At 61.6% G+C, this 57671-nt stretch carries 36 protein-coding genes and 14 pseudogenes (1 of these 50 running past the window's edge); 25 read left to right on the top strand and 25 right to left on the bottom strand.

All coding sequences use genetic code 11. From position 1 onward, the window contains the following. A protein-coding gene (locus tag AC0L17_RS28105) for an NAD(P)H-dependent flavin oxidoreductase (RefSeq protein WP_473518167.1) crosses the window boundary here: on the bottom strand, positions 1-319 show its 5' portion. Its footprint begins 668 nt before the window's first position; only the first 319 of its 987 coding nucleotides appear in the window; it begins with the start codon at positions 317-319; its stop codon lies off the left edge, out of view. A 116-nt stretch (positions 320-435) separates the two neighbouring features. Here AC0L17_RS28105 and AC0L17_RS28100 point away from each other — a divergent pair, with 116 nt between their 5' ends. The 8 genes and pseudogenes from AC0L17_RS28100 (at position 436) to glmM (ending at position 9270) form a co-directional block, all read left to right on the top strand. Further along, positions 436-1362 (top strand): LysR family transcriptional regulator, encoded by a 927-nt coding sequence (locus AC0L17_RS28100; RefSeq protein WP_473482628.1) that lies wholly within the window; start codon positions 436-438, stop codon positions 1360-1362. 784 nt (positions 1363-2146) lie between these two features. Continuing rightward, a pseudogene (locus AC0L17_RS28095) lies at positions 2147-2398 on the top strand (Tn3 family transposase); the annotation flags it as partial. 139 nt (positions 2399-2537) lie between these two features. Continuing rightward, positions 2538-2648, top strand: a pseudogene (locus AC0L17_RS28090) (phenazine biosynthesis protein PhzF); the annotation flags it as partial. Between the two features lie 898 nt (positions 2649-3546). Continuing rightward, positions 3547-5406, top strand: coding sequence for an ABC transporter ATP-binding protein (locus AC0L17_RS28085; RefSeq protein ID WP_473518166.1), 1860 nt, complete (start codon positions 3547-3549; stop codon positions 5404-5406). Between the two features lie 1127 nt (positions 5407-6533). Next, a complete protein-coding gene (locus tag AC0L17_RS28080) occupies positions 6534-7334 on the top strand; it encodes a YggS family pyridoxal phosphate-dependent enzyme (RefSeq protein ID WP_473518165.1) in 801 nt (266 codons plus the stop codon). Positions 7335-7349: 15 nt separating this feature from the next. Beyond that, positions 7350-7478, top strand: a pseudogene (locus AC0L17_RS28075) (dihydrodipicolinate synthase family protein); the annotation flags it as partial. Between the two features lie 70 nt (positions 7479-7548). Next, a pseudogene (locus tag AC0L17_RS28070) lies at positions 7549-7704 on the top strand (hypothetical protein); the annotation flags it as partial. Positions 7705-7917: 213 nt separating this feature from the next. Beyond that, positions 7918-9270, top strand: a complete 1353-nt coding sequence (glmM, locus tag AC0L17_RS28065) for a phosphoglucosamine mutase (RefSeq protein WP_473518164.1) — start codon at positions 7918-7920, stop codon at positions 9268-9270. A 4-nt stretch (positions 9271-9274) separates the two neighbouring features. Here the strand turns inward: glmM and AC0L17_RS28060 are convergent. The 5 genes and pseudogenes from AC0L17_RS28060 to aepX all read right to left on the bottom strand — a co-directional run. Beyond that, positions 9275-9815, bottom strand: a pseudogene (locus AC0L17_RS28060) (IS6 family transposase); the annotation flags it as partial. A gap of 68 nt (positions 9816-9883) precedes the next feature. Continuing rightward, complete coding sequence (locus AC0L17_RS28055; protein WP_473482949.1) at positions 9884-10507, bottom strand: CDP-alcohol phosphatidyltransferase family protein; 624 nt, start codon at positions 10505-10507, stop codon at positions 9884-9886. Beyond that, a complete protein-coding gene (locus AC0L17_RS28050) occupies positions 10504-11325 on the bottom strand; it encodes a phosphocholine cytidylyltransferase family protein (RefSeq protein WP_473482951.1) in 822 nt (273 codons plus the stop codon). The genes AC0L17_RS28055 and AC0L17_RS28050 overlap by 4 nt, the downstream gene beginning before the upstream one ends. A 4-nt stretch (positions 11326-11329) precedes the next feature. Continuing rightward, a complete protein-coding gene (locus tag AC0L17_RS28045) occupies positions 11330-12556 on the bottom strand; it encodes an aminotransferase class I/II-fold pyridoxal phosphate-dependent enzyme (protein ID WP_473518163.1) in 1227 nt (408 codons plus the stop codon). Then, positions 12528-13559 carry a phosphoenolpyruvate mutase gene (gene aepX, locus AC0L17_RS28040; protein ID WP_473518162.1) on the bottom strand — a complete coding sequence of 344 codons (1032 nt, stop codon included), beginning with the start codon at positions 13557-13559 and terminating at the stop codon, positions 12528-12530. Before aepX ends, AC0L17_RS28045 begins: the two co-directional genes overlap by 29 nt. 938 nt (positions 13560-14497) lie before the next feature. On the opposite strand from aepX, the gene AC0L17_RS28035 reads away from it, so the two are divergent. From AC0L17_RS28035 to AC0L17_RS28020, 4 genes are read left to right on the top strand one after another with little or no spacing between them, the layout of a single operon-like run. Next, entirely contained in the window at positions 14498-16057 is a 1560-nt protein-coding gene (locus tag AC0L17_RS28035) for a Wadjet anti-phage system protein JetA family protein (protein ID WP_473482522.1), read from the top strand. Then, positions 16047-16694: a DUF4194 domain-containing protein gene (locus tag AC0L17_RS28030; RefSeq protein ID WP_065010983.1), complete on the top strand. Its 648-nt coding sequence runs from the start codon at positions 16047-16049 to the stop codon at positions 16692-16694. Before AC0L17_RS28035 ends, AC0L17_RS28030 begins: the two co-directional genes overlap by 11 nt. After that, positions 16691-20125 (top strand): SbcC/MukB-like Walker B domain-containing protein, encoded by a 3435-nt coding sequence (locus AC0L17_RS28025; protein ID WP_473518161.1) that lies wholly within the window; start codon positions 16691-16693, stop codon positions 20123-20125. Before AC0L17_RS28030 ends, AC0L17_RS28025 begins: the two co-directional genes overlap by 4 nt. Beyond that, positions 20122-21348: a Wadjet anti-phage system protein JetD domain-containing protein gene (locus AC0L17_RS28020; protein ID WP_473518160.1), complete on the top strand. Its 1227-nt coding sequence runs from the start codon at positions 20122-20124 to the stop codon at positions 21346-21348. The genes AC0L17_RS28025 and AC0L17_RS28020 overlap by 4 nt, the downstream gene beginning before the upstream one ends. 305 nt (positions 21349-21653) lie before the next feature. Here AC0L17_RS28020 and AC0L17_RS28015 read toward each other — a convergent pair whose 3' ends face one another. The 13 genes and pseudogenes from AC0L17_RS28015 to AC0L17_RS27955 form a co-directional block, all read right to left on the bottom strand. Beyond that, a complete protein-coding gene (locus AC0L17_RS28015; protein WP_065010987.1) occupies positions 21654-22409 on the bottom strand; it encodes a hypothetical protein in 756 nt (251 codons plus the stop codon). Then, positions 22403-23419, bottom strand: coding sequence for a hypothetical protein (locus AC0L17_RS28010; RefSeq protein ID WP_473518159.1), 1017 nt, complete (start codon positions 23417-23419; stop codon positions 22403-22405). The genes AC0L17_RS28015 and AC0L17_RS28010 overlap by 7 nt, the downstream gene beginning before the upstream one ends. 292 nt (positions 23420-23711) lie before the next feature. Further along, positions 23712-24758 carry a type 2 isopentenyl-diphosphate Delta-isomerase gene (fni, locus tag AC0L17_RS28005; protein WP_473518158.1) on the bottom strand — a complete coding sequence of 349 codons (1047 nt, stop codon included), beginning with the start codon at positions 24756-24758 and terminating at the stop codon, positions 23712-23714. A gap of 84 nt (positions 24759-24842) precedes the next feature. Continuing rightward, positions 24843-25744 (bottom strand): annotated as a pseudogene (locus tag AC0L17_RS28000) (terpene synthase family protein). After that, positions 25741-27291, bottom strand: a complete 1551-nt coding sequence (locus AC0L17_RS27995; RefSeq protein ID WP_473482512.1) for a hypothetical protein — start codon at positions 27289-27291, stop codon at positions 25741-25743. Before AC0L17_RS27995 ends, AC0L17_RS28000 begins: the two are co-directional and overlap by 4 nt. Positions 27292-27568: 277 nt before the next feature. Beyond that, complete coding sequence (locus AC0L17_RS27990; protein WP_473518172.1) at positions 27569-28567, bottom strand: polyprenyl synthetase family protein; 999 nt, start codon at positions 28565-28567, stop codon at positions 27569-27571. A 148-nt stretch (positions 28568-28715) separates the two neighbouring features. Further along, on the bottom strand, positions 28716-30059 hold the full coding sequence (locus AC0L17_RS27985; RefSeq protein WP_473518157.1) for a cytochrome P450: 1344 nt from the start codon (positions 30057-30059) through the stop codon (positions 28716-28718). After that, complete coding sequence (locus AC0L17_RS27980; protein WP_473518171.1) at positions 30059-30904, bottom strand: SDR family oxidoreductase; 846 nt, start codon at positions 30902-30904, stop codon at positions 30059-30061. Before AC0L17_RS27980 ends, AC0L17_RS27985 begins: the two co-directional genes overlap by 1 nt. Continuing rightward, positions 30891-31199, bottom strand: a complete 309-nt coding sequence (locus tag AC0L17_RS27975; protein WP_473482508.1) for a ferredoxin — start codon at positions 31197-31199, stop codon at positions 30891-30893. The genes AC0L17_RS27980 and AC0L17_RS27975 overlap by 14 nt, the downstream gene beginning before the upstream one ends. A 1-nt stretch (position 31200) precedes the next feature. Next, the gene (locus AC0L17_RS27970; RefSeq protein WP_473518156.1) at positions 31201-32490 is read right to left on the bottom strand and encodes a cytochrome P450; all 1290 of its coding nucleotides are present in this window, start codon (positions 32488-32490) and stop codon (positions 31201-31203) included. Positions 32491-32584: 94 nt separating this feature from the next. Further along, positions 32585-33787 carry a cytochrome P450 gene (locus tag AC0L17_RS27965; protein ID WP_473518155.1) on the bottom strand — a complete coding sequence of 401 codons (1203 nt, stop codon included), beginning with the start codon at positions 33785-33787 and terminating at the stop codon, positions 32585-32587. 16 nt (positions 33788-33803) lie between these two features. After that, positions 33804-34940 (bottom strand): cytochrome P450 family protein, encoded by a 1137-nt coding sequence (locus tag AC0L17_RS27960; RefSeq protein WP_473518154.1) that lies wholly within the window; start codon positions 34938-34940, stop codon positions 33804-33806. 849 nt (positions 34941-35789) lie between these two features. Further along, positions 35790-36824: pseudogene (locus AC0L17_RS27955) on the bottom strand (ISL3 family transposase); the annotation flags it as partial. Here AC0L17_RS27955 and AC0L17_RS27950 point away from each other — a divergent pair. The 4 genes and pseudogenes from AC0L17_RS27950 to AC0L17_RS27935 all read left to right on the top strand — a co-directional run. Then, positions 36802-38247, top strand: coding sequence for an efflux transporter outer membrane subunit (locus AC0L17_RS27950; protein ID WP_473518153.1), 1446 nt, complete (start codon positions 36802-36804; stop codon positions 38245-38247). The pseudogene AC0L17_RS27955 and the gene AC0L17_RS27950 overlap by 23 nt on opposite strands. 414 nt (positions 38248-38661) lie before the next feature. Further along, positions 38662-40545: an acyltransferase family protein gene (locus AC0L17_RS27945; RefSeq protein ID WP_473518152.1), complete on the top strand. Its 1884-nt coding sequence runs from the start codon at positions 38662-38664 to the stop codon at positions 40543-40545. A 936-nt stretch (positions 40546-41481) separates the two neighbouring features. Further along, positions 41482-41687 (top strand): annotated as a pseudogene (locus AC0L17_RS27940) (CopG family transcriptional regulator). Between the two features lie 34 nt (positions 41688-41721). After that, positions 41722-41941 (top strand): annotated as a pseudogene (locus tag AC0L17_RS27935) (TA system VapC family ribonuclease toxin); the annotation flags it as partial. Between the two features lie 50 nt (positions 41942-41991). On the opposite strand, the gene AC0L17_RS27930 reads toward AC0L17_RS27935, so the two are convergent. Both AC0L17_RS27930 and AC0L17_RS27925 read right to left on the bottom strand, forming a co-directional pair. Further along, the gene (locus AC0L17_RS27930) at positions 41992-42270 is read right to left on the bottom strand and encodes an HU family DNA-binding protein (RefSeq protein WP_473482496.1); all 279 of its coding nucleotides are present in this window, start codon (positions 42268-42270) and stop codon (positions 41992-41994) included. An 842-nt stretch (positions 42271-43112) separates the two neighbouring features. Beyond that, positions 43113-43427 (bottom strand): annotated as a pseudogene (locus AC0L17_RS27925) (transposase); the annotation flags it as partial. Positions 43428-44373: 946 nt separating this feature from the next. Here AC0L17_RS27925 and AC0L17_RS27920 point away from each other — a divergent pair. The 4 genes from AC0L17_RS27920 (at position 44374) to AC0L17_RS27905 (ending at position 47995) form a co-directional block, all read left to right on the top strand. Beyond that, positions 44374-44652, top strand: coding sequence for an acyl carrier protein (locus AC0L17_RS27920; RefSeq protein WP_473482526.1), 279 nt, complete (start codon positions 44374-44376; stop codon positions 44650-44652). Next, a complete protein-coding gene (locus tag AC0L17_RS27915; protein WP_473489883.1) occupies positions 44653-45861 on the top strand; it encodes a beta-ketoacyl-[acyl-carrier-protein] synthase family protein in 1209 nt (402 codons plus the stop codon). It begins immediately after the preceding gene. Positions 45862-46181: 320 nt separating this feature from the next. Then, positions 46182-46919 (top strand): 3-oxoacyl-[acyl-carrier-protein] reductase, encoded by a 738-nt coding sequence (fabG, locus tag AC0L17_RS27910; RefSeq protein ID WP_473489884.1) that lies wholly within the window; start codon positions 46182-46184, stop codon positions 46917-46919. 485 nt (positions 46920-47404) lie between these two features. Further along, the gene (locus tag AC0L17_RS27905) at positions 47405-47995 is read left to right on the top strand and encodes a NodA family N-acyltransferase (RefSeq protein WP_473518151.1); all 591 of its coding nucleotides are present in this window, start codon (positions 47405-47407) and stop codon (positions 47993-47995) included. A 238-nt stretch (positions 47996-48233) separates the two neighbouring features. On the opposite strand, the pseudogene AC0L17_RS27900 reads toward AC0L17_RS27905, so the two are convergent. Continuing rightward, positions 48234-48426: pseudogene (locus AC0L17_RS27900) on the bottom strand (aminotransferase class III-fold pyridoxal phosphate-dependent enzyme); the annotation flags it as partial. After that, positions 48409-49148: pseudogene (locus AC0L17_RS27895) on the bottom strand (beta/alpha barrel domain-containing protein); the annotation flags it as partial. The pseudogenes AC0L17_RS27900 and AC0L17_RS27895, both read right to left, overlap by 18 nt. 475 nt (positions 49149-49623) lie before the next feature. Here AC0L17_RS27895 and AC0L17_RS27890 point away from each other — a divergent pair. The 3 genes from AC0L17_RS27890 to AC0L17_RS27880 all read left to right on the top strand — a co-directional run bounded on the left by AC0L17_RS27890 (position 49624) and on the right by AC0L17_RS27880 (position 52898). Then, positions 49624-50613, top strand: coding sequence for a nodulation protein NodZ (locus AC0L17_RS27890; RefSeq protein ID WP_473482488.1), 990 nt, complete (start codon positions 49624-49626; stop codon positions 50611-50613). A 142-nt stretch (positions 50614-50755) separates the two neighbouring features. Further along, positions 50756-51853, top strand: coding sequence for a GDP-mannose 4,6-dehydratase (gene gmd / locus AC0L17_RS27885; RefSeq protein ID WP_473482486.1), 1098 nt, complete (start codon positions 50756-50758; stop codon positions 51851-51853). A gap of 91 nt (positions 51854-51944) precedes the next feature. After that, positions 51945-52898 (top strand): GDP-L-fucose synthase family protein, encoded by a 954-nt coding sequence (locus AC0L17_RS27880; protein ID WP_473518150.1) that lies wholly within the window; start codon positions 51945-51947, stop codon positions 52896-52898. A gap of 703 nt (positions 52899-53601) precedes the next feature. Here the strand turns inward: AC0L17_RS27880 and AC0L17_RS27875 are convergent. After that, positions 53602-53907: a hypothetical protein gene (locus tag AC0L17_RS27875; protein ID WP_473489886.1), complete on the bottom strand. Its 306-nt coding sequence runs from the start codon at positions 53905-53907 to the stop codon at positions 53602-53604. Between the two features lie 52 nt (positions 53908-53959). Beyond that, positions 53960-54139, bottom strand: a pseudogene (locus AC0L17_RS27870) (SIR2 family protein); the annotation flags it as partial. A gap of 23 nt (positions 54140-54162) precedes the next feature. Between AC0L17_RS27870 and ubiM the strand changes: the two are divergent. Together ubiM and AC0L17_RS27860 are read left to right on the top strand one after the other, a co-directional pair. Beyond that, a pseudogene (gene ubiM / locus AC0L17_RS27865) lies at positions 54163-55342 on the top strand (5-demethoxyubiquinol-8 5-hydroxylase UbiM). A gap of 1270 nt (positions 55343-56612) precedes the next feature. Next, positions 56613-57671: efflux RND transporter periplasmic adaptor subunit (locus tag AC0L17_RS27860; protein WP_473518149.1), on the top strand; the 1059-nt coding region annotated here is incomplete at its 3' end.

Genomic DNA, 57671 nt, shown 5'->3' with positions numbered 1-57671 from the left:
TGACCCGTGCCGCGAGCTTCGCCGGATCCGAAAACGAAAGCATCATCGCGGACGGACGCTCCGCAAGTGCGCGGTCAAACAGATCAAGGTCGGCTTCGACTGCCCAGGCGATGAACCCGCAGCCAACGCGTTCATTGGTAATCAGCGACGACTCTGTTTCGTACCATTGACGATCAGCATATCCCCCACCCAACAGGCCCAGACCGCCGGCGTCGGCGACGGCGGACGCAAGCGCGCCACCCGCGGCCGGGGTCATCGGGGCAAGGATGATGGGATGCTCGATTTCGAAAAATTCTGTCAGACGCGTTCGTATCGTCATCAATACTTCTCCCAGCTTGAGGAAGTTCCCGGAAATTTTTCTTTGACGCTATTGCGACACTTGACTTAAGACAAACGATTAGATCAGATGTTTTTCATCTGAAAAGGAGATGGCCGATGAACAGCGCCGACCTCAGGTTTTTCCAGGCGGTGGTGAGAGCAAACAGTATCGGAGGGGCTGCCGGTGTGCTCAACACGGTGCAATCCAACGTCACCGCGAGAATAAAATCGCTTGAGGAGGAAATCGGTGCTCCGCTTTTTCATCGCTCCAGGCGAGGGGTTACACTGACAGCCACCGGCATTCAGCTCGTTCCCTATGCCGAGCGCGTCGGAGAGCTTCTGGACGAAGCCAAGCGCGTCGTCACAGACCGCGGTACGCCGTGCGGTTTACTCAGGATCGGCTCCATGGAGACCACTGCAGCGCTTCGCCTTCCGCCGATCCTGATCCGCTATGCTGCAGAATATCCAGAGGTCGACGTACTGGTGGAGGCTGCCCCGACGGAACAGCTCGTCAGCGAGGTCGTCGGACGCAAACTGGATGGCGCGTTCGTCTCCGGCCCCATCGCTCATCCCGAACTGAAGAGCCTATCGATCGTCGAAGAGGAGCTCGTTGTGATCTCCTCGCCGCGGTTTCGCGAGCTTTCGGATCTGAAGGCCTTGGCCGCATCGCCGGCTCTGAAGGTCCTCGCTTTTCGATCGGGCTGTTCCTATCGCCGGCGCATGGACATGTTCCTGGCGGCGTGTGGGGTAACGCATGTCCGCTGGATGGAACTCGGAACAATGGACGGGATCATCGGCTGCGTCGCCGCCGGGGTAGGGATGGCCATGCTACCTCGGGGGGTCGTTCAGGATGCGGCAGCCGACGGACAGGTCATCATACACCAGCTATCTGACAATCTGCGGTCGGCGCCGACTGTTTTTGTGACGCGGAGCGACGAGTATCTCTCCGCGGCACTTCAGGCTTTCATGGCGGTGGCGTCTGAGGCGCATTCACGGCCTCAGCCGGAAGGACCAGAGCCGGCCCGACAACTGCAGCGGGCTTAAGAAAGGTGGAGCAAAAACAAGGGGTCAGTCAGATCTATCTGACGCATCACCAGCATCTTTGCGATATCGCCCGGCGGGTTTGCCCCGATTCGCGCATACACGAGCTGGCCGTGCCGCTCGAGCCGGAACGCCGAGCTGCGTGACACGTCGAAGCCCCAGAGCTGCCCTATCAAGGCCGGCGGGGCCGGCGACCAGCACCCGGCAGCCGGGCAGCGCGCCAAAAGGACCCCGCCCGTCATATGAACTGCATCCCTCATAGTGCGTCGCAACATTTTGATGCTGCACTGCGGAACCTTGCGGTAGAGCGGGAGTTCTCTGTGCTTCTAGCAAGCGAGGGCTCGATGAGGCGCTACAAGATTCTGCCGTCGGAACCAGGGCTGTGGTCTGTGATCGATAGCCTGACAGGGCTTCCCGCCGAGAGATACGGTCGGCCGCTCACCGGGCTGACCCGGTACGAAGCCGAAGAGGCTGCCTTTAACCTCAGCGAGAGCACTCCGCCATGGATGGCCTTGGTCAGACGTCGCAGACCTTAATCAAGGCTGCCGATTCCACGGATGGTCGAACGCGATGCGCCTCCCACTCCATCACACCCGTTCGCGTAACCTCTCACCTCTTCCTTCTGGATGCGTGCGTCATGGCAGGGGGCGCATGTGCTCCCCAGTTCGCCTGGCATAAGAGCGGGACCGTCGCGGTGCGCCACGAGATGGTTGGCGACCGTGGCCGGAACCGTCGCCCGTACTCTTGCCGATGAAGTGCGGGGTGCCCGACACCGAAATGGCGCGCGAGCCTTCTGCCGATCTTGACACGGGCGATCGACTGGAACCTCATCGAGCAGCAGTATGACGAGTTGATCAAATATGCGGCGGCCCTGCAGCACCGCACGGCCGATGCGGAATCGATCCTGCGCCGCTTTGCGCGGGCGAGCGTGCAGCGCCCAAGCTACAGGGCGCTGGCCCAACTCGGCAAGGCAATCAAGACCATTTTTCTCACCGCTATCTCGGCTCGGAAGCCTTCCGGCGCGAAATCCACGAAGTGTCGCTTGGCAGTTATAGTGAGAACGCAGTCGTTGAGTCAGGTTTGGCAGTTTATTGCGAGAATGGCGTAGCTCGGATTCTTCATTTTAACTGCAATCGCATTAACTGCAATCGCATCAGTGCAGTGGTGCTGAACTCCCTGGCGAGGCGACCGGCATCTTCGTGCTGGAGGAGAATATCGGACCGGTGCGTTGCGCGGTGAGCAAGCACGACGGCCCGACCTTCGACGAGTTCGATCTGGCGAAACTGCCGCTCTTTCGCAACGTGGTCGATCTTCAGCGACAGCCTAGCGACCCCGGCTTCTAAACGCCGTCATGGAGTAGCTCCTGCAATTGTTCGACCGAAATGTCCGATGCAAAGATCAGGTCGTGAGGGAATGTCCCTTCCCCGCAGATGATCGGCAGTCGCTCGATCGCGCGACGCGCGGGATCGGCTTCTTCCGTGAACCCGCAGGTCGATATCAGAAAAAGGTTGCGGCGGTTACCGCGAACCCATGGCTGGCGCGGCAAGCGCTCTTTTCAGCAAGCGCCCTGGTCGGGAGCCGGTGAGGATGAAATTCGGCTCGGGTGCGACGATTACATGCTCGAGGTTCCATTCGGTCTTCCCGAGCATGTCTATAGCGACCTTTTTGTGTCCGAAACTGAACAAGAGTGTCGGAGCCCCACCCGCTGGCCGTTACAGCCAAGCACCGGCTGGCGAGCAAGCGGTGGAACGAAACGGAGCGCAAATCCGGCACGGAAATTGCGCTGATCTCGTAAGTGAGACGTCGGCAGGGCGTCGTGGAGGACCGAGAAATCAACCAGGAGCGTGCTCGATGCCCGCAATGAGACGGCCAGAACAGGACGATGAACCCAGCCACACCTGGGGAGCTGGACCGCTATAGCCAGCCGCGGCGCCTCCTCATAGATCGCGCCTCCTTCAGCCAAGCCGTCCACCAGCACTACCAAGGCCACCCTATGCAGCTCTCGAACGTGGCCACAGCACGCATGTTCATTCAAGTGCGCCCCTCAGCCTGCGTGGTCCGCTCGAAGCGCGCCGGGAACGCATTGTGTGTAGACGAGGAACGTGCGCTTGGCAGTTAAGGGGGCGCGCGCTCTCGCACTCCTCCGATGCGCCCACCCATTCTTCCGATCAGCCGGTTTGACCCGTCATGTCGCCTTTGCATTGCATCTATCGCTACTTTGAGACGCTTATCCGCCCGCTGGATATCCCCTACGCGCCGTTGCCGGCAACAGGTCCGTTTGCGCTGCTTTTGCATTTCGCACGCATGTTCCGCGGCGTGCTGGGGGCCATCGCCGTCTTCATGATGGCGGTCGAGGGAATCAACCTCGCGGTAATCTGGGGCATGTCTATCATTGTGGACGGGGTGAGCACGAACGGTGCGGCGGTTTTCCTTGAGGAAGCTTGGCCTACGCTTACGTGCCTCGGGCTGCTAATGTTCCCCGTGCAACCGCTGCTGAGGTTCTTCGCCAAAACGTTGGATTCCCAGGCAGTGTCCGTATGCATGCCCGCGGCTATGCAATGGCAGGGCTACAAGGCGGTCGAACGTCAGGACCTTGCTTTCTTCCACGATCTCTTCGCCGGCCAGGTGGCGTCGCGCATTTCGCAACTCGCCTCCGCGGTGCAGCAGCAGATCGTCGTAGCGTCTTACAGCATACCGTATTTTCTCGTGCAGTTTCTCGGTTCGCTTTCGCTGCTTGCCATGCTGTCCTGGCCGCTGGCGCTTCCGGTCCTGTTTTGGATCGTGGCGAACGTCGCTGTCGCGGTTGCGGCAGTGCCTCATTTTTCCCTCCGGTCCCGCCACTCTGCCCGCGCGCGCAGCCTCGTCGTCGGCGCCATGACCGACCTCTACAGCAACATCCACGTGGTCAAGCTGTTTGCGGCCGAAGACAGCGAGGCGGGCGCAATGCGCACCATCATGGGAGATGCCATTGAGACGCAGCACCTTGAACGGCGCATTCACCTAACAACCGACACCAGCGTCTTCTTGCTGAACGTTGTTCTTTCGCTCACCAACATCGCCGTCGGGCTCTGGGGACTCGTGGGCGGTTTTGTCACCACCGGCCAGTTTGTTGCTTCAATAGCAATCATTCAGCGGCTCAGCGCCAACTCCCTGGCCTTTCTCCAGCTAGGGCAGCAGATATTCCAGGCTGTGGGCACGATACGCGACGCGATGCCGGTCATCACCACGCCTCCAACGGTAATCGACGCCCCCGGAGCCAGGCCGCTGGCCGTGGTCGGCGGCACGGTCGAGTTCAGGGATGTCAGGTTCGAATACCGTCAAGGAAAAGGGGTAATCGAGAATCTATCGCTCAGGGTCCGCGCCGGCGAGAAGGTCGGGCTCGTCGGCATGTCGGGGGCTGGCAAGTCGACTCTAATCAGCCTGCTTTTGCGGTTCTTCGATGTAAACGATGGCGCAATCGTCGTCGACGGCCAGGATATCCGTTCCGTAACGCAGGCAAGCCTGCGTGAGAATATCGGGGTCGTTGCCCAGGATGTCTCGTTGCTCCATCGCTCTGTCGGGGACAATATCCGTTACGGCCGGCCGGATGCCTCGCCGGAGGAGGTCGAACGCGCCGCAATGCTGGCCGATGCGGACGGCTTCGTGGCAGATCTCAAGGACAGCGAAAACCGCACCGGCTACGATGCTTTCGTCGGCGACCGCGGGGTGAAGCTTTCCGGCGGCCAGCGTCAGCGGGTCGCCATCGCTCGGGTCCTGCTTAAGGACGCGCCAATCCTCCTTCTGGACGAGGCGACTTCCGCCCTGGACAGTGAAGCCGAGGCGGCGGTCCAAGGAAAACTCGAGCTTCTCATGGAGGGCAAGACGGTGATCGCGATTGCCCACCGCCTGTCGACGATTGCCAGCATGGACAGGATTGTCGTGCTCGACAAAGGGCGCATCGTCGAGGAGGGCTCCCCCTCGGAGCTACTCAAAAGCGACGGCCTTTATGCCCGCCTGTGGCGGCGGCAGGCCGGCGGCCACATTGCCGACACTTCCGAGGAGAGATAAGCCGACTGGAAGGTCGTTCGTCACGGCTCCGCGCTGCTCGCAATGCTTGGCTGTTGTCGTAGAGAGCGGGCATGTTCGCGTTAGACAAATCTCGGCTTTCGCCGCCTCCGTCGCAAATGTGTGGGAACGGGCGACGAGATTGCCACAAGAGCTCTTCGGTTCTATCGCGAGAAGCTGACCGCCCGCGGCCGTGCCGATGCTGGTGCCGCCGAGTCTTAAGCAGTGGTGATTGCTCGACTTCGTCTCCGACCGTTCCCATCCTCACTGTCGTCGACGATTGGACGCGGGACACAAAGCGCGTTGCTGAGGCGGTGCCCGAACGTGCAAGGACACAGAAGCTTACGATACGAGGGGTGAGCCGAGTCGAAAAACGCATTGGAAACTCCGTCTGGTGCAATCCGGACCGGGTCACAAGGCGTGGTACAAGAGTTGGGTGACGCAACACCGCTGGTTAATTGCGCCGGTGCTATCGCGGCCTCTGGCCCGCAACGGCGCAGGCAACACCCCGAGGAGCAGGGGCGCATGGCAGATTGCCCCAACCGGCTCGACGTCGCCATGCTCGACGAGCTTCGGGAATTGGGGTCGGCGAACGCATGACCGGCAGGGCCGGGGGGTGGCTCGTTTGCCGACGCCACTGCAATTGGCCCCGCAACGGGGTCGCGAGCCGGAATTCAACCAGGCCGTTCGCCCTAAAACTGATCCAGCTCAAGGCAGCCCACCGCTACCCATGTAGAACGGGCAACGAGCGCGGTGCGCACCAGACAAAGGGCAACGACCAAAGCCGTCCTCGACATCGCATCGGAGTTCAACGTCTTTGCACCAATGCCCAGGACTGGTCGACGCGACAAACAACTCCCCGGGTACAGGCGCTGAGAGCCGCCGACGTTTAACGGAAAATCACAAACGGGCTATCCGATCCCTGGGGGGCAAGGAGGCCGCCCCATGAATCGCTGCACATCATCAGTTGCAATTCTTGCTTTCGCCACCGTCTGCACATTGTCTGCCGTCGCTACGGCGGCGGATCGGACCATCTATGCAGCGCCCGACAAGAGCCTCGTGTTTCTTAGTGGCGTCGGCTACACGTGGCTCAAGGCCAACGAGCTTGTCTACGACAGGGGCAGATCACAATGGGCACGAACAATCCGCCGCTTTCGCCCGAGGACGTCGAACGCTTCGGGCCTGATCCCCTTACCAGCTTCCGCACCAATCTGGCGTCGGTTGAAGAGCGCATCACGCTTGCTTGCGCACGGGCCGGGCGCGACCGTGCCTCCGTGCGGTTGCTGCCGATCACCAAGACGGTGCCGGCCCATATCCTGCGATATGCCTTCGACGTCGGCATCAGCACCTTCGGCGAGAACAAGATCCAGGAGGCAATGACAAAGTGCGAGGCGCTTCACGATCTCGCCATCGACTGGAGCATCGTCGGACATCTGCAGACCAACAAGGCCAAATATCTGACCCGCTTCGCGCGTGAGTTTCATGCGCTCGACAGCCTGCGGCTCGCCGACCTTCTGAACACGAGGCTGGAGCGCGAAGATCGCTTCCTCGACGTCTATGTGCAGGTCAACACGTCTGGCGAGGACAGCAAGTTCGGCCTCCATCCGAACGCGCTGCTGCCCTTCGTGGAGACCCTCGATCAGCTTCCCCGTCTCCGGCCATGCGGGTTGATGACACTTGCGCTGTTTTCCTCCGACATGGCCAAGGTGCGGCCTTGCTTCATTCTGCTGCGCCGGCTGCGGGACAAAGCCGTGAAGCACAACGCCGCGCTCGCCGGGCTCTCCATGGGTATGACCGGAGACTTCGAGGAAGCCATCGAGGAAGGCGCCACTGTCGTGCGCGTCGGCCAAGCCATCTTCGGCAAGCGGCCGACGCCTGACGGCCACTACTGGCCGGGTTTCGCCCCCACCGATCGAGGAACTGAACCATGATTTTTCGCGAACGGCCTGTCTGCTTTTCCGATCACCCCCGCCGATCGTTCCGGCCGAGTCGACGTTGACGCGCTACGGAAACTGGTCAGCCGGCTGATCGCGGCTGAGGTCGATTCCATCAGCCTGCTCGGCAGCACCGGCATATGTTGCAGAGATGGGCGCAGCGGCGAAGCTGCCAATCTCCCTCCTTGAGGGGGAGATGGCCGGCAGGCCAGGGCGAAACATTCCAGATACGCTGTTGAAGCATATCTCGCCGCTGAGTTGGGAACATATCAACCTGACAGGCATCTACACCTGGGACACCGAGCATCAGATGCCCGAAGGCTTTCGAACCTTTAGGCTACCGACCCCAACCCGGCGAGCCGCATGAGTTTCACGATCCGTTCGGGCTTAGCGCAAGATTTTGTACAGCTCTTGTCCTCACCCCAGATTGTGAGCTAAGGACACCTTTCGTCCTGACGATCATGGTATTCTGCAAAGAAGATGCGGAGTGGCAAGCGGCCAGTCACTCGGACACTGGCTGCCTGTGGGAATGTCCACGAGGCGACACTTGGGTGAATCATATATGGGCACGTCGAGTAAGATGACGAGACGATATTTCGGAACGGACGGGATCCGGGGAGGGGCCAACAAATTTCCGATGACCGCCGAGGTTGCGATGAAGGTCGGCATGGCTGCCGGCCTGTCGTTCCAGCGCGGCCACCATCGCCATCGCGTCGTGCTCGGCAAGGATACGCGGCTGTCGGGCTATATGATCGAGAACGCGCTGGTCGCGGGCTTCTGTGCCGCCGGCATGGATGTGTTCCTGCTGGGGCCGATTCCGACGCCGGCGGTCGCCATGCTGGCGCGGTCGCTGCGCGCCGATATCGGCGTGGTGATCTCGGCCTCGCACAACCCCTATTACGATAACGGTATCAAGCTGTTCGGCCCCGACGGCTACAAGCTGTCGGACGAGATCGAGATGCGCATCGAGGCGCTGCTCGACCAGGATGTCGACATTTCGCTGGCCGACGCGGATGGGCTCGGGCGCGCCAAGCGCGTGGACGGCGTGCACGACCGCTATATCGAATTCGCCAAGCGCACTCTGCCGCGGTCCATGTCGCTGGCGGGCCTGCGCATCGTGGTCGATTGCGCCAACGGCGCCGCCTACAAGGTGGCGCCGGCAGCGCTTTGGGAACTCGGCGCCGAGGTCATCACCATCAACAACGAGCCGAACGGCTTCAACATCAACGAGGAATGCGGTTCGACGCACCCGGTGGGCCTCTCCAAGAAGGTTCATGAAGTGCGCGCCGACATCGGCATAGCGCTCGATGGCGACGCCGACCGCGTGGTCATCGTCGACGAGAACGGCGCTGTCGTCGACGGCGACCAGATCATGGCGCTGATCGCCGAATCCTGGCATCAGAGCGGCCGCCTGGCAGGCGGCGGCGTCGTCGCCACCGTCATGTCCAATCTTGGCCTCGAACGCTTCCTCGGTGAAGCCGGCCTGCAACTTCACCGAACCCAGGTCGGCGACCGTTACGTGGTCGAGCACATGCGCGCGCATGGGCTGAATGTCGGCGGCGAGCAGTCCGGCCATATCGTGCTGTCTGATTTCTCCACCACCGGCGATGGGCTGGTCTCGGCGCTGCAGGTGCTGGCCTGCATCAAGCGCCAGAACAAGCCGGTCAGCGAGATCTGCAAAAAGTTCGAGCCGGTGCCGCAGCTCCTGAAGAATGTGCGCTTTTCCAGCGGCGAGCCCCTGGAGACGGCACCCGTCAAGGCCGCGATCGAGGATGCCCGCAACCGGCTCGGCAAGTCCGGCCGCCTAGTGATCCGGCCTTCCGGCACCGAGCCCCTGATTCGGGTTATGGCCGAGGGCAACGACCAGAAGCTGGTCGAGACGGTGGTGAACGACATCGTCGGCGTCATGGCCGAGATCAAGACCGCTGCCTAGACGAGCGGCGATTGATGCGCCGATGGTCCTGCTCGATCCAATTGTTGAGGTACTTGCTCTTGCGGATGCGGATCGGCTTCAGCGCTCGTCGCGATCGATTCCGCAGACGGTGTTCGGCGTCGCAGGAAATGATCGCCTCATGATTGGTCGGGCTGCCGTCGATGACGATGCGATCCGGTCTGCCGTGGCGCTCCAGGGCCTTCCGGAAGAAGCGCTTGGCTGCCGGCAGGTCGCGGTGTTCGCTGAAGAAGAACTCGACCGTGTCGCCGACGCCGTCGACGGCACGATAGATACATCCATTGGCCGCGTATCTTGATGTATGTCTCGTCCATGTGCCACTTGCCGGTGACGGCGCGCTTGCCCGTTGAAGCGCTCCAGAAGCTGGGGCGAGAAGTGGACGACCCAGCGGTGCACAGTCGAATGGTCGACGTTCAGGCCGCGTTCGGCCATCATCTCCTCCGGATGCGCAGGCCGAGATTGTAGGCCAGATACCAGCGCAGGCACAGCAAGATCACTGATCGGTCGAAATGACAGCCTTTGAACATACAAGCGCGCTCCCCGAAAAAGAGAGGGCTTCGTGCCAGATATGGCTGCCATTCCGTTTGCGACAGAATCACCGAGCCTCCATCATTAAGTTCCGCCAGTTCAGCGGAAGGCCGACGCTTTCGCGCTCGCCGGAGCTGACCACTGCATACATTGCGCGATTCATACTTGGCACGGCGATGGGCAGCACGTGCAGAACAGCGAGCAACAAGAAGAGTCCGCATGTAGCATTGTTCCACAGTGGGACAGGAATCCACGCTGCGATAAGCAGAAGAACTGCCATGAGCGGAACGTCGTAGGAAAGCGGAACGCCGGTGAAATACCCTTTTGTGGACATCCCGAAATTGCTGAAATAACTTAATCGCAAAGCACCAGCGAGTATTAGAGCGAGCCCCGTTACAAACGGCAAGACACCGCCTGTTCCGATTTGCATGAGTACCGCAGCCGGAATGACGGCGCCGTACAGGAGATCAGCAAATCCATCCAGACTCTTCCCCATACTGGCCGTCTCTGCTGACCGGTTTTTCGTTCGCTTCGCGACCACTCCGTCGAAATGGTCTGCTAAGACCGCCCAGAGCGCTGCTGCGATTGCAAGCTCCGGTTTGCCCGATTGCGCAAAATAGAGCGCGGTTCCTGATGCCAGGAGGCCAAGCATCGTGATCTGGTTTGCGCGGTCTGAAAGATAGATAATCATTGGAAGCCGTCCGATCCTATCTCGACGCGATTTGATGCCGGAGAAGGCGATCCGCATAAGGGTGAGAATATGTTCTCCGCAGTCCTTAGATCGGCCTCGCTGTCTATCTCGTACCATCGCAGCTCATCGCAGCGGGCAGCCGCAAGCCGGAGGCCGCGGCTTTCGATAAGATGAGCAAGAAACTCCTCCATGTAAGCCTTGATCGCACCGGAACCGATGAGATCATCAAGGGCAGGCACGATTATCGTGCGCAGTGTCGCGTCGGAGAAGCGCATGAGATTCACTGTCTTGAAGAGAGCCGGGCCGCCGGAAACCAGGTCCGCAGCTGTTTGTTTAAGCCGAAACTCGGAAATAAATCCGCCTTCGGACAAAATTACTGCAGAGCCCTCCATCGACGGATGGAAAGGCGCTACTGCGGCTGAATTCGCCGCGTCATCTATCGTCAAGCGCCGAAGCGCGTCTTCCTCAAAGAAGACGTCGCCCTCAAGAAGATAGCAGTCTCCCGAGAGTAACGCGTCGCGTGCCAGCCAGAGTGAATAGGCGCTGCCCGTGCGGTCGAAGACCGTCGACTCGACATAATTGATATCGAGCCTACCGAAGCGTCGGCCGCAGGAATATTGGATCGCGTCTTTGCGATAGCCGACAACGATCGTCACCTCCCTTACGCCGACTGCCTCGAGGTTCTGCAAGGCGTTGTGAAGGATCGGCGTGCCGTTGACTTCGACCAGCGGCTTCGGCCGCAGATCGGTGAGCGGACGCAGGCGCGAGCCAAACCCGGCGGCAAGAATCACCGCCTCTCTCGGACCAATTGCAGTCATGGGTCTAAGCCCTTCTATTTTGCTTGCTGCGACGATTCTTTCGGTTCCAGCCGTTAAGGACGCCGACCACACGCTCGAGGCCCACCTCGAGTTGCTTCGGCGGAACGCCATAGGAGAGCCTGAGCCCCATGGGATCGCCGAAGGCAGTGCCTGACACGCCGGCCACGCCGGCTTGGGCGAGCAGCGCGGCCACGATGTCGTCGGCTGTCCTGGCGTCATCATTGGCGAGCGTCGGCCGCAACAGGCCGGACAGATCGAGATAGAAATAGAACCCGCCCTGTGCTTCAGGTATCGGAACGCGCTGCAGCTCGGAGAGGGCAGTAAGCCCAGCCTGCCGCGCCGCCGTCAATCGACACTTGAGCCGGGCCTCAAAGGCGCCATCTCCCTCACGGAGGTGGTGCAGCACTGCATGCTGGGCAACGACATTCGGGTTCGATGTCGTGTGCGACTGAAGCGCCTTGACAGCCGAGATCAGTTCTTTCGGCGCAGCGAGATAGCCAACGCGCCAGCCGGTGAGGGCCAGGCTTTTGGAGAAGGCATTGACGATCACCGTCCGGGCCCGGACCTCGGGGGTCAGTGACACAACCGGATGATGCCGATGGCCATCATGGGTGAAAGGGCCGTAACATTCATCGAAGATGATCCAGAGGTTTTTATCCATCGCCAGCTGGGCGATGCCCGAAAGAGTCTCCGCGTCGTAGACGGCGCCGCTGGGGTTGGCGGGCGTGTTGACGACGATGGCCCGGGTCAGCGGCGTGATGACGCGTTGGATGTCGTCGATCCGTGGAACGTAGCCGTTTCCTCGCGTGTCGATATGGACTGGGGTGCCGCCGGCGATCTGGATCTGCGCTGGGAATGTTGTCCAGTAGGGCGCGGGAATGATGACCTGGTCGCCGGGATTGATCAGCGTCATCGCCACGTTGAAAAGAGCCTGCTTGGCGCCGTTCGTCACGGCGAGCTCGTCGGCCCGCCAAAGCTGCCCCGTCTCGACCGATACCTTCCGTGCCAGCGCCTCGCGCAACTCCATCGAGCCGATGGTGTCAGTGTAGCGGTTCAGGCCTTGTCGAATCGCCTCGATCGCTCCGTCCCGGATCGTCGGTGCCAGATCGCTCCAGATCTCGCCGGCCGTGAGATCAACAATCTCCATCCCGGCATCGGCGGCAGCCTTCGCCGCGGCGCGGGCGGCCGCGGTCCCCGACGATTTAAACAAGTTTGTCCGTTGCGCCAACATGCGCGTCTCCATCCATTCTTTTCGAAGGAACCTCTCGCTGCGGTCCTTGGCCGTCCACTGCCCGCGGAAGGTATTTTTCTTCTGCCGCTGAGAGCTCGCTGTAGTTCATCAGTTCGAACAACTCGTCGAGCGTCGCGATTTCACCTTCGATACCTGCAATGCTCTCTTCCTGGATGATTCGGTCGCACACCTGACGCATTGCCGAGATCGCCGCGCGCAGGTTGTGGTTGGCCCAGATGACCGTGGAAATGCCGACCGCCCGATAATCGGCAACGGGCGTACGGTGGTATTTTGTCGGTACGATCACGACGGGCAATCGGTTCTGCCAGGCTCGCGTGAAGGTGAAGATCTCCTCCGCATCGGACTTGCAGGAGTGAACCAGGATCGCATCGGCGCCAGCATCCGCATAGGCGTGCGCTCGTGCAAGCGCCTCCTGCTGACCGTATCCGGCGATCAGCGCCTCGATTCGAGCGACGAGAACGAACTCCGGATCCGGAACCTGGTCCTTGACAGCCTTCAGGCGACCGCAGAACTCGCCGATCTCCGCCAGCGGATGGCGGTCGCCGACGAAGGAGTTCATCTTCGGGAACGCCTTGTCTTCAAGGCAAACGCCGCTCGCGCCGTGCTGCCGCAGCTTGCGAGCGACCAGACGGGCATTGTTGAAATTGCCGAATCCGCTGTCTCCGTCGACGAGGATTGGAATTTCCGCTGCGTCCGCCATCCGTTCAACGACGTCGACCACCTGGGTCCAAGAGGCCTCGTTCGCATCGCGGTAGCCGAGGCTGGAGGAGATCGAGAGGCCGGATGCCCAAAGCGCCTTGAAGCCGGACCGCTGCGCGATCGCCGCGGAGAGCGCGTCATGCGCTTCCATAAGGAATGACGGTCCGTCACGGATGCAAATGAGATCACGAAGCGTAGAGACATCTTCGCTTGTATTGCCGCCCGGATTCCGCAGGTGACGCCCTTTTTGCGATAGTGAACACACCCGACGCAGATGTGGCATGCTGCTTTCCTCCCTTCGTTCCACCGATCGCGATATCACCACGACGTCACATCGGTCGGCAGCTCTGCCGCCATCTAGAAGGAAGCATCAAAAGTCGTGCCAACTGAGCAGGAAAGCCTCAGAAAAAGTGTTCTCGATACTATTCAATAACTTGAATGATGGTGAGAGCAGGAGCCAAGCCGAACAACCTGTGTCGCTCACTCGACAACCCGGCAGTAGTGTCGGTTGCCCACCGCCTTCCCAGTTCCCAGGCCCTGATGCCTGCCTTTTTTGCTGCCGGCTCGTTTCCTCGGCGGCATCCAGAATGGCCCGGGTCCGGCGCGGCACCGCTTGGCCAAGGGCTGGCACTTCAGGGGCTGCGCATCTCGGCGACCTCGCGCATTTCCGACAGATCGAATGACGGAGCGTCTTTCGACCTCCTAGCCCTCGCATGGAAAATATTGATCTTTTTTCGGTCCCTGTTACTCAGTTTGTTACACAGCAACACAAGCTCCGTTTCCAAGTAATCTATTCAGAGCAACGCTCCTATCGGCGGTCCCAGTAGCCGGCGCAATCGCGCCGATAACCTCGACAATTGGGGCATGTAAGGGTATTCCGTTGAGCCCGAAATCGCTGTCATAGTTCACGCGCACATGCTCAAAATCCCGCAGACGGATCTCCTTGAAAAAGGCTCTACTGCTTCGCGCGAGCGCCTCGAGCTACCAGCCAAACTCTCTAGACCGCGTTGATGCCCCGAAAAGAGCAGAGGGAAGCGGGTAGATGGCCGCTTTACGCAGCATTCTGGCGCCAACGCTGATATCCAATATCCGAAAAACGTCCGTTTTGTTCATCATTGCCCGAAGCGGTGAACCATTTTCCTTGCCTTACCGGCAGGCATCATCTTTAAGCACTTGACCTTCAGACGGGCTCCCGTCAACTTCCTGATCGGGGTGGGAATCTTGGCAAGTTCCGCAGTATCTTCAGTATCGGATGCGTCGCGTCCGCAACTTTTCGGTCAACTTGGCCCAGACATCTTCACGGTGTTTTCTGGCGGGAACCGGCTGCTATATGAGCGTGCGATCCTCGCCGTCTACGACGACTTCTACCGGTCCGACCTCCTGTTCCCGACCGAGGCAGAGGTAGTCGGCGTGATCTACAACTGCATCACGAGGGAGCCTAGCCTCTGGGCCGAGGACGAAGCCGCCGTCGATCTCGACCGCCTCGTGACGCGGACCGGTCGGCGGGTCAGGCGTCGACGCGTCCTAGGCGTGGACAATCAAGCCACCGGGACCGCGATCAGCCAGTCCCGGCACATCTACAACCGGATGCTGCAGACGGGATGGCTGGACGAGGCGAGCTATGGCCTCAAGACAACCGTAGAGATGCCGTCCGGAGCGATGCGTCTCGCCGAATTCCTGTGCTCCTTGAAGGAGGGCGGCGCCGAGCAACTCGGCGGCCTTGTGGTGGAGGTGAGGAATGCGATCCGTGCGGTGCGGGAGAAACCGGCGGAGAACGCTCTCGGCCTCAACAAGGCCGCCCATGACTCGGCACGTTTCGGACGCTACATGAGAAGCGTGCTCGCGGCCCTGCGGGAGGTTGATCGGCAGGTGCTCTCCTCGGACACGCTTGCCGAGCGGCTGCGACACTACTTCGAGGACTTCGTCGAGCGGGTGCTCCTGCGAGATTACACGTCCATCTCGACCACGGCGCATCCCTATCGGCATCGGCGGACCATTCTCGCCTCGCTCGACGAGTTGGAGGATTCCGAGATTGACTTGGCCGCCGTAGCCGACGCGTATCTAGAATCCCGGCTCGTTCCCGATGGGCAAGCGGCGCGCGACCTCGTGCAGGAGGACCTGTTCCGGATTCGCCGCGTGTTCGAACGGATCGAGGAATCCTTCGAGGCGATCCAGCAGCACCGGTCCAGGCTCGAGACGCGGCTGCGTAACGTGGTCAGGTACGCAGGGCGCCGGACCAACTTCCTCCAACGCAGCGAGCATGTGATCCAGGGGCTCGACGATGCTCTCTCGCGGGGCATGGACGATCTTGCGGTACGAGGATTGATTGAGCCCCGGATGACCGTGGTTGCGCCCGAGCTCCTCGCGAAGCCGCGCGGCTCGCGGCCGGAGATCGCCGACGCCGACCTTGCCCTTCCGCCGCCAGATCCGATACGCGAATTCAGGCGTCAGCTCGAGCGGGAATACTTGGATCGCCTGACCATCTCGCCGGCAAAGGTTAGCCGTTTCCTCGAAAGACGGGTACGGCCCTTTAGCGAGACCACGGCGGCTTATTTGAGAATCGAGACCGTCGATGATTTCCTGGCCTTCGAAGCCATCCGAGTGATGGTCGCCGGCGGCCTCGGTGCCGACGCCGACTCGCGGCTCGCGAAGACGCTTAAGGACCGGTTCGAGTTCGTGGTGTCCGACGACGCAGTGTCAAACGAGTGGCTGGACTGCGGCGGCTTTCATGTGAAGCGCCTCGACGACAGCATCACTCTCGAGGTCGGGCATGCTGCTTGAGTTCAACGCCCTCGAAAACTCGAACCCGCGCGGTTTCCTAAAGGTCACGCAACTCATCGCACATCTGATGCGAAACCAGTTCGTCCACGTGGAAGACCGTGGGGCCGCGACGCTGCTGGAAACGCTGCACCGGTCGGAACTCGCAAAGCTTGTCGAGGCTTACTTTGATGTTGGCGGCTACCGTCTCGTCCACCGGGAGACCGAGGGCTGGGCGGGGATCTTGCCCGATCCGGAGCGCACGGCGCTGCCGCGGCTGCGCATTGATGAGACGATCGCGTTACTCATCATGCGACGGCTCTGGGAAGAGGCACTCCAACTCGGCGAAATCTACACCAACGGAACCACCCGCACGACACTCAACGAGGCGTATGCGGCCTATCAGGGGATAGTCGCCGGCAGCCGGCGCGCGGCGCTTGCGCCAAACGAGTTCCGCGACGTGCTCCGGATGCTCGAACGCAAGGCGATCGTTCGCCTCGGTGAGTTCGACGCGGACGCGCAGAATATGGATCTCGACATTCGCGCGCTCGTCACTAGCGTCGCCGGCGACGACTTCGTCGCGTCGCTCGAGCAGATCTTGTCGCGTCCAGTCGCCACCACGCCCGACGCAGACGATCAGGTCGTGGGAGGCGAGGCATGATGGAACTGCGGCGCATCGTCCTAGTGAACTGGCACATGATGGTACGGGCCGACCTCGATCTGGCCGGCGATGCGGCCATCCTCGGCCAGAACCGATCCGGCAAGTCCACAATAATCGATCTGATACAGGCGATCATGGCCGGCGGTTCGTCGCGTCTGTACCGGTTCAACCGGTCCGCTGGCGAGAGCAGCGGCCGTTCGGACCGCACGCTCGGGGGCTACTGTCTCGGGCAACTCAACCAGGACATTTTCCTCAGGAACCAGGCTAGAAGCCACATCGCGCTTGTCTTCGAGGACACGGAAAGGCGGCGGATGCCTGTGAGTCTCGGGCTGTCCATTGAGGCCGCCCGCGGACAACAGACAGAGGTACTGGGACGGTTCGTCGCCGAGGGTATTAGCGTCGACACCTCGATGCTGCTGGATATCAGCGAAGACGCGTCCCGGCCGACCGTGTGGCCTGTCGTCCGCCGTCGGCTCGACCAGGCCTGCAGTGAAATGGGCGGTCAGCTTCTCACGCCGGACGACGCCAAGACGTTCATTCGCGAGTACATGCGCGCGCTGTTCACAGGGCGCCGCGCGTCGGATCCCGAGCGGTTTGTCCGCACTTTCGTGGCCGCGCTTTCCTTCACGGACATCTCGTCTGTCGAGCAGTTCGTGCACCGCTACCTGCTCGAGCCCAAGCCGATCGACATCGCCGAGCTACGCGATTCTATCCGCCGCTACCGCGAGATCCAGAAGACCATTGCCGACCTCAATCGAAGATTGGAGGCGCTTCGCGCAATCCGCGCCCAGATAGAGGAATTCGACCGGCTTCTCGCCGAGGAACTTACCTGCCGCGCGATTGGGAGGACCGCCCTGCTGGTCGAAGGATTCGCCAGGCTGTTGACGAATATCGGTGAAAAAAGGTCGAAGGCGCACGAGATTCACGTGGTCATGGAGGATTTTGCGCGGATAGAGGAAGAAATGGAACATCAGACCGAGGCGCTCGCATCCGTCCAGCGACAGCTCGCTGCGACCGGCGCGCAGGGACAACGCGCCATCGTTGAGCAGGAGATTAGAGGGCTGGAGCGGGACCATGCGGGCGTCATGGAGCGCCTCCTGACTCGGCACCTCAGCGCTGCGCGCGCGATCCAACTCCTGGATTTGCGCGACAAGCTGAGCGTCATAAACCCAGGCGAATTGTTCCGTGCGCTCGAGCGCGTTGAAGAGGCCAGCCGTGGGATCGCGCCGCCCGGTTGGCCACGCGATCCGGCGAAGATGGACCAACTGCTGGGTGCAGTCTCAGAAGCCGCGAGCGCCCGGATGGAAAAGGCGACCGACCAACGAGACGAGGCCATCGTCTGGGTCAAGCAACTTGAGGCTGAGGCAGCCGAGGATAGCAAGCAGCTTGCCAACGCCAGACGGGGACAGATCACCCTTAATGCCGCAACTTCGAGACTTATGGAGGCCCTGCGACGCGAAGGCATGACGCCACGCACACTCTGTGAAGTCGCTGACATCGTCGACGAACGGTGGCGCAATGCGCTAGAGGCGCTGCTCACCCGCGACCGCGAGGCCATTATTGTTGATCCAGAGCACGCGTACCGTGCGACCGAGATCCTGCGGCATGGACGCGACGCTTATCCGGGATGCCGCGTAGCCAACACCCGCAAGCTCCAGTCGAGATCCACCGTGCCCGAGGGCGGTACGCTAGCTTCGATGATCCGCAGCGACGATAAGCTGGCCATGGCGTTCGTAGTCTTCAGGATAGGCAACGTTCGGCTTGCGGAGAACCAGGATGAGCTTCTATGCAGCGGCCGCGCAGTAATGGCCGATGGTGCGTATTACGACGGCCTGATCACCGAAATGCGCCGACCGGACGGCCTTAAGATTGGGCGGGCTGCGGCACCACTGATGGAGACCACGCTCCGGGAGCGGATCGAACAGCGTTCGCAGTTTTTGAGGATTCATCTTGAGAAGAAACGCTTCTTCGAGGACGCGATGCGGCGGCTCGAGGATTGCAGCAGACCGGTCGATGAAAAAGACAAGTTGGAAGCGCTCACATTGGCGCTGGGGGATCTGGCAGACAGGCGTGCCGACGCGCGGCGCCGACTCGATCGGATATCGGCCCAGGTCGACCCTGAACTACTCGACGCGGAGAAGCGGTTGCAGGCCTTATTGAACAGCCTCAAGACAGATCGCGATGAACTGATCGATAGTCGCGCGTCGCTCAGAACGAAGATTGAGGAGGTCAAGGAGAGGCTGGGCGCGGGCGAGCAGAGCGTCGGCTCTTACCTGTGCCTCGCCCATCGCCGTCGACAGTTCCGCAGTGTCGTGACCTCCGCGGCACAAATGCGATCGCTCCGACAGCGATATAGGGGGCATCCCGCTAGAAATCCGGCCAGGATTGCTTCCGACATGGAGAAGGCTGCGGACGATGCGAAGCAGGGGTATCGAGAGCTCAGTCACGACATCAGGGCGGCCCTTGGGAGGTATGCCATCGACTTCCCCGACGCACTCGAGGGCTATGCGGACGTGCCGATCATCGGCACGGTGAAACCGTGGGTGTCAGACGGCATTGCGATGCTGGAAGACAACGAACTCATCCGGTACCGCGAGCAAGCGGACGAGGCGGCAGATCGGGTTTCACGTCTCTTCAAGACGACCTTCATTCATGAGCTGAACAGCCGCTTCGGGCAGCTTCATTCGGAGATGGAGAAGCTTTCGGCGGCGCTCCGCACACGCCCCCTTCACGGTGAGATCTATCGTCTGGCGGAGCTCGTCAAACCGGAGTTCGACGACCTCTATCATCTCGCCAAGGACAGTGAGGCCGACGAGCGCGTGCTGGATGCTCTGTTCGGCCGGGCCGAGCCTCGCGACGAGCGGCACGCGCGGGCGCTCAGGCAGATAGAACAGCTTCTCGCCGACGAGTCCTTCGACTTTACCATCTTTCAGGACTACCGCAGCTATTTCACGTACGATCTCAGGATGCGCGACGTCGCCACCGGGCGGACGACGAGCTTCGACCGCCGACGCGGCGTGGCCAGCGGTGCCGAACGCCAGGTGCCGTTCTACGTCGTCATCGGAGCGGCCCTCGCCAGCGCCTACCACGGCGTCCGCCAGGCAACCGCTCCAAGCGATCTTGGAATAGGGCTTGCGGTGTTCGACGAGGCCTTCAGCAAGATGGATGGTCCCAACCAGCGGACGCTGCTCGAATTCTACCGGGCGATCGGCCTTCAGGTCGTCATCGCCGCGCCGACCGAGAAACGCGCGGTCGTCTACGAGAACCTGGACTACATCATCGACGTATTCCGCAGCGGCGACGTTTCCCTCGCCGAATCCATCCGGGTCAAGGACCGCGTCCGCGAGGAGATGCGCGCCATCAACCCCCAGCACGCGACGGATGACGAACTCGCGGAGCGGCTTGGTCTCGAGGCGAAGGCGGCCGAATGAGACGGCGCGGGTTTTCGACCGTCATTTCACTCATCGACGATCTGCTCACGCGGCATGAACGCAACCCCGCCGTGCGAAACCTGATCGCCTTGATTGACAATGACGGCTTCGCCAACATGGACCTGCGGGACGCCTTCGATGAGGAACTCGCAGCGTTAGAGCGAGCAGGCGGGATCGAGCTGGTCCAAACCGGCCCGAAGACGGAGCGTCGGGTGACCGGTGCAAGGCTGAAGGATGCCGGGGTGCTCTACCGCAAGGTCGAACGACGGCCGGCTGGCGAACTGGCATACCGAGCCGTCTCAGAACTGCGGTCGCAGCCGGGGCTGCCGGCCGGCGCCGCCAGTTTGATCGATGACGCCGTCGCGGCCTGGACGCGGGGCGTTTCCCACATCGGAATTCGGAATGGAGACGGGCGAACGCTTGCAAACGTGATCGGCCTCGCCATCGCAGCACGCGGTCGCATGTCGGGCGATCCGCAGGGGGAGCAGGACTTCCGGACGTTCTCGCGGTTGACGGTCGGCGACAGTAAAGCGCTGGAGAAGAATGTTCGGCAAGTCGCCGCAGCAATGGCGAAGATCTTCGTGGGCATGGAGGAGCAGACTCGCCTCGATCCGGAGGAACTGCTTGCCAGCGCCGGTATCAGGCGGTTGCCGCAACCAATCCTGCTGCACGGTGACGTATCGCTGGACGGGCGGTCCTTTCCGGCGATGCCCTATGTCGGAATACCTACCGACTGCGCCGGCGGGATCAGTCTCCTGACGAAGCCCGACTACGTCCTGACGATCGAGAACTTCGCGTCATTCGTCCGGCACATTCGGGAGGTCGCACGGTCCGAACGGGCCCTCGTCATCTATTCCGGTGGCTTCCCTTCGCGACCGACGCTCGCGACGGTCACAAGGCTGGCGGCCCAAGCGCAGGTGCCGACGTTTCACTGGGGAGATATGGACGCCGGAGGGGTCCGAATCTTCCGGCACCTCGAAAGACATCTTGCCGGTGTCGACATTCCGCTGCGCGCCCATATGATGAACGTCGAACTGCTCCGCCGCTTCGGGAGACCCGCACCGGGTGTGGCCGGTCCTGTCGGCGACATGCTCGCAAGCGCGATCGCGGGCTTGGCGGACCTCCTCACCACGAGTGGTCTCGTGCACGAGCAGGAGGAGTTCGATCCCATAAGCCCGATCACGGAGACTCTTGCTACTGCGGAGCTCGGAAAAAGCTTCTAACGCTTGGGTGAGGAGGTGACGGCTGGGGCCGAACGACGGCGCTTCTGCTAAAGTGCCCGACAAATCTCAGGTGGCAGAATGGACGATCTCTCATGGCAAGATCTGCGCCACCTACTAGATAGCCAATTCAGCGGTAGGACTGGAAAATTGGCTGAATTTCTCATTCGCGACATGGTGAAGTTGTTCCGGGATGATCAGTCGCTACGGGAGCATCTAAGGGCTGCAATCTACGATCCAGATACATTCGCTAACATCCGGGATTTTCTAGCTCTGAAGAGATAGACGGAGATGACCGCGGGATGCCATCAGAGCTGGTAGGCGGCACGGATCCGGTCTGCAACATCCTCTCGCGTCATATTCACCTTAAACTGCTCGGGGTTATAATCGACCTCCGCTGTCGCCAGCTCGACGAACGCCCGCATGTCTTTTGCAACGGTCTCGGGCAGCGGATAGCTGGCTTCGGGGCTTAAGACTTGCAGCAGCCGTGCCACGTCGTTGCGATGTTTTTTGATGTTCTTTTCGTCAACCTTGCCGCCCGCATCGCGCTCCCAGCTAAGGTCGAGCCACGCGCGGGCCTTGAACGGGATGATCGCTGCCTCGTTGAGCACCGGGATGCCGCCGGCATCGCGCACCATCGACTTGAGAAAGGCGTAATAGTCCTCGTCGAGCAGGATCGCCGACAGACTCGCGGCCGCTTCGTCGATAGGAAGCGGCGTAAGATGCGAGTCCTCGGCAAGCGTCAGCCCTTCGGGCGACCGCGAGAACAGCTCGAGCATGGCAGGGAAATCTTCGGTCTTCGGCTTCTGGAAGCGGTAGAGGACTTTCTCCCCCTGGCTTCGCTCTCTGATCTCGTACCCACCGTGCTCGACAAAGGCCCAGAAGCGCTCCGCGAAGGCAGCGTCCAGCGCCTCGACGATCAGCACGATGTCGAGATCCTTGGTGGCGCGGAAGTCCAGGCCGACCTCGTTCATGATAAGCTCGCAGGCGGCACCACCGATCAGCACATATTGATGTTCATGGCCCGCGAAATGAGCGCGGAAGCGGTCCACCCCGATCACCATTCAAACCTCTCCAATAGTTCTTCCGCCGCTTGCGCGACGCGTTCGTCCGTGCTCCCCCGAACACTGAGATACAGCGAGAGCCGATCTATGACAGCATCCCGCGCGAGGATCTGCGGGTCGTAGGTCCAGGTCTGAATCTCTAACCGGTCGTCATCGAACGCCGTGGCTGGGCTGAGTGCGAGCCTCTCCTTGAGGCGCTTCCAACGCATCGACAGAATGGCGCGCGTCTGGACCCTTGGCGCCGCCAACATGGTGTAGCGGGCAAGCGCGCTCTCGCCAGCGAGCGGTGCGATTTGGTTTTCGACCCGGCCACTAACAAGGCGAACCTTGCGCACTGGGGATTGCAACCGCTCTTGGATTGCCTCCCATAGTTCGTGACCACCCAGAAGCATGTGCAGACGGCGTTGTCGGCCGACATGGCGAGCCTTTGCAAGTTGGAGTGCCTCAAGCTCATCAAGTGTTCGGCTTATGCTCATGATCGACACATGGAGTCGCTCGGCAAGGTCGGTGAGGTGTTCCTCCTCAAGGGCGATACCCTGCAGGACCGCGAGGAGCAACAATTGCGTAGTAGGGCTGATCTGGTCTGCGGGGGCGATCGCGGTCGTCCGCGCTCGCTCGCGCAGGTCGAGCAATGCTTCCGGGACATAAAGCTGCGCACCCGGCGCGATGAAGCCGATCTGCCGCTCCACCATCTGGCGCCGGACGGCGTTCGGCACATGGTCAAGCAGCAGCAGAATGAGATCGACGCCAAGTTGGCGACGGACAAGATCACGATGCTTGAGGTAATCCGTTGTGGCGCCTTGCCGGGGTTCGCAAATCGCCATGACAACCAGAGTGCGACCGTCCAGCAACCCTTCCCACAACATGTAGCGGTCAAGCACGAAGTGTGGGACGTTTGTAGGCGCTATCGGCGTGAGTTCGAGCCGCCGCCCGAAGGCGTGCTGGACATACGCTTCCGCCGCCTGAGCGAGCGCTTCTAACCGCGCGGCAGGAATTCTTTCTAACACCATGCCCCTATTTAACAGCGCTTCTGTTAAATGTACATGCACTGTTAGGTATGGGTCGCTTTCTACGACACCGGCTCAAGAGAGAATAGGATTTCGACAAATCAGCCGGATCGGGCGCAGTGGATGATCGGCTGGAACGAAATCCTCCAACCGCTTCATCGTGAACAGCTGCTCCATGAACACATCGCTCCCGCGCATCGAACCGCTTCGCCAAGGTGGATCAGTAGTCTATGTTTGGCGTAGGTATTTCAGCAGCGTGCTAGGCGCCCGCCGCCACGTGCGGGCGACGCCGGCATCAACCGGCGGGCAGATGCGCCGAGGGCAACAATCGCGCCTGACGCAGCGCCGCCAGATCAGCCGAGCCGGTGCAGAAGCAGGCGACGGCCAACTGGCGGATGACGATCTCGAAATGTGCGACAACCGCCTCGGTGGACACCGTCGCCGCGCGCAGCACGCCGGCCGCCTGCCCGGCGATGTCCGCGCCCAGGTGGATGGCCTTGGCCACGTCGACGCCGTCGCGGATCCCGCCCGACGCGATCAGCTTCACCGTTGGCAGCGCCCGACGTACCGCCTGCACGCTGGCCGGGGTCGGAATCCCCCAATCGGCGAACGCCATCGCCACTGCACGGTCGGCGGCATCGCGGGCGCGCTCGCCCTCCACCGCGGCCCAACTGGTGCCGCCGGCGCCGGCGACATCGATCACCGCCACGCCCGCCTCGACGAGCGCACAGGCCACCGAGGCGGACAGGCCCGCCCCCACTTCCTTGGCCACGATCGGCACGCCCACGCTGCGCGCGGCGCGAGCGATCTGCGCCAGGACGCCGCGCCAGTCGCGGTCGCCCTCCGGCTGTACCGCTTCCTGCAGCGGATTGAGATGGACGATGAGTCCATCGGCCTCCAGCGCATCCACCGCCCGGCGCGCCAGGTCCAGGCCGTCGGCCTCGCGCAGTTGCGCGGCGCCGATATTGGCCAGCAAGGGAATGTCTGGGGCCAGGCGGCGCAGCGCGCGCGTCAGCCCCTGTAAGTTGCGGGATTGCAGGCTCACGCGCTGCGAACCGACGCACATGGCGATCCCCAAGGCTTGCGCTGCTTCGCTCAGATGCCGGTTGACGGCCTCGGCGCGTGGCATGCCGCCGGTCATGGAGCTGATCAGCAGCGGCGCGCGCATGGTCTTGCCCAGCAGCGAGGCGCGCAGGTCGATCTGCGTCAAGTCCAACTCGGGCAATGCGCAGTGTTCGAAACGGATGTACTCCCAGCCGGCGACCGTGGCCGGCGCCGTTCGCCGATCCAGCACGATGTCCAGATGGTCGTCCTTGCGCCGGCTCAGGGCGGTGTCGCTCATGCTCGCTCCATCGTCCCATCGGGCGACGGCGTTGCGTCGGATCGGACCGACGGCAGCGCGCGCACGCCGCCGTCTCCCGCGCGTTCAGGCCGGCGCACGCTGGCCTCCCCCGCAGCGTCGCTGTGGTAGCGGCTGGTCGAGGTCTGGTAGTACTGCGCGCGGATGGCCGCCATGGCCTCAATCAACCGTCCCCACGGCGCGGGAAAGCGTTCTTGCGCCATCACCCGGTGCAGCATGCGCGTATGGCCGGCCAGCTCGTCGTTGAGGAACTCCACCACAGGCATAGCCGGATAGCGCTGCAGCAGCAGGATCGCCGCGCTGTCGGCCTCGCCGGCCGACCTGTCCTTGTCGCGTCCATGCAGATCGTTCTGCAGGCGCCCTATCGCGGAGATGAGCCGCAGGACCTGGCGAAACGCCGGACGCGCGCGCAAGGTCGCCATGTCCAGCCCCCACAGCAACGACAGGCAACAGAACACGTTCGCGTAGGCGATCGAATCGATGCCGTTGTGCAGGTACTCGGCGTAGGACCAGCGTTCCGCCCCTGCCGCCTGCGCGGGTCCGGCGTGCAGCGCCGCGCAGTAGCACTGGGTATCGTCGAGAAGCTGAGCATAGTCGCGACGATCGTAGGCGAGCGCGGCCAACGAAGCGCGCAGCACAGCGCAGCCCTCGAATCCGGGGAGCACGCACGGTACGCCCCGCCCCAGCGCCTGCTCCACCGCGGCGAGCTGCTCCGGCGCGATCAGGCCAAGGTCGTTGCAATCGTCGAGCCAGAACAGCAGCGCCAGTTCGCGATAGAACGCCACGATCAGCGTTTCGTCCTGCGGATCGCGGCCGGTGCGGGCGCTGGTGTCGCGCAGGCTCGGTTGGATACGCTGCAGGATGTACTGGCCGCCCCTGACCGCTTCCACGGCATGCTCGTCGGCGAACCCGGTCAGGGAACGCCCCCACTCGAGCACCTGCTGCAGCGCGCGTTCGGTCTGGATCATGGCGTCGCTCCTGGTCCCTCGGCCAGGACGCGCCGCCCCCAACGAAGCGCCAGCAACAACCCAGCAAGTTCGGCCACGCGCACGACCCGGGTGGGGCAATACAGTTCCTTGCCGATCCACAGCGGCGTCTGCGGCAGTGCATGCGCCGAATGGCGGGCGAGCATCCACTCCAGCGCACGCGCCACCGCCTGCGCGATGCGCCGGCGCCCTGTCGGCTCTTCGCTCCCGTCCATCACGTGCAACGCGAACAGCGCATAGGCGGTTTCCTCGAATGTGGACGCGCGACCGGTGCCCCAGCCGCCGCCGTCGCGTTGCGCCTGCAGCAGCGCCGCCAGCGCGCGCTCGTCGCGCCACTGGGGGTTGCCTTGCGCCAGCGCAGCGACCGCATGCGCGGTGGGATACAGCCACGAAACGTGCCATTTCTCGTTGTCCCATAGACCGTGCGGGTTGCGATTGGCCTCGACGTAGGCGCTGGTCCCGGCGGCGGGCTTTCCCAACAGTCGCAACGCATGCAGGGCATGGATGTTGGTCGACACCGAGGCATTGCGCTCGCCGGGGAAGGTGACGAACAGCTCGCCGATTTCGAAATGGCGCAACGCATCGACCGCCGGGTCGCGGCCTGCAAGGCGCAGGACGCACAACGCAACGGCGGTGTCGTCCGCATCGGCCGCGAAGTGCAAGGCCGGGCCCAGACCGCGCACGCCCAGGCGGGCGTCGAGCTGCGCGACGATCACGCGCACCGCCTCGGCGAGCGCGGGATGCGCGAACAGCCCGGCCAGATGCAGGGTGTACAGCGACCAGCATGGCTCGAACACATTGATCGGCCAGACGTTGGGCACGACACCTTCGATGCCGCTGCGCGTCGCCCGCGATGCCGCCTGCAGATACGCGTCGGCGCGCCCGACCTGCGGCATGCTCCCCTGTGTCACGGCGTGCGCACGCCACGCGGCGGTGGCCGCCGGACTGATGCCGATGCTGCCGTCGTCATCCGGGCATGCGGTGGTCGGCGACGTCCCCCAGGCTTCCCAGGAGTGCAGCAACGGATGGCCGCTCGGCAACGTCGCCGCCGCCCCCAGCTTGACCAGGCACGCTTGCCGCAATGGCAACAGCGCCGGGTGGCGCGGAAACGCCGCGCCGCCCATGAAGGATGCGGCCTCACCGCACAACTGCGGCAGGATCAGCTCCGCGCCGATCGGCGCGTCTTCCGGCACCGCATGCGCGTAGGGATCGGGCTGGCGCTCGAGGAACCGGGTTGCAGCCTGGACTGCGTCGGCAGCGCCGGGAAGAGGATCGGCACGCTGCAATGCCAGCAACGCCGCCCACGTGGGCGCATGGCGGAACAGCGGGAAGTCCGCGCTTCCCCATCCGCCATCGGCCTGTTGCTGCGCGATGAGCCACGCGTATGCGTCCTGCCGACCGGTGACGTTGCCGTGGAACTGCAGAGCTCGCGCCGTGTCGTAGACGGACGGACCGACGCTGCCACCGTCGCTCATCTCGCTCAGCAGGTGGCGCAATTCGGAAAGGATCTGTTCGGACAGCGCGTTCAAGCGGGATGTTCCTTCTGCAGAAGGTTGGCGAGAACCAGGATCGGGCAGACGCCGGGCACGTCGCCGCAGGCCCGTCGCGGCCCGGCGCACGGGCAGCGCCGGACGGTCGCCCTGCTCCGGCGCGGCGACGCGCCCCGATGCTGGCGCCGGTCCGACGCGTGCGCCGCGGCCGTGCTGGGCAACCGCTGCGATCGGCACCGCGGACTCGGACACAGTGCAGCATGCACCGCTGCCGCCGGCCGATCGCAGCAGCACAGGGGCGACTCCATGCGGACGCTCATGCGCAAGGCGCGTGCTTGAACAGATACGCGTTGGCCCGCTGCAACATCTGCGCCAACCGTTCCGCACGCGGCCCCATCGGGGCGATGGCCTCCCCGGCGTCGCGCAACAGATCCAGCGCGAACTGGCGCGCTGCCTGCAGCCCCATGATCGACGCGCAGGTCGGCTTCTGCGCCGCCGCGTCCTTGCCGGGGGTCTTGCCCAGCATCGCAGTATCCGCTGTCGCGTCGAGAATGTCGTCGACCACCTGCAACGCCAGGCCGAAACAGGCGCTGTAGCGATCGAGCGTACAGTACAGCGCAGCGTGCGCGGCATCCTCCGCGATGGCGCATAGCGCGCCCATGCGAACGGACGCGCGCACTAGCGCTCCGCTCTTCATCCGGTGCATCGCCACGATCCTGTCCAGCTCGACGTGCTTTCCGACCAGCGACAGATCCATGGCCTGCCCGCCTGCGGCACCCTCGGCGGACACCGCCTGCGCCAGTTCGCGCACGAGCGCGATACGGTTGTGGCCCGGCGCATCCAGGCTCGCCAGGGTCAGGAAGGCGTGCGCCTGCAACGCATCGCCGACCAGGATCGCAGTGGCTTCGCCGAACTTGACGTGCACGGTCGGAAGGCCGCGGCGAAGCACGTCGTCGTCCATCGCGGGCAGGTCGTCGTGGACCAGGGTACAGGCGTGCATCATCTCGATGGCGGCGCCGACGTCGTCGAGCATGTGCGCCGGCGTGTCGGCCAGTGCGCCGGCAGCCAGACAGAGCAAGGCGCGGGTGCGCTTCCCGCCATGCAAGGTGGCATAGCGCATCGCCGTCATCAGCTCGGTCTCACCGTCGTCTTCGGCGCAGAGAAGACGCGCCAGCGCCTGTTCGACCCGCTTTGCACCGTCCTGCATCCAGATCTCCGGCAGCAGCCTGCCGGACGCGCCGCGCGCCTGCGCGCCCAATCCGCCGAGCGAGGAAACGCCAGTTCGGTCGTCGTGTAGCGTGGAACCGGTCTGCATGTTGTTCATGTCCTTGTACCTGACACGGCCACGGCGAGCGCCGAGCCGCCGCGGTGTTGCCGGTGTCGCACCGAGCGCGCGCGCCGAGGCAGCAATGCCGGGCGTCGCCGGCGCCGCTGCCTCGCCACACGGGGCGTGCGATTCCAGCTCATGAGAATCCGATGCGGATTGTCATGGACGGATGTGCGGTCGGGTAATAACGCCGGCCCTTTTCGACGCCGCTCAGCAACCGCGGCCGCACCCCAGCCTTGTGCATGGTCAGCGCCAAGGCGACGGAGAACTGCACCAGTTCCAGCCATACCAGGTGGTAGCCGATGCAGACGTGTGGGCCGGTACCGAACTGCAGCATGTCCACCGGCCGGATCGGCTCCGTGCGTTGCAGCCACCGCGCCAGGCGGAACTGATCAGGCGCCTCGTGCAGCAGCGCCGAGGTCGAGAAATGCAGCAGCGGGATGCACAGATGGGTGCCCGCGGGAATGCGCCGTTGGCCGAGCTGCAATTCCTGCAGCGCGCGACGCGGCAGGACCGTGGTCGCCGGATGCACGCGTAGCGTTTCGCGGAACAGCGCCTCGGCGACCGGACACTGCGCCAGGTCCGCGTGCCGGGTCGGCACCGCGCCCACGCGTTGCGCCTCCTCGACCAGGGCGTCCCACAGCACAGGCTGCCGCGCCAGCTCGATCACCATCCAGGCCATCGTCGAGGCGGTGGTGTCGTGACCGCCAAGCAGCAGCAAGCGGATATTGGCGACCAGGACGTCATCGGAGAGCGCATCATCGCTGCGATCGAAGGCGCTCACCATGTCGTTGATCAACCCGGTTCGCGCGGCATGCGCGCGCGCGTCCCGGACGAACTGGCGCAACTGCGCGTCGATCCAGTCGCGGGCTGCGCGGCCGCGCCGCAAGGGCAGTCCGGGCATGTCGATCGGGGGCGCGACGATCAACTGCAGCAGTTGCCGGTACTTGCGATGCCATCCCGGCAGGTCGTTCGCGGGGATTCCCATGAGGCTGAAGATGAGCTTGAGCGTCAGATCGCCGGTTTCGCGCAGGATGGTTACGTCGCCGCGGTCGCGCCACGCCTGCACCCGCGCCAGGATGATGGGCGCGAACAGGTCGCCGATGCCGGCCTGGGTCAGCCCCTTGGGCAGGAACGCCGCCTTGATCGCATCACGCGCCTGCCGGTGCGCGCCGCCGTCCTGGGCGACCAACGTTCCGCGAAGCAATTCGGGCGCGATCTCTTCCATCAGCGCCGAGGACACGTCCTTGTGCCGGAGCAGTGCGAACGCATCCAGATCCGTGCAGGTCATCAGGTGGCCGGCAGGGCCGAAATCCAGCCAGAAGTGGCTGCCCAGCGTCCGTTCCGCGCGCCGCAGCAGGCGCGGCAGGTCGCAGACGATGGCGGGAAGATGCCCGACGAGGGGGAAAGCGCCGGGCACGACCGGGATGTCGTACCGCAGCCGGTGCCGACGGTCCAGCGGGTTGAGCAGCATGTCCATCAGCAGCGCGGCGCCGCGGCCGCTTCGGCGATGTCGCCGGCAGGCCGCGTGGCGCGGCTGTTGCCACCGTCGGCGTATGTCGGCACATGCGCCAGCATGCCGCCGTCGATGCACACGACCTGGCCAGTGATGAACGCAGCATCATCGGAGAGCAGGAAAGCTACCAGCGCGGCCACGTCCTCGGGGCGGCCGACGCGCGGCAGGAGCTGGTGCCGGCGCAGATGCCGTTGCATGCACTCGTCCAGCTTGGCGAGGAGACGCTCGGTCATGATGAGACCCGGCGCAACCGCGTTGCAGCGGATCTGCGCGTGACCGTACTGGGTGGCGAGCGAGGCCGACAGCATGTTCATCGCCGCCTTCGACGCGGCGTAGGACGTCTGCGCGGTGTCACCGCTGAGCCCCTGGCACGACGACATGTTGACGATCGCGCCACCGCCGCGGGCGATCATCCGTGGGATGGCCTGCCGGCAGCAGAGCAGCGTGCCGCGCAGATTGGTCGCCATGATCTGATCCCAGACCGCCAGGTCCAGGTCGAGGATCGCGTGGTCGCGCGGGGTCAGATGCATGGCGCTCGCGTTGTTCACCAGCAGGTCGACCCCACCTAAGTGCCGCTCCGCCGTCTCGAACAGCGCTGCCACCGCCTGCGCATCGGCAATGTCCATGGCCAGGGCCAGCGCGTGGCCGGCTTCGGCCGCGATCTGCGCGGTGCAGGCGATGGCCGCCGAGCCATCAATGTCGGCCACCACGACTCTGCCGCCCTCGCGCGCGAGGGCGAGGGCGCATGCCTTGCCGATGCCGGCGCCGGCGCCGGTCACCACGGCCACCTTGCCTTCAAACCGTCCCATCGTGTCCTCCTGGATCGCGTTGGTCTTTCGCGGCATGCCGATAGGCCTCCGCCGGAGAAGGCGCAGGGTTGGCGCTGGCGCGCTCGCCATCGCCAGAGTCGCTTTCGATGACCCGAATGGCGGCGACCGGGCACTGGCTGGCCGCGAGCCGCACGGCGGCGTGCAGCGCCTGCGGGACCGTCACCATGCACACTTCAGCCACGCCGTCCGGTTCGCGCTGGCGAAAGGTCCCCGGCAGCGTCAGCACGCACTGCCCGGTGGTTCCGCACAGATCCTGGTCGACCACGACGCGCATCTCAGCCCCCCTGCGCATGCAGCCGCACCGGCAGCGCGCGGAACGTCCTAAGGAACGCGGAGGGCTCCCGGGTCGGCTGCTCGGCCAATGCCAGCGTGGGGAAGCGCGCCTCGATCCGCGGCAGGCTCTCGGCCAACTGCACCCGGGCCAGTTGCGCACCGAGGCAGAAGTGGATGCCGTGACCGAAGCTCAGCATGATCTTCCCGTCGCTCGACATGCCAGGACTGGTGCCATAGAACCGCACGGGTTCGAAGCGGTCGGGATCGGCGAAGGCATCCGGGTCGCGATTGCCTGCCGCGATCAGCACGCGCACGTCCGCGTTCTTCGGAATCACCACGCCGCCCAGTTCGATGTCGCGCTGGGCGATCCGCGGAATGGAGCTGAACATGGCGGGCGCGTCGCAGCGCAGGACTTCTTCCACGAATGCCTTCACCCCCACGGCGTCTCCCTGCAGCCAGTGCCGCTGTTCGGGATACGCCAGCATCGCCAGGACCGCATGGTCGATGGTCGCAGCAGTGGTGGCGAAGCCGCCCAGCAGCATGCCCCACAACATGCTGATCAACTCCGCATCCGACAGCGTGTCGGCATCGTCGTCGTGTGCGCCGACCAGCATCGACACGATATCGTGGTGGGGGTCGGTGCGCTTGCGCTGTATGAGGTCGCCGAAGTAGGCCTGCACCTTGTCGCTGGCCGCGTCCGCCGCGGCGAGCTGGGGATCGCTGGCGTGCGGGCTCAGGCCTTCCAGAATGGGGCCGATGCCGGCGGCGAGCCCGAACATGTCATCCTGGGGCATGCCGAACAGTTCGGCGAAGACCAGCATGGGCAAGGCCAGCGCGAATTCCCGATGCAGGTCCACCGCCTCCCCGCGCTCCAGCGCGGGCGCCATGCCGTCCAGGCGCGCTGCGACGATGCGCGCGATACTCGGCCGCAGGTTGTCGATCTGGCGCATGGTGAAATCGCGCGAGATCAGCCGGCGCAGACGCGTATGCGTCGGGGGGTCCTTCATCGCTAGCGTGGACGCCAGCAGATTGAGCGACAGGCTGGTCGCAGCACGCGGGAAATAGCGCGCCAGTTCGCCCGGCGCCGGTCCCCGAAACGCATCGCCCGTGGCCTTGAGCGCCCAGCAAATGTCGACGTGGCGGCTCAACAGAAAGAGGCCCGACGCAGCGCGATGCACCGGATCGTGCTCGCGCAACCACCGCATGAACGGATACGGGTCGTGGATGCACGCTGGCGACGCCAGTTCGGCGAAGGCGTCCCGGCATGCTGCTGTGGTTTCCTGCACGTCCATCCTGGTTACCTGTTGGCTGGCTGATCTGACCGGTGCGCACCCAGGCGCGCCGGCAAATTGCGGAGAAGATCCCGATCCCGGCGGCGTCCGCGCGTCACCAGAGCACCGGGAGCTCCTCGAACCCGCCAGTGATGATCTCCTTGCGCAACTTCAGTTCTTCGGGCGACACGGCTAGGCGTAGCGCGGGAAAGCGCTGGAAGATCGAACCGAACACCACCTTGAGTTCCAGCCTGGCCAGCGCCGCGCCGATACAGTTATGCGGCCCGTAGGAGAACGCCAGGTGCGGGTTTTCGTCGCGTCCGATGTCGAAGATTTCCGGGTCGTCGAAATGGCGCGGATCGAACGACGTCGCCGGCAGGCCGACCAGCACCTTGCTCTCCGCGGGAATATGTACGCCCGCGATGGTCACGTCGGTCCTCGGATAGCGCATGATGCCGTCCCAGCCCGCGCCCGGCGGGTACATGCGCAGGATTTCCTCCACCGCCTTGTCCACCAGGGACGGTTCGCCGACCAGGCGTTCGCGCTGTTGCGGATGGCGGAACATGGCCAGCAGGCCGAATTCGATCTGCGCGACAGTGCTCTCGTGCCCCGCCACCAGTATGCCCGCCGCCAGGCCGATCGCCTCTTCCTCGGTTGCCTTGCCTTGGTCGACCGCTGCGAGCAGATCCGTCAGCAGGTTGTCGCCCGGATCCTGGCGCTTGTCCCGCATCTTGCCGCGAATGTAGGCGCGCAGTTCTTCCCAGGCCAGGCGCGACGCGGTGCGCGGGCCGCTTTCATGCTGGTGCGTCATCACCTCGTCGGACAGCCCGGCGAAAAAGGCGTGATCCTCGTAGAGCACGCCCATCAGCGCGCTGATGACCATGGCTGGAAGCGGAAAGGAAAGGTGGCGCCGCAGGTCGGCGGGCTGGGGCTGGGCCGCCAGCGTCTCGAACAACTGCGCGGCGATCGCCTCGACCTGCTGCGCGAGCAGCTTCACCCTGCGGTTGCTGAAGGCTGGCGCCACGATCGTGCGTAACCGGGCATGCTCGCCCCCCTCGTGCGAGACCAGCCACCCCGGCGAACCGAGAATCACCGAATCCGGGGTGAATGCCGCCGGCGGCATTCCCGCGGGCCGGAATGCCGCGTCGGACAGCACCGCCTTGGCCTCGTCGTAGCCTGTCACCCACCAGCCTTCGTGCCCGGACGGGAACCGCACGCGGTGGATCGGACCATTGGCGCATAGCGCCAACATCTCGGGCGAGGGCTCGATGTGATCGACGCGCCACATCGGCAGCGTCGGCAAGGGTTGTTCGGACATGGTGGCACTTCACTCTCTAAGCGATGGTCGGGCGGAAGGTGACCGGCAGGCGCTGCGGGCAGCGAATGACGTAAGACGGCATGTAGACGACGTCCTCCGCGGCGATGCTCAGCGCCAGATCCTCCAGCCGCCCGAACAGCGCGGGGAAGGCGCAGCGCAATTCCAGACGCGCCAGCTCAGCGCCCAGGCAGGAATGCGGCCCCTCGCCGAACGACAGGTGCGGGTTGTGCCGCCTGGTGACATCGAACCTGTCGGCGCCGGGACCGAAGGCCTTTTCGTCCCGGTTCGCCGCATGGAACGCCATCAGGACGGCGTCGCCGCGGCGGACCATGCATCCGTCGATCTCCACGTCCTGGGTGGCATAGCGGAACGGCAGATTGGCCACTGCGCTGCCCCAGCGCAGGATCTCCTCGATCGCCTGTGACCACGGAACTTGGCCGCTGCGCACCAGGTGCAGTTGCTGCGGATGCGTCAGCAATGCCAGCACGCCATTGCCGATGACGCCGGTGGTGGTCACGAAGCCCGCAGAGAGCACCATGAACAGCATGTCGATGAGCTCGCTGTCGGAAACGAGCTCGCCGTTGTCGCGCGCGACGATCAGGGCCGAAGCCAGATCGTCGCCGAGCTGGCCTCGCTTAAGCGCGATCAGGCGACGGAAGAACTCCGGGATGCGCTGCCGCGTCTGTCGCACCTCTGCGGCTGTGGCGGAGGTGTTGGCCCGGCTGTAGGTGAGCGCGACGATCTCCTCGCGCTGTTCGTCCGGCAAACCGAACAGTTCGGCGATCACGTTGGTGGGCAGCGGAACGGCGAACTCGCACATCAGATCGGCACTGCCGCCGCGCTGCGCCATCTCGGCCAGGAGTCGATCGACGCATTGTTCGATTCGTGGCGCCAGCAAGGCGATACGACTGGGCGCGAAGCTCCTGGACAGCAGGCCGCGCAAGCGCCGGTGATCGGCGCCATGCGCCGTGACCATGTTGTCCACTTTGCACATCCCGATCAGCGGGTGATCCTCGGGAATCTCGCCGTCCTGCAGCGCCCGCCACTGTCGCCAGTCCCTGTTGAAACGCTGGTCGGAAAACATCCGCCTGAGCGTCTGGTGACGGCCTGCCGCCCAGGTCACCACATTGCCTGGCAGCGACACTCGCGCCATCCCCCCTGCTGCAGAATCGCAGCAGACAGACTATTAAGTTGCGTGGGAGCGACCGACACGCCGATCATATCGCAATGATCGTTTTCTACGCGCATGCAAACAACTCCATAAAGAACCATTATGTAATACAGCTACAAAATCAGTTGCAGCTTCGCGCAAATGCGTAGCGTCTCATCCCTCAACAAGCACCAGCAAAATTGGATTTCGACTAACCCGCTTGATCTTGCTGGGTTCGGGCGCCCTATTTAATTGAATAACAAGCCCCAAAATTCAAGTGAAAAGAATGTTAACTTTATTTGTTGCTGAGATTTCTAAAATTACATAATGCCGCAATATATTTCACAATTCTGGCCCATTATCCAATTCCTCTCACGGCGTATCAGAACCGCGCTCGGCAGGGCTTCGGGCCCGAGAGCCGCAATATGCGAGGGCCGCGTCTTGTCGCAACAGCCCTTGAAGCCTTCGGCGGCGAAGCGCTCTGCCAACGCCATATCCAGCTCTTGGACTTGCCGGTCTGCCGGATCATGTCGACGGTGCCGACGTCCATCGTCGATCCAGCCGGTTCGGAGCCACCTCAAGAACATGGAGACTTCTGTCATCAGACATTGGCGCAGAGAGAGAAATTGACACCGTAAGCTCCCCCGGCTCCTTCAGTGTCATCATCTCTCGCCTATCGTGTCATGTCACGCAGATGAGATCGCGCCTGCTTCTGTTGTCGCATTCCATTGTCAGGATCAGAATCAGAAAGGGTTACTTGCTTTTCATGCGTTTGAAATAATCCGTCCATAAATTGACAGTTTATATCTTTGTTTCAAATTATTGACACGATATGGAGTTGTCTCTCACTCAATCAGAAAAAAGATGCCGTCCGCAGCGGTCCCTTCCTTCCAGCATTGGGCAAGGAACGTTTCAAAGTACCATGGTGATGTGGGGTTCAATGCTGCTCGCCGCCTATCTGGCGGAGCCTTGAACTTGAGCCACTTCGCTACGCTGCGACGCTCATAGCCGGTCCGTCGGGCGATCGCGCTGTAGGATAGACCCTCCTGGCGTAAGGCGTGGAGCATCTCGAATATCTCCTGGCGAGACTGCCTATGCGCGAGACGCGCGCGCCGGCGATGTGTCGCAGCGTCGACAATAGCGTCCTCGGACAGGATGGATCTTCCTGAAGCACGTCCACTAAGGCTGATCTGTTCCTCGATTGCCGTACGAAGATTCTGGACCAGATGAAACCGGTCGGCCACCTGGTGAGCCTGCGGTGCGCCTTCACGGACGGCCTGCGTATACAGGCCGCAGCGGTCTCGGCTGACGACCTCGACGGAGGGATGATCCGCAGCCACCTGGCTGCGCTATCGACACTCCGATCATCGAGAATGTCGACGACCGACTGACGCTCGAGATCAACCATGATAGTGCCGTATCGCGTCGCTCGCCGCCAGCTCCAGTCATCGATGCCAACCACCCGAATCTCGGAGGCGCGGTGAGTAACCGCGGCATCCCGCTTCAGTTGCCGCAGGATGGTGTCGTCACTGACCGGCATGCCGAGCCGTTGCATGAGGCGTTCGCCAGGACGTCCACCCGTGCTATGGCCGAGCAAGCCGACAATCTCCACGACCCTCGTCGTCCTGCGCGCATAAGGGGAAGCAACCGTCGGGAGTCGATCAGTGAACGTTTGTCGCTCACATTTCTGATGTGCACATCGCCAGCGGCTCAGCAGGAGCTTCACCGTCACGGGCTTGCCCTGGACCGGCAGATCCTGAAGGCTGCGGTTGGACCAGCCATGCCGACTTCGGCTTCGCCGGCCGCAATCGGGCAAATGCCGATCGCTGGTCCGGCAGCGAAAACAACCCAACTGTGATCATCAGTGAGCGCGACACCAGGAGCGATTGCGAAGAACGATCGCCATACGCGGTGCTGCCGGTGGAGACCTAGATGTTTCCGCTGGGTGGCGGCCCGGAACAAGGCGGTAGACATGCATCGACTAATGGCCATTACCATGATGGCCTTTCTTGCTGGCTGTTTCGCGCCGGGCCGTAATGCCTGCCAATCGAAGGCCGCGATGAAGGCGGCCTATCGCAGGATTGTCGGTATGGGCGGTCTTGGAGCGTGCCTGATCGTGTCAGGCTGCACGACCGTCGCCAGCGTTCAGGAACCTGATTTGAAGATCGCGAATGCCTGGCACGCGACCTTTCCGCATGGCGGCCGGACCGGCGATCTCGTGTCCTGGTGGTCCACGTTTTCCGATCCATCGCTGACGGCCCTCATTGCATCTGCGCAGGCGGAAAGCCCCAGTCTCGAGTCCGCCGTTGCAGAGATCGAGAGGGGGCGCGCCACGCTGGCATCTACGCAGGCGAGCCTTTTTCCGGGGCTTGGCGGCTCGGGATCGCTCGCCCGCGGCAACAAAGCCAACCAAGTTGCTGCCGTTACGACGGTGAGCGGCAGCCTCGACGCTTCTTGGGGAATCGATCTGTTCGGCAAGACACGGCGTAAGAGCGAGGCAGCGCGGCTTCGGGTCCACAAACGGATCGCCGATTGGCACGATGCGCGCGTCTCGCTCGCGGCCGAGGTGGCGGACTATTATGTGCAATACCGTGCCTGCCGGCAGCTGGAGCAAGTTTATACCACCGAACTCGCCTCGCAGCGCAAGACGATCCGGGCAATGGAAATGGCCACAACCTCTGGCCTTACGTCGAGCGCCGACCTTGCGCTAGGGCGGGCGAGTGCTGCTACCTCGGCCTCGACACGGACCGCGCAGCGTGCCGAGTGCGAGGTTCTCGTCAAATCTCTCGCCCGCTTTATCGGCGGTGACGAGCCTCACGTCCGCGATATTCTGGCGATGGGCAAGCACGGGTTACCCACGCCAAGGACCCTCAAGCTGTCCGACGTGCCTGCCGACGCCTTACGGCAGCGCCCCGACATCGACGCCCTTGAACTCGAGGTCGCTGCATCGCTCGCCGAGATCGGCGCGGCAAAAGCCGATCTCTATCCGAGCCTCAGCCTCGGCGGCTCGGTCAAGATCGACAGTTCATCGCTGATGGGAACCTCTCTGCCCTGGTCCTTCGGCCCGGCCGTCTCGATCCCGCTTTTTGACGGTGGCTCGCGCCGGGCGGCAGTGGGCAGCGCGGCAGCCGCATATAAGGTGGCGGTGGCCGCCTACAAATCAGGTGTGCTGGCGGTGGCCGAAGTCGAGACCGCACTCGTGCGGATCGACAGTACGCGACGGCAGATCGGCGACGCCAGTGTCGCGGCGCGCAACTACCGCGCCTACTTCAAAGCCGTGCATTCGAACTGGAAGCCAGATGCAGCGTGATGAAGCCTTATGGCGAACGCGCGTGGCGGGCGCCTTTGGCTCGACGTTTTGTGGGAGGGCAAAAACTTACGGTGACGGAAAGCAGTCGGCAACCTCGCCGAATGCCGTCAGAGCGTGTGCAACAGATCCACAGCCTTGATGTATGGCATTCAAATAATCGATTTTACGAATTAGCGGGCATGCTCCATTAGAAGAACAGCAATTGACCGAAGCAAGTACGCCGACACCTGCTGCCGGCAACTTTCTTAGTTATATTATGGGCGAGTGCGGCAGATCGGCCGGATTCGATCCAGCGGATGATTCTAGAAGGGCACCATTTTCACATCGTTGGTGCGAGGCCTCAGTTCATCCAATTAAACCGGGAATTTCATCAGGTCTTCTATGCCGCGAGACTTTCGAGCCGATGTCCAGGCCTTGCGGGGTCTATCTGTCCTGCTGGTTGTCCTTTATCATACCCAAATCGCGCCGTTTGGTTATCTCGGCGTTGATATTTTCTTCGTAATTTCGGGCTTTCTGATCACCGGCCTCATCGCGACCCAGCTTGAGCAGTCACGGTTCAGCTATTGGGAATTCTATTATCGTCGTGCGAAGCGCCTGTTGCCCGCGGCCTATGTGGTCATTGCGCTCACGACGGTCGCTGCACCCTTTTTCCTGTCGGATGTGGGCCTGCGGGACTTCCGAAGTCAGGTCCTCGGGGCGCTCACATTCACCGGCAACATCGTTCTCTGGTCTCAGGCGGACTATTTCGGCGAATCCGCCGAAACGAAGCCTCTCCTGCATTTCTGGTCGCTCGCTGTCGAAGAACAGTGTTATCTGCTGCTTCCTGCTTTCTTGGCCTTGGCTCCCAAGAGATGGCGGCTCACAGCGGTTAGTTTGCTCCTGATTGCCAGCCTGGCACTGTGTCTATACGTGGCCATTCGTCACCCATACGCTGCATTTTATCTTTTGCCGACCCGCTTTTGGGAAATAGCGATTGGTTCGCTCGGGGCATTGCTTCCCGCAAGCGCTCGCGTGGCGGCCAAGTTTGCGGCGCTGCGCCTCCCGGCGCTCGTGCTTATCCTCCTTATTCCCATTGGACTTAGTTCGCAGAACCCGATCGTGGATGCCGCTTTGGTTTGCTTGGCAACCCTGATCCTCCTGCTGTCGCCCAGCAGGGATAATGTGGCGGTTCGAAGCATGGCAAGGATCGGGGATATCTCGTACTCGCTCTATCTGGTCCATTGGCCGGTGCTTGTATATGTGCGGGCTGCTTGGCTGGCAGAGCCTCCCGCGCTTGCGATCTATGCGGCAGTTGCCTTCTCAGTTGTAGCCAGCTTAGTTCTTCACCGGCTCGTGGAAAAGCCGTTCCGGCAGGGATTCGTCGCATCTCGTGGACGGATGGCCTCAGGACTCGTTGCCGCAACGGTTCTTCTCGGCTTCGCACGGTCAGTCGACATTGGCGCAGCCGAAAGTAGGGTTGGCTTTTCCGAGAGCCGACCGATCAATTACGGCCTGGGAAGGGCATGTGATCTCACATCTGGATCGCCTCCCCAGGGCATTCCCGAGGCCTGTCAGACGACGGGCAGGCCCGAATTGCTGGTTTGGGGCGATTCATTTGCCATGGCACTGGTTCCCGGCTTGGCCAAAACGATCGGAGAGGCCGGCCTGGCTCAGCTCACAATGAGCGGGTGCTTCCCCGCCATCGGCGTTGCTGCCTTCTCCAAGCGCGCAGCGTCTCCCTCCTTCGCCGAGGACTGTATTCGCTTCAATGACAGTGTTTTGGGTATCCTGAAAAATCGGCCGGGGATAAGGACCGTTGTCATTTCGAGCCCATTTGACGCCCCTGATTCAAAAGACTTCATGCTGCTTAAGAGGCGTGACGGGACATTCACGGAAGTTGAAACTTCGGTAGATGGAGCCGTTGAGGGTATCAAGTCCCTCGTCGACGCCGTTCGCGCTTTGGGCAGGCGAGTGGTCGTAGTTGCTCCCCCGCCAGTCGCAGGCTTCGATATCGGCGATTGCCTTGAGCGAAAGGTGAGGGGAAATCTTATGCTCGGGCGGCACAGTGATTGTGAAATTTATGTCACCGATTACCGCCGGATGCGATCCCGCACTCTTGAGCTCTTGAACCATGTGGCTGTGAAAGCTGACGTAGAGGTTGTCTCTTACCACGACTTTCTCTGCGACGACACAAAATGCAGAACCGAGATCGATGGCAAATTCCTCTACCGGGACAGCGGCCATCTTTCCTATGAAGGATCAGAAATCATCGCTCGAAAGACAAGACTTGCTGAGAGGCTGATCAGGGCTGCTCGTTAGAGCGAATTTTTTAGGCGGAGTGAACCGCGAGCACTTTCGCGTGGCTCGCAATGAAAAGCGCATGAGGATTTCGGACGCCCGCCGCGCCGACCTGAAAGCGCACGAGGCGACGGCCCGCAAGGCTGCCAAGCGGAACGCGTTCCCGCACGGCGCTGATGATGAGCCGATCCGTTCCGGAGATCCGGCCGCAATGCAGCGGATTGTTACCCGCATTGAGGAATTGGGGCGCTCTGCCAACCCCATATGCAGCTCTTGGACTTGCCGGTCTGCCGGATCATGTCGACGGTGCCGACGTCATCGTCGGTCCAGCCGGTTCGGAGCCGCCTCAAGAATTGGAAACCTCTGTCATCAGACATAGGCGCAGACGTAGAAATTGACACCGTAAGCTCCCCCGGCTCCTTCAGTGTCATCATCTCTCGCCCATCGTCTCATGCCACGCAGATGAGATCGCGCCTGCTTCTGTTGTCCCATTCCATTGTCAGGATAAGAATCAGAAAGTGGTTACCTGCTTTGCATACTTTTTAACAATCAATTCATAAATAATTATGACGATTTATATCTTTGCTACATACTATTAATACAATAATATAATATGTACTTACTCAATCAGAAAATGTCTTTGATCAATTATATATCTCTTGACAGTTAACTGGAGAATGCAGTCGTTTAGACCAGGATTGGCATTTAATTTGAAAATATCGAAGTTCGGATTCAAATTAGATGCAATCGAATGGAGGGTGATATGCTAGCGCTCGGATATGTCGCCGACGTGTTGGGGCTGCCCGTCAACGAGGTGGCGCCACACGCCAGACACGCTTCAGGTTGGAAGCGTAGAAATAGCGGCAAGCCCGTAAATCGTGTCTTTGGCATGATGCACGGCAAGCGGTCAATAGCGCGGTTCGGGTGGCGCATTAACGGTTAGCGCGATATGAGGCTATCGATGACGACGTCCTGGTCGCGGCCGAGGCCATCGCCCGGCAGCAGGATCGCAGCCTTGGCGAGGTCATCACCAATCTCGCCCGGCGCTCGCCGCGCCGGCCCCAAGCCGGCGGCGCAACGGGATTCCTCTCCTGTCGCCTCGGCCGGATGCACCTCCTGTCACGCTTGACGCGGTAAATGCCTTGCGAGACGAACTGCCTTGACGTTCCTGCTCGATGTCAATGTCCTGATCGCACAAAGTTGCGGGCATTGCACGGGCACAGCTTCTGGCCCGACGATGTGAGCCTGGTCGGCTCCGGCGACATCGATGCAGCGAAAATCCTGACGTCGACACAGGTCACGGATACGTATCTTCTCACGCTCGCCAAGGCGCGCTGCGGCCAACTTTCAAGCTGGCCGCAAGCTGTCGGCGGCGGCCGTGAAGGGCGGGAAGTCTGCATTGCACCTGATCCCCACTGCGTACCACGGCTGGACCCTATCTATCAGGGCACCATCCCCGGTACAGGATCAGGCGTTGAGCGCGTCCTTGATGGCTTTAGCCGGCGTGAAGGACAGCTTCTTCGAGGCGGAGATCTTGATCGTCGCGCCCGTGGACGGGTTGCGGCCCTCGCGTTCTGGCGTTTCCTTCACCTTGAACTTGCCGAAACCGGGCAGGCTCGTCTCGGCACCGCTCGCCGCCGCATCGGAGATCGCTTTGAACACGTTGTCGACGATGCTCTTGGCCTGCATCTTCGTCAGGCCGTTGTCGGCTGCAATCTTTTCTGCGATCTCATTTGCCGTCGTCATGGAATATGCTCCTTTATTTTGTTACCTGCCACTGTTTGCACACAACACACCGAGGTGGTAGTCCGCGCGCGGCGCAACGCGTTAAAATAATAATCCCCGGAAGCTGGGCTGTCGGCCTGAGTTCCTACGTCGAAAAGGTTTTTGGAAGCTTGGCAGACTGGGTCGGGCTAAAGACCAGTCGGGCCGGACTGGCTCCCGACCCGATCACCGCAGAGACCGCCACGGCCAAGATTCCCTCCAACGATGCCTGCTTCGGGTCTTACTGTGTCACTCGTCTGACGATCTCGTCAGCAATGACGCCGGCATTTGCCCATCACGTCAATCAACCCAGTTGAAGTGAGCAGCATTGACTGGCATGCCGCGCTCAGCCGAACCATTTTCGGTGATCGTAATCCGCAAGCTTTCACCCATCGCCGCCAGCGCTCTCGATCCGTGGTGTAATAGCCGGATAGATTTCGCGTAGGCCGCCACGGAGTTGAAGAGAAGGTCCGTTGGGATCCTTGTGATCGGCCCATACAGCAGAGCGACAGGTGTGGATCAGGTTCTCCTAAGTTGTGTGCGTCAAGTTCTTGTGTGGATGCCAGCCATTTTGCAAGGAGGAACCTGAAGCATTGGACATGTGATCGAGTGCGGTCATGTGTCAGGCCTTGATTTGCGGCCGTTCCATGTGCCGCGGGCCGGTATGGTGATGCGCGGATCAGGTCCAAATCAGCAAAGCGAGCTTGCGTGGGCTCTCAACTTGACTCTGGTTTTCCTGACCCCGATCTGATCGATCATTTGCCCATGCAGTTCATGCCTTCCTCACATCTCCGACGTCCCGGTCTCAGGTGCGTTGTTGCAAATCACGCAGGCACCGTCGCCGGATTCCGGTAGTCCTCCTGTTTCGTCAGCATGGCCCAGATGCCACGCGCCATCTTGTTGGCCAGCGCGATTGCCACCAGCATGCGCGGTTTCTTCAACATCAAGCGGGCAAGCCAGGAACCGTCGGGCGCGCGCCTCCGAGACGCCCATTGAACCACAGCCATGGCGCCGATGATGAGCAACCGCCGAATATCGCGCTGGCCCATCTTCGATACCTTCCCTAGTCGTTGCTTGCCGCCGCTCGACTTCTGCCGAGGGACCAGCCCGAGCCAGGCGGCGAAATCGCGACCGCCCCGACACCGATGGCTACCCACGCACGGCTTTAAGACATGTTCAGGGTAGATTTTTCATTACCAGCGCCCTGCTTGCGATGGCGGCCTGCAAATTTTCTCTGCTTGATCAGCGCAGCAGCCGGGGTCGTTCCTGACGTGTTGTCTCGCTTTCCGCAAATGTGTCGGCGGTGGCGGGCCTCGGTTCCAACTTCACGCGAGCCCCAAACCTTTTCCGACCGGCTCCGTTCCAAAAAAGGGGGCGGCATTGCTGCCGCCCTTTGAGATTGGTGAGAGGCGCAGACCTTAGAAACCCATACCGCCCATACCGCCCATGCCGCCGCCGCGATGCAGCCCTGAAAGAGTCGAGCGAATCGACGGTGTTCGGAAGCTCGAGCCACAGGATGAATCCACCCTGCGGATTGGTAACCTTTGTGCCTTCCGCGACCGCCAGCGCGCTTCGTCGCACCGTAGAGAGCGAGTGTGAGGCGCTGAGCATCTAGCAGCGCTCGAGACGTGCCGAGCTTTTGCGTGGAGTGGCCATGCGGGATACCTCCTGTAGCATTATCTGCCGAAACCAGAGGCTTACCGGATCATTGAAATGTATCTCTATCCACAGCGTGGATGCGTCTCATCGAAACAAACGATTTTATCAATCCTCCGGAATCTCGCATTGACGACAGCACCTCACACGCCCTGATCACCCGCTACCCTTATCGTGTGACGACTGCGAAAAAGAGCCCGAAATGAGAAAATCTTTCCATGAGCTCAGACGTGCGATGGAAGTTGCCCCGGGAAAATGAGTTGCAGTTGGATGCCAACGCCTCAGACCAACCGGAACTCATCCGGTTTCTATAATCCGACTGTTGTTGGTGAGTGGCACAAGCCTGGTCAGGGACGATTTTCGCGACGTGACTGGCAGAGGTATGGCGCCGCACCCACGTCAAAAGGCATTGCTATGGAAAGGAACAGAATGGCTGATCAACTTGCAACGGAAATCATTGCCACGATCAAGAAGCGCGTCGAATTGGAAAGCGGCGAGGGAAGTGTGTCCACCATCGGCGAAATAACGACTGCCACGGAACTGACCTCGCTCGGCGTCGATTCGCTGGGTTTGGCGGATCTCCTCTGGGATGTGGAGCAGGCCTACGACATCAAGATCGACATGAACTCGGCCGACGCCTGGTCGAATCTCAAGGATGTCGGCGACATGGTGGAAGCCGTCCGCGGTTTGCTCGCGAAGGAGGTCTGATTGGACAGGCGAGTCGTCATTACTGGGATGGGCGGGCTTTGCGGCCTAGGCAACAACGCCGCCTCTATCTGGAAAGAGATGCGCGAAGGCCGCTCCGCCATCCGCCCGATGGTCACTTCCGAGCTTCATGAGATGAAGGGCACTGTCGGTACCGAGATCAACGAGCTGCCCAAGCACGACATCGGCCGCAACCAGCTCGTCTCCATGGATCGCCTCAGCTTGCTCGCTGTGCTTGCAGCGCGCGAAGCCGTGCAACACGCCGGACTTTCCTGCGACGAGGGAAATCCGTATCGCTTCGGCGCGACAGTGGGCGTCTGCGGCTGGGGCTGGGGAACGGTCGAAGAAACCTACCGCGCCCTCTATTTGGACGGCGCGAAGCGTACTGGCCTCTATGCTGCACCAAAGGGATTGCCGAGCGCCGCTGCCAGCCAGGTCAGCATGAGCCTCGGCCTGCGCGGCCCGGTCTTTGCCATCGCGTCTGCATGCGCATCAGCCAACCATGCGATCGCTTCGGCGGCGGATCAGATCAGGCTCGGCCGGGCCGACGTGATGCTTGCCGGAGGCGCCGAAGCGCCACTCGTATGCGGTCAGCTGAAGGCATGGGATGCAATGCGCGCCCTCGCTCCGGATACTTGCCGGCCCTTCTCCGCCGACAGGAAGGGAGTGGTGTTAGGTGAGGGTGCGGGCATGGCCGTGTTGGAAAGCTATGAGCATGCCGCGGCGCGCGGTGCCACAATGCTTGCCGAGATTGCAGGCATCGGCCTTTCCGGCGATGCCTTCCACATCGTCGCGCCGTCCATCGAGGGGCCGGAGGCCGCGATGCGCGCTTGCCTTGCGGACGCCGGGCTGAATGCTGAGGACGTGGATTACCTCAACGCCCACGGCACCGGCACCAAGGTCAACGACCGAACCGAGACGGCGGCGATCAAGCGCGTCTTCGGAGACTATGCCCATTCGATGTCTGTCTCGTCCACCAAGTCCATGCACGCGCATTGCCTCGGCGCGGCGAGCGCACTTGAAATGATCGCCTGCGTGATGGCGATGCAGGAGGGCGTCGTGCCGCCGACCGCCAATTATCGCGAGCCAGACCCCGATTGCGATCTCGACGTCACGCCCAATGTGGCGCGCGAGCGCAAGGTGCGCGTGGCACTGAGCAACGCCTTCGCCATGGGCGGCATGAACGCAGTTCTGGCGTTCAAGCAGGTGTAGAAGCCATGCGAGGTGCCTCCCGTAACTCTATCTCTCGTATTCAAATGCTTGCCGGATCACGATTGTGAAGGACGTGGCCTTGGACCGGCTCGGTGAATGCGCCAAGTGGCAGCGGAAGCTCGACGAACCGGGGCCCCGTTTTTGCAAAATTCTCAACTGTTGAAGCGGCGTGGACGTACCGCTACCCGGAAGGTTAAGCCATGCCCTTCGGTTCGGCTCGAGGTGTGTCCAAAGCTTTACCCGACAATGTCTGGAGGCACGCAGGGCCGCCAGTGGCCGCTTCCATGCGAAGCCGGTCCTCAGAAAGGGAATCGATAACAATGTTCGATCTGACCGGCCGCAAGGCGCTCGTCACCGGAGCAAGCGGTGGAATCGGCGAGGCCGTGGCGCGGGCGCTGCACGCGCAGGGCGCAACCGTCGGCCTGCACGGCACGCGTGTCGAAAAGCTCGAGGCGTTGGCTGCCGAACTTGGCGGGCGGACAAAACTGTTTCCAGCGAACCTCTCGAACCGCGACGAGGTCAAGGCTCTGGGCGCAAAGGCGGAAGCCGAACTCGAAGGCGTCGACATACTGGTCAACAATGCCGGCATCACCAAGGACGGGCTTTTTATCCGCATGTCGGACGCGGACTGGGACGCGGTCCTCGAGGTCAACCTGACCGCCATGTTCCGGCTCACCCGCGAACTGACCCATCCGATGATGCGCCGCCGCAACGGCCGCATCATCAACATCACGTCCGTGTCCGGTGTAACCGGCAATCCCGGCCAGGCGAACTATTGCGCCTCAAAGGCTGGCATGATCGGCGTGTCGAAATCGCTGGCGCAGGAGATCGCGACACGCGGCGTGACTGTGAACTGCGTGGCGCCGGGCTTTATCGAATCGGCCATGACCGACAAGCTGAACGACAAGCAAAAAGAAGCGATCATGGCCGCCATTCCGGCCAGGCGCATGGGCACCGGCGTGGAAGTCGCCTCAGCTGTGGTCTACCTGGCCTCGAACGAGGCCGCCTACATCACCGGCCAGACCGTTCATGTGAACGGCGGTATGGCAATGATTTAGCGTGAAAAGTTCAGTGCGCCCCGATGACGCGTATCAACAGTGAAGGAAGTTTCCCACCCAGATAGCAGTCGGTTGGTCTGGCAACTGACGAGTGGGTCGGTCGGGCAACTGGCCGGGTCGAAGCCTCGTGATCAAGGCCGCCTTGGGCGGAGGTTTAGATCAAGCTCTTTGAAACGCATGTCTTTCTTATCCGTCGCGTGGAATGCATTCATCGAAACAAACGATTTTGCCAATTCCGCAGAACGTCGCATAGCAAGATTTCAAAGATGTAAGCCAAAGGTAACTATCGATGTTTGTATTGGCTCCGAGCAGCATTTTCCTGGTGTACGCCTTCCGGTGTGCTCGCAACACAGCGGAGTCGCATGTTCATTGCGGCTAGTTTCTTCGGCGAACTGCACAAGCTACATCGAGCCGGCTCGATGCGACAAGCGTTCCCCCTGCTAGGCGCTTCCCCAACAAAACAGCAACAAAGATGAGGTTTTTCCATGTGCTCTGACGTGCGGTGGAGGTTGTGCTGGGAAAGTGACTTGCAACAGGCCGACCATGTCGAACTTTCCGAGTTTTTCCGAAAGACCTACGGACCGACTGGGGCCTTCAACTCAGAGCCATTCGAAGGCGGCCGTAGCTGGGCCGGTGCGAGGCCGGAGCTCCGCGCAATCAGCTACGACGCGCACGGCGTAGCGGCTCATATCGGCATACTACGCCGCTTCATCAAGGTTGACGAGGTCGATCTCATGGTGGCCGACTTGGGGTTGTACGGGGTGCGTGCGGATCTTGGGGGACAAGGGATCGGTCATTCAATGCGCGTTTTATATCCAATATTGCGGCAGCTTGGAGTTCCATTCGCTTTCGGCACCGTTCGGCACGCGATGCGGAACCATATGGAGAGGTTCTGCAGAGACGGCCTGGCGGCGATTGTGTCGGGCGTTCGCGTGCAGTCCACTCTCGCAGATGTGTATCTCGACCTGCCGCCCACGCGCGTCGAGGACGTGCTCGTCGTCGTTGTGCCGATTGGACGCTCGATGAGCGAGTGGCCATCCGGCACCCTGATCGTTAGGAACGGTCCGGAGCTATGAAACATCTTGAAGTGCCGGGTGATCGCGCTGAGGGCACCAGAGCGGCGGGTTTTTGCCGAGCTACTCGGACTGAATACGCGATCCCATTCAAGTTAGCTGTGGATGATCAAGGCTGAATTAACATGCAAAATCTGCGCATCTAAATCGATCCGAGCCCGAGTTTCCGCGCGCACGGACGTTCCGGACCTGAATCGCCGTCACCCTGAAATCGACAAGACATCGGCTATCCCAAAATCGAGCCCTTCGAGGTGCACAGGATATCTGGAGAGATGTTCGCCTGTTCGCAGGCGAACATGGTTCCGGTGCGCTCCCCAACCGGTCATCACTTCGTCGGCGATCAGGAGCGTGCCGAAGGCCTCAGTGATCTTCTTCAATTCGGTCAGAACCCAGGCCGGGTACATCAGCATGCCGCCGGCGCCGAGCACGAGACCGATGTCGAGAATGGGCGCGCTGCGGGTAAGCCAGCCACCGATATGCGGTCCACGCCGGTCGCCGCAATTGCCGGGCGCTCGCCCGCGTTACTCAAGCCCAAGGCCTCGGTGATCGCGCTGCGCCCGACATAGGCACAGCCTGCGCAAGCTCCTCGACCGACATGTTGTCGAGGAGCATGCCGTCGACGCCCACTGTAAGCGCTATCTCCAACTGGTCCAGCCTGTCCACCTCTACCTCGATCTTGACCATGTGACCTATGGCGCTAGGCGCCCGCTCGATTGCGGTGCGGATGTCGCCGGCAATGGCGATGTGGTTGTCCTTGAGCACCGCGTCGTCGAGCGCGAAGCGGGTGATTGGCGCCTGACCGCGTATCGCTTCGACAAACAACGCGGCCGTAGCCGTAGCAATGCCGCTCAGACGGCACAGAAAATTGAGCGCGGTCCGCTCAGCAGGCTTCGCGCCGGCCCGTTTACCATCGCAATGGTTTGACCTGCTCGACATCGCTGCCGTCCGGCCGCCGGATTTGCACATCGATTGCTGGATCGACGAGCAAGAAAGAAAACGCCACAGGTCGAGCCCGCACCCACGCCCGCTTGGCGCGCGTTAAGCGAAAGCGTGGCTTTGCATCGGCGGCGATAATTGCATCGCTCGTGATATCGCCGGCTCTGCCCAGGTCTTCCAGCAGGGATGATGATCTGAGGAAGTGTGCACGTGAAGTCATGTCAACGGCTCCGTCGGATGTCGTCGTTGCAGTCGCGCTCATGGCCGGCTGACTTGGGTCATGCTGCGTGCTGCCGCCGTAAGGTTCCGCTGGGATTAGCAGTGACGCACAACGAGAGGGTTCAGAGGGTTCAGGTCAACGCCCTGGAACCCATGTCACTAGCCATCCATCACGTGGATGCGTTTCATCGAAACAGACGATTTTACGAATGTTGCGGCACGTTGCATAGAACGAATTCAAAGATGTAAGCCTTTCGGGAAAGTCGTTGATGTCTGCGTTGGCTCCAAAGAGCATTTTCTGGTGTGCGCCGAATACCAGCCTAGGCGCGCGTCCATCGCGGCCAGGCACTTCCGCGATCGACGCAAGCTACATCGCATCGGCGCAGCACGACAAGCTCCCCGAATTGCGCAGGCGCTTGCCTCAAAGGCAGCAGCAAAGCTGAGGTTTGTGGTTGTTTTGGAAAGAGGCAATTTAGATGCTTGTTGATGGCTCAAGGATGGATCGGTTCGTTGTTTCTCGACGGCGCGAGGGTCTCGGTGATTGCCTGTGGTCTCTCGCGTCGGCATGGGACTACGCACATCGGACGGGACGGGCTTTAGCAATAGATTGGCGCGGCTCTTGTTACCTCGACAACCCGTTTGCGAATGCCTTTCCGGCTTTCTTCAAGCCAATTGAAGAGATCGGTGGTGTACGGGTCATTTGCGATGACGAGATCAACCACGTCTCATTCCCCGGTCCCTTCTTCCCGTCGTGGTGGAACAAGCCATCCATCGACTGCGTGTACCGTCCGGATGAACAGATTTTCCAAGAACGTGACGAGCTTAACGATCTTTTCCAGGCCCAAGATGATTGTGAAGCCAACACGGTAGTGTGTGATGCTTGCTTGATGTGGCGCTGCGATGAGCAAGCCGAGCGAACGATATTTCGGAGCATCAGACCGAGGGTCGAAATTGAGGATCGGATTGAAGCGCTCTACCAGGAACACTTTGCCGGGCACAGCATAATTGGGGTCCATGTCCGCCACGGCAACGGCGGAGATATTATGGATCACGCACCTTACTGGGCTGATCCAAAGGTTGCCCTAGAGCAGGTATGCACTGCCATTCGCATGGCCAAAGCGCAACCGCATCCAAGGCCTGTAAGGGTGTTCTTGTGTACAGACAGCGCCCAGGTTGTTGATCACTTGTCGGGCGTATTTCCCGAACTTTTCACCGTCCCAAAACGCTTCCAAGCGGATCAGGCCGGCCCCTTAAACAGTGCAGCACTGGGCATTGACGGGGGTTTTTCCGCTCTCGTTGAGATGTATCTCCTTGGTAGATGCGACACTGTAATTCGGTTTCCTCCGACTAGCGCCTTCTCCCGCTATGCCCGCCTCTTCGTGCCACGAATTGTCGAATTCGATCTGAAGGACCCGCGTCGTTTGATCTTGATTGATAACTCTTTCGACCGTTCCCCGACCCCATGAAGGGGTTGGCATCCCGCTCGAACTCTCCCTTGCCTTCGCGCAGAGGCCCCGTTCGCCCTGCCCAATGCGCCCCTTTCTCGCCACGCAATCCCGCCGCAGGCGAGCATTTTCTTCGGCGCGTCAAAATCAAAAGGATTCAAGCTTGTCAAAGAGAAAAGTCGCTTTAATCACCGGGGTCACGGGGCAAGACGGTTCCTACCTCGCAGAATTGCTGCTGGAAAAGGGCTATTCTGTGCATGGGATAAAAAGACGATCGTCTCTTTTCAATACAGGCCGTATAGACCATCTCTATCATGATCCTCATGAAAGTGGCGTTGATCTTACACTTCACCACGGGGACTTGACAGACTCGTCCAGCCTTACGCGCGTCATCCAACTGGTTCAGCCGGACGAAATTTACAATCTGGCAGCTCAGAGCCACGTTGCAGTCTCCTTTGAACAACCAGAATACACCGCGAACTCGGACGCGTTGGGTGCGCTGCGTATCCTCGAGGCAATTCGGATCCTGGGGCTCGTCGAGCATACGCGCTACTACCAAGCCTCGACGTCTGAGCTCTACGGGCTGGTGCGGGAAACGCCACAGACCGAGACGACACCGTTCTACCCCCGATCACCCTACGCTGTTGCGAAATTGTATGCTCACTGGATCACCGTAAATTATCGAGAAGCTTACAATTTGTACGCATGTAACGGCATTTTATTTAATCATGAGTCACCCGCGCGCGGAGAAACATTTGTAACGCGAAAAATCACGCGCGCCCTGGCTCGGATTAAGCTTGGAATGCAGCCGAATCTATTCTTGGGCAACCTTAATGCTCTTCGCGATTGGGGGCACGCTCGAGACTACGTCCAGATGCAGTGGTTGATGCTGCAGCAGGAGCAAGCTGAAGACTTTGTGATCGCTAGCGGTGAGCAACATTCGGTGCGCGAATTTGTCACCGTCGCGGCCGCTGAACTCGGCATTGGTGTTCGTTGGGTTGGGGAAGGGGTCGACGAAGAGGGATACGATGCAAAGACGGGAGCTTTGATCGTAAAAGTAGATCCCCGTTATTTTCGTCCTGCAGAAGTCGAGACACTTCTCGGCGATGCCCGCAAGGCCAAAGAAAAACTTGGATGGGAGCCAAAAATCTCCTTCATTGAATTGGTTAGGGAGATGGTTCGGGAAGATTTGCGCATGGCAGAGCGTGACGCAGTGCTGATGACGCAGGGTTATTATTCATACAGTCCACGAGAGTTATGATGACAACGGCGGCGCCATGCTGGCTTGTTGTCAGCGTTAGGGTGGCCTTCTTAAGGAGCGTCCATAGCGTTATCACATGGGAAACAAAAAGATGAAGAAAGTCTATGTGGCAGGCCATAGCGGCCTTGTTGGATCCGCCACAATGAGTGCCCTCGAGGCGTTAGGATCGTATGAGATAATAACACGTACTCACGACCAACTGGATCTATTTGACCAGACCGAGACGCGCAGGTTCTTCATGTCGCGGCGGCCCGATTACGTCATTATGTGCGCCGCAAAGGTTGGTGGTATACTGGCGAACGCTAGCTCTCCTGTCGATTTCCTTCATAACAACCTCGCGATCCAACTCAGTGTTTTTGATGCCGCTTACGCTTCAGGCGTCGAACGGATGATTTTTCTTGGCTCCTCATGTATCTATCCACGCGACTGTCCGCAGCCGATACGGGAGGAATACCTTCTCACCGGTCCGCTTGAAGCGACGAATCGTCCCTTCGCTTTGGCAAAAATCGCAGGAGTCGAATCATGCTGGTCTTTTAACCGGCAGTACCAGACGCGCTATCTCGCGTTGATGCCGACCAGCTTATATGGTCCCGGCGATAATTATCACCCCGAAAAATGCCACGTTCTGCCTGCTCTGATACGCCGTTTTCATCAAGCTAAAATAAACGGCGACTCCTCGGTGGGGGTCTGGGGATCCGGAAACCCTCGGCGAGAGTTTATGTATTCGTCGGATGTAGGCGATGCCATTGCGTTCCTGCTTGGCCTGCCAGATTCGGTTTTTGACGCCTTGACTGCCCCCGACACTGCGCCCCTGATTAATGTTGGCGTTGGCGAGGATGTCACAATTCGCGAGGTGGCGGAACTCGTCAAGGCAGCGGTCTGCTGGGAGGGCAATCTGGTATTCGACACGACGAAGCCAGACGGTACTCCGCGCAAGTTACTGGACGTAACGCGCTTGCGTAAGCTTGGCTGGAAGGCCAAAACGTCTCTTGGTGCCGGGTTGCAAGCGACGTATGAGGATTTTCTTCGCCTTCATGGGGCTTGATGTGGACGCGCGCATCCTGGTTGGACTGCGTGTCCGACCGGGTGCAAGTTTGTTCAGTCAGGCCAAACAGAAGAGAGGGACGCATACATGTGCTAACGGTGCAAACCGGACCTCTCTGCGACCGGCGGTGCTGAGGACCACCCAAAAGCTTGCCCAGGCCAATGGGAAGGGCGAGGGCCGCATAACGGGCTGCACCTGGAACGGCTGTGCGTGAGCGCCGTCGACTCACGCCGCCAGTTAGAACTGCTCGACCTCACGGGAGTCGCTGCTTAGGAACCTGCCGTCGATACGAACGCCAACCGGGGCCCCGCCATGCCTCGGGGCAGGCCTTATCCAAGGCGGTGCATGCGGTAATGGCGGACGTGGACGTATGCTTTTCAACTCGCGCCGCAGGCGGGATCGTGTCCGGATCGTGTCCTCCCTAGGTGGTGTAGCTGACGGCATTGGTCGCCGTGCTCTCCGGCATGGGCCGGGCTGATCGGCTTGCTTCAGTCTGCGTTGTTAGCGCCGAACTCACTCGCCTCGAGGTCATAGCGCCACAAGCGCGGATTCGCGGCGCGATGGTGCGGGCGTTTACAACTCCTGCAGCAGCGGGTCTCGTTGATGAACCGGCTCGCCCTGAACAAATCGCTCGCGTGTGCAGCGCGCCAAGCTATCGCGCAGAGCATCCTGACGCTCTGGGATGGCAGTGGCAGGTGACCGCCTATGCGGTGAGCACGCTTGGCCTTAGCTTGATTGGCATCGACCCCAACCACCCCTTATCATCGTGCCGTGCGCACAGCTTCTGCCGCCAAGTGAAGCCGATCAGCTGCGACCGCTCGCCGCGCCAACTCCGGCGCCAGACGATGCTCTGCTCGGCTGGTTCGAGCCCGTCGCCGCTGTTTATCCGCAGCATCGAATGTCCTAGCAGCTGAAGCCTCGAATGAATAACCGTCGCAGCTCTTCCAGCGCTGGCTCGAAACAGCAGCGCCTCTCGGAGTTGTTGAATAACCCGGAAGACAATGCCCATTTTACTTTTTCGGCAATGTTGAGGCGTCTGGGAATGGCTCAACGATTGCCCGTTAGGCCTCATGCAATGTCTCGCCCAATCCGACGAGACGGGCTGCGGCTTGACCCGTCGGCATGTCAATGACCGTGATTGCCCTTTCTGCAAGGAAGCGACGCTCGTTCTTGGTCAGCTTTGCTGTATCGATTGCCGCAAAATGTGGGCCATGGGAGCGCTTCATGATCTGTCGGGCATAGCCAACGCGCTGGCGGCACGCTGATGGCCGGCTTTGATGACAGCTTCGACATCATTGTCGTTGGCGCCCGGCCGGTCGGACTTTCTTTCGCCGCATCGCTTGCCACAGCGAGCTCAAACTGGCGGTTGTCGAAGGGCAGTCCCTGGAAAGACTGGAAAATCCGGCTTTCGACGGTCGCGAGATCGCGCTCACCCACGCCTCGATTGGGATCCTTCGCGAGCTCGGCGCTTGGGATGTTATCCGCGGCTCTGACAAGTCACCGCTTCAAGGCGCACGCGTCCTCAACGGATCGAGCCCTTTTGCGCTGTGTTTCGATTCCCCTGGCGGATCCGCGGAACCACTGGCGTTCTGGTCCCGAATTGCCGGATCCGCGATGCCCTGTTCAGGATCATCCGCTTGCAGGGCCATGTCCGGCTGCTGTGCGGCCACTCGGTCGTGCGTGCAACAAACAGTCACCAGGGAGCAGTCATAACGCTCTCCAATGGCAGGCAGCTGACCGCTCGGCTTCTCGTTGCCGCCGATTCGCGTTTGTCCGCCACCCGCAATCTGCTCGGCATCCGCGCCGATATCAATCGGCTTGGCAACTCGATGCTGATTTGCCGGGTGAGGCACGAGCGCCCCCACCACCAGATCGCGATCGAATGGTTCGATCATCATCAGACGGTAGCGATGTTGCCCCTCGCGCGAGGCATGTCGTCGCTGCTTTTGACTTTGCCTTCAAACGAGGCCGACGGACTGCTTGCCCTCGACGACGAGTTGTTCCTGATGGAGTTGACGAAGCGCTGTCGAGGGCGCCTCGGCAACATGAGCTTGGCAAGCAGCCGCCATATCTATCCGTTGGTCACCACCTGGGCGCACAGGTTCCGGGCGCCGAGCGCCGCATTGATAGGCGACGCTGCCATTGGCATGCACCCGGTGACCGCGCATGGCTTCAACATCGGCCTCGGCGGCCAGAGGCAACTCGCCCGTGGCATCCTGACAGCATGGCGCGACCGTCGCGACATTGCCGATCCCGACATGCTCCGCAGATATGAAAGCCGACTGCGCCTGTCTTCGGCGCCGCTCTATCATGCTACGAATATCCTCGTCGGACTCTACTCAAGCGAGCATCCGGCGGCACGTCTTGCAAGACATGTGGGGCTGCGCTTCGGCCAACATCTTCCCTTTGTCCGTCATGGCATTGCGGCCATGCTGAGGCGGTGAACCCCAGTCACCATAGTGTCATCATCGGCGTGCCGGCGTAGCAGGCTGGCGAGTTTGGTTCGATGTGAGCGGTCGCGGCTGCGCGGGATCCTCGATCCCAGTGAAGAGCATGACGCCTTCCTCCCCTTGTACGGGCGGAAGCGTGATCTGCTCTTTCAAGCGTTCGTTTTCCTGGTGCGGACGACGAGGTATCTGGGCCGGTCAATCGGCTTTCGGTGCTGATTATGGCAGGGCCGCCCCTCTACGGAGCGATCGGTCAGGATTGCTCTGTCTTGGAACGAGAGAGGACCGCCGCGATTTTCGACCCGCGCAGCGCCCAGCCGGTTCCGTGGTTGCACGCTTGTCGCTCCATGGTCAGCCGCATCCGGCGCAGCCGGCACACGAGGTGGGCGGCCGAACGAACCTACACCTGTCCACCGCCCGAATTGGAAGCAGCGATCCACCGCATTTCCGCCTGGGGTCTTTCAGGAATCCGGCTCGCTCCGCGAAGCCGACAAAGGCATCGCGGGCCACGCCCATCGGCGTGCGGCGTCTTGTGCTTGGTAGCACCGGTGAAGGGCTGTTTCATGGATCAGACTGCGGCGTTCCTCCGGCCACTCCTCAAACTCGATCGCGTCTACGAGATCGACAACGCACAAGGTGGGCTCCATGCTTGATGAAGACGGGGCTGCTGAATGCCGCGAGCCTCTTCCGTCGCGGATCGTCAGCGTGTCAATCGCTGTGTGTGCGGAATTCCCGACCGCCGCCAAGCGTTTGTCGGCCAACGCCACACAGGCGCGGACCCAGCCACGCCCAATTCCACCTTCGATGTGTTTAGGGCGTGGATGGTTGTCATCCGAACAATCAATTTTGCCAATCCTGCCGACCCTATTAGGGGTGTGACCGAAATCAGGTGCCTCGGCCTGCAGGCACGCCCGACGAAGAAGCCTGAGCACCAACCACCTATGCCCATAGGAGTACAGAAGGCAACGATCCGAAGACAGTGGAAATTGGTGCCGGGACGTTCTTCCTCATCCGTGTCTATGCGCGCGTCAAACGGACTCTCATTCGCTGAATGGTCCCAGAAGCGCACGAGGTGGGCAAACCACACGGTGAAGCGTGGTGGTGTTTTGACATCGGGTCTCACGAACGGCCCCGCTTTCAGAATTAGGTGCAACTTTGATGTAGAAGCTCGTTCGCCGATCACGGCAAGTTGAACACGGCCTTGCGCGCAACGCGCCGAGTTAGAAGACGCGGCCCGGCCGAATCCCGCGCACTGGAAAAAACGACGATGCCGAAGTACAGGTTTCACAAGCTTGCAGCCATTGTTGTGCTTGTCGGTTTCGCTGCGTGGATGGCGACGGGCGAGTTCTCGTCCGTCGGCAGCGCGGCCGCCGACAAATCCAAAGCGGGGGAGGTCGAGCAGCCAAAGGCGGCTGACGGCGGCAAGGCCAAGCCCGCTGAGGCAGAACAGCCCAAGGCGACCTTACGCACCGTCGCGACCATAACCCCACCCAGGCGTACCTATGCGCGCGCCATCCGGATTTCCGGACTGACCGAAGCCGACAAGCGCGCGGTCCTGGCGACGCGCGTCGCCGGCGTCATCGACAAGCTGCCGGTCAAGCAGGGACAGCGCGTCAAGACGGGCGACCTCGTGCTGATGCTTGCCACCGAGGAAAAGCTTTCGGCGCTCAGCAACGCCAAGCAGCTTGTCGCGCAGCGTCAGGCCGAACTCGATGCGGCCTCGCGGCTGGCGAAAACCGGCAATCTGCCCAAGCTGCAGCTCGATACGGCTCGCTCCAACCTGACGCAAGGCCAGTCGCATCTGGAAGCCGCGCAGGCCGAGCTCGACCGCAACGAGGTGAAGGCGCCGTTCGACGGCGTCATCGACCGGGTACCGGTGGAGCTTGGCAGTTCCGTGATGCAGGGCGACGAAGTGGCGACCATTCTGAGCCTCGATCCGGTGATTGCCCGCGGCGAGGTCAGCGAACGTGATCTCGGCTATCTGAAGATCGGCGACAAGGCGAATGTACGATTGGTCAGCGGCCAGAACGTCGAGGGCACCGTGCGCTACATCAGCCGCGACGCCTCGTCCGCCACCCGCACCTTCCGCGTCGAGACCGCAATCCCCAACCCCGAGGGCACTATTCCGGCCGGGATGACCGCCGAGATCGCGCTGAGCGCGCAGCCGACCGACGCTGTCATGCTGCCGCGCTCCGTGGTGACGCTGGGCGACAAGGGCGATCTCGGCATCCGCGCCGTCGACAGGGATGACAAGGTCGTGTTCTTCCCGATCGATCTGGTCGACGATACGCCAACCGGCCTGGTGCTCGGCGGCATCCCTGCCGAT

This window comes from Mesorhizobium sp. WSM4829 (assembly GCF_055811475.1).
The sequence above is the reverse complement of the archived record's forward strand: the minus strand, read 5'-3'. Positions and strand labels throughout refer to the sequence as shown.

Coding starts and splice junctions, on each gene's coding strand:
- AC0L17_RS27930 (WP_473482496.1), bottom strand. CDS start 42,270: ATGACGACGGCAAATGAGATCGCAGAAAAGATTGCAGCCGACAACGGC.
- AC0L17_RS28085 (WP_473518166.1), top strand. CDS start 3,547: ATGTCGCCTTTGCATTGCATCTATCGCTACTTTGAGACGCTTATCCGC.
- AC0L17_RS28100 (WP_473482628.1), top strand. CDS start 436: ATGAACAGCGCCGACCTCAGGTTTTTCCAGGCGGTGGTGAGAGCAAAC.
- aepX (WP_473518162.1), bottom strand. CDS start 13,559: ATGCCACATCTGCGTCGGGTGTGTTCACTATCGCAAAAAGGGCGTCAC.
- AC0L17_RS28045 (WP_473518163.1), bottom strand. CDS start 12,556: ATGTTGGCGCAACGGACAAACTTGTTTAAATCGTCGGGGACCGCGGCC.
- AC0L17_RS27875 (WP_473489886.1), bottom strand. CDS start 53,907: ATGGGCATTGTCTTCCGGGTTATTCAACAACTCCGAGAGGCGCTGCTG.
- AC0L17_RS27960 (WP_473518154.1), bottom strand. CDS start 34,940: ATGGCGCGAGTGTCGCTGCCAGGCAATGTGGTGACCTGGGCGGCAGGC.
- AC0L17_RS27890 (WP_473482488.1), top strand. CDS start 49,624: ATGCTTGTTGATGGCTCAAGGATGGATCGGTTCGTTGTTTCTCGACGG.
- AC0L17_RS27990 (WP_473518172.1), bottom strand. CDS start 28,567: ATGCAGACCGGTTCCACGCTACACGACGACCGAACTGGCGTTTCCTCG.
- AC0L17_RS27975 (WP_473482508.1), bottom strand. CDS start 31,199: ATGCGCGTCGTGGTCGACCAGGATCTGTGCGGAACCACCGGGCAGTGC.
- AC0L17_RS27905 (WP_473518151.1), top strand. CDS start 47,405: ATGTGCTCTGACGTGCGGTGGAGGTTGTGCTGGGAAAGTGACTTGCAA.
- AC0L17_RS28010 (WP_473518159.1), bottom strand. CDS start 23,419: ATGGTGTTAGAAAGAATTCCTGCCGCGCGGTTAGAAGCGCTCGCTCAG.
- fabG (WP_473489884.1), top strand. CDS start 46,182: ATGTTCGATCTGACCGGCCGCAAGGCGCTCGTCACCGGAGCAAGCGGT.
- AC0L17_RS28080 (WP_473518165.1), top strand. CDS start 6,534: ATGGGCACGAACAATCCGCCGCTTTCGCCCGAGGACGTCGAACGCTTC.
- fni (WP_473518158.1), bottom strand. CDS start 24,758: ATGAGCGACACCGCCCTGAGCCGGCGCAAGGACGACCATCTGGACATC.
- AC0L17_RS27970 (WP_473518156.1), bottom strand. CDS start 32,490: ATGGACGTGCAGGAAACCACAGCAGCATGCCGGGACGCCTTCGCCGAA.
- AC0L17_RS28055 (WP_473482949.1), bottom strand. CDS start 10,507: ATGATTATCTATCTTTCAGACCGCGCAAACCAGATCACGATGCTTGGC.
- glmM (WP_473518164.1), top strand. CDS start 7,918: ATGACGAGACGATATTTCGGAACGGACGGGATCCGGGGAGGGGCCAAC.
- AC0L17_RS28030 (WP_065010983.1), top strand. CDS start 16,047: ATGCTGCTTGAGTTCAACGCCCTCGAAAACTCGAACCCGCGCGGTTTC.
- AC0L17_RS27980 (WP_473518171.1), bottom strand. CDS start 30,904: ATGGGACGGTTTGAAGGCAAGGTGGCCGTGGTGACCGGCGCCGGCGCC.
- AC0L17_RS27985 (WP_473518157.1), bottom strand. CDS start 30,059: ATGGACATGCTGCTCAACCCGCTGGACCGTCGGCACCGGCTGCGGTAC.
- AC0L17_RS28020 (WP_473518160.1), top strand. CDS start 20,122: ATGAGACGGCGCGGGTTTTCGACCGTCATTTCACTCATCGACGATCTG.
- AC0L17_RS28025 (WP_473518161.1), top strand. CDS start 16,691: ATGATGGAACTGCGGCGCATCGTCCTAGTGAACTGGCACATGATGGTA.
- AC0L17_RS28015 (WP_065010987.1), bottom strand. CDS start 22,409: ATGGTGATCGGGGTGGACCGCTTCCGCGCTCATTTCGCGGGCCATGAA.
- AC0L17_RS27965 (WP_473518155.1), bottom strand. CDS start 33,787: ATGTCCGAACAACCCTTGCCGACGCTGCCGATGTGGCGCGTCGATCAC.
- AC0L17_RS27880 (WP_473518150.1), top strand. CDS start 51,945: ATGAAGAAAGTCTATGTGGCAGGCCATAGCGGCCTTGTTGGATCCGCC.
- AC0L17_RS28050 (WP_473482951.1), bottom strand. CDS start 11,325: ATGACTGCAATTGGTCCGAGAGAGGCGGTGATTCTTGCCGCCGGGTTT.
- AC0L17_RS27920 (WP_473482526.1), top strand. CDS start 44,374: ATGGCTGATCAACTTGCAACGGAAATCATTGCCACGATCAAGAAGCGC.